Source organism: Paucihalobacter ruber (genome assembly GCF_006494535.1).
Classification (GTDB): domain Bacteria; phylum Bacteroidota; class Bacteroidia; order Flavobacteriales; family Flavobacteriaceae; genus Paucihalobacter; species Paucihalobacter ruber.
On record NZ_VHIQ01000006.1, the window covers coordinates 115344 to 173014 of the forward strand.

56 protein-coding genes and 1 other RNA gene (2 of these 57 cut by a window edge) are annotated in these 57671 nt (G+C 36.3%); 36 read left to right on the forward strand and 21 right to left on the reverse strand.

What is annotated here, in order from left to right:
- On the forward strand, positions 1-346 hold the 3' portion of the coding sequence (gene glyA / locus FJ651_RS12335; protein ID WP_140991026.1) for a serine hydroxymethyltransferase. It extends 929 nt beyond the left edge of the window; only the last 346 of its 1275 coding nucleotides appear in the window; its start codon lies off the left edge, out of view; the stop codon is at positions 344-346.
- A gap of 107 nt (positions 347-453) precedes the next feature.
- Here the strand turns inward: glyA and FJ651_RS12340 are convergent, their stop codons facing one another.
- From FJ651_RS12340 to FJ651_RS12360, 5 genes are all read right to left on the reverse strand, one after another.
- Entirely contained in the window at positions 454-1350 is an 897-nt protein-coding gene (locus tag FJ651_RS12340; protein WP_140990843.1) for a hypothetical protein, read from the reverse strand.
- Between the two features lie 31 nt (positions 1351-1381).
- The gene (locus tag FJ651_RS12345; protein WP_140990844.1) at positions 1382-2953 is read right to left on the reverse strand and encodes a hypothetical protein; all 1572 of its coding nucleotides are present in this window, start codon (positions 2951-2953) and stop codon (positions 1382-1384) included.
- Positions 2954-3035: 82 nt separating this feature from the next.
- Entirely contained in the window at positions 3036-3785 is a 750-nt protein-coding gene (locus FJ651_RS12350) for a hypothetical protein (protein WP_140990845.1), read from the reverse strand.
- An 85-nt stretch (positions 3786-3870) separates the two neighbouring features.
- Entirely contained in the window at positions 3871-4260 is a 390-nt protein-coding gene (locus tag FJ651_RS12355) for an acyl-CoA thioesterase (RefSeq protein WP_140990846.1), read from the reverse strand.
- A complete protein-coding gene (locus FJ651_RS12360; RefSeq protein WP_140990847.1) occupies positions 4261-5298 on the reverse strand; it encodes a glutaminyl-peptide cyclotransferase in 1038 nt (345 codons plus the stop codon).
- Between the two features lie 84 nt (positions 5299-5382).
- Here FJ651_RS12360 and ffs point away from each other — a divergent pair.
- From ffs to fsa, 3 genes are all read left to right on the forward strand, one after another.
- An RNA gene (ffs, locus tag FJ651_RS12365) (signal recognition particle sRNA small type) lies at positions 5383-5481 on the forward strand.
- 183 nt (positions 5482-5664) lie between these two features.
- On the forward strand, positions 5665-6468 hold the full coding sequence (locus tag FJ651_RS12370) for an SDR family oxidoreductase (protein WP_140990848.1): 804 nt from the start codon (positions 5665-5667) through the stop codon (positions 6466-6468).
- A gap of 99 nt (positions 6469-6567) precedes the next feature.
- Positions 6568-7224 (forward strand): fructose-6-phosphate aldolase, encoded by a 657-nt coding sequence (gene fsa, locus FJ651_RS12375; RefSeq protein ID WP_140990849.1) that lies wholly within the window; start codon positions 6568-6570, stop codon positions 7222-7224.
- Between the two features lie 29 nt (positions 7225-7253).
- Here fsa and FJ651_RS12380 read toward each other — a convergent pair whose 3' ends face one another.
- On the reverse strand, positions 7254-8669 hold the full coding sequence (locus FJ651_RS12380; protein ID WP_140990850.1) for a TlpA family protein disulfide reductase: 1416 nt from the start codon (positions 8667-8669) through the stop codon (positions 7254-7256).
- 148 nt (positions 8670-8817) lie between these two features.
- Here FJ651_RS12380 and FJ651_RS12385 point away from each other — a divergent pair, with 148 nt between their 5' ends.
- The gene (locus FJ651_RS12385; protein ID WP_140990851.1) at positions 8818-10443 is read left to right on the forward strand and encodes an ABC-F family ATP-binding cassette domain-containing protein; all 1626 of its coding nucleotides are present in this window, start codon (positions 8818-8820) and stop codon (positions 10441-10443) included.
- A gap of 1 nt (position 10444) precedes the next feature.
- On the opposite strand, the gene FJ651_RS12390 is transcribed toward FJ651_RS12385, so the two are convergent.
- From FJ651_RS12390 to FJ651_RS12405, 4 genes are all read right to left on the reverse strand, one after another.
- Positions 10445-10681 (reverse strand): putative signal transducing protein, encoded by a 237-nt coding sequence (locus FJ651_RS12390; protein ID WP_140990852.1) that lies wholly within the window; start codon positions 10679-10681, stop codon positions 10445-10447.
- 57 nt (positions 10682-10738) lie between these two features.
- Positions 10739-11458: a hypothetical protein gene (locus tag FJ651_RS12395; RefSeq protein ID WP_140990853.1), complete on the reverse strand. Its 720-nt coding sequence runs from the start codon at positions 11456-11458 to the stop codon at positions 10739-10741.
- Between the two features lie 343 nt (positions 11459-11801).
- Positions 11802-13283: a Na+/H+ antiporter NhaC gene (gene nhaC / locus FJ651_RS12400; protein WP_140990854.1), complete on the reverse strand. Its 1482-nt coding sequence runs from the start codon at positions 13281-13283 to the stop codon at positions 11802-11804.
- Positions 13284-13394: 111 nt separating this feature from the next.
- A complete protein-coding gene (locus tag FJ651_RS12405; protein ID WP_140990855.1) occupies positions 13395-14621 on the reverse strand; it encodes an aminotransferase class I/II-fold pyridoxal phosphate-dependent enzyme in 1227 nt (408 codons plus the stop codon).
- A 163-nt stretch (positions 14622-14784) separates the two neighbouring features.
- Between FJ651_RS12405 and FJ651_RS12410 the strand changes: the two genes are divergently transcribed.
- Both FJ651_RS12410 and lpdA read left to right on the forward strand, forming a co-directional pair.
- Positions 14785-15246: an Lrp/AsnC family transcriptional regulator gene (locus FJ651_RS12410; RefSeq protein WP_140990856.1), complete on the forward strand. Its 462-nt coding sequence runs from the start codon at positions 14785-14787 to the stop codon at positions 15244-15246.
- 110 nt (positions 15247-15356) lie between these two features.
- Positions 15357-16763 (forward strand): dihydrolipoyl dehydrogenase, encoded by a 1407-nt coding sequence (lpdA, locus tag FJ651_RS12415; protein WP_140990857.1) that lies wholly within the window; start codon positions 15357-15359, stop codon positions 16761-16763.
- 112 nt (positions 16764-16875) lie between these two features.
- Here lpdA and FJ651_RS12420 read toward each other — a convergent pair whose 3' ends face one another.
- On the reverse strand, positions 16876-17652 hold the full coding sequence (locus tag FJ651_RS12420; protein WP_140990858.1) for a S1/P1 nuclease: 777 nt from the start codon (positions 17650-17652) through the stop codon (positions 16876-16878).
- Positions 17653-17668: 16 nt separating this feature from the next.
- Positions 17669-19018, reverse strand: coding sequence for a DEAD/DEAH box helicase (locus FJ651_RS12425; protein WP_140990859.1), 1350 nt, complete (start codon positions 19016-19018; stop codon positions 17669-17671).
- Between the two features lie 138 nt (positions 19019-19156).
- On the opposite strand from FJ651_RS12425, the gene FJ651_RS12430 reads away from it, so the two are divergent.
- Positions 19157-20464 carry an anthranilate synthase component I family protein gene (locus FJ651_RS12430; protein WP_140990860.1) on the forward strand — a complete coding sequence of 436 codons (1308 nt, stop codon included), beginning with the start codon at positions 19157-19159 and terminating at the stop codon, positions 20462-20464.
- Here the strand turns inward: FJ651_RS12430 and FJ651_RS12435 are convergent.
- On the reverse strand, positions 20452-21141 hold the full coding sequence (locus FJ651_RS12435; protein ID WP_140990861.1) for a hypothetical protein: 690 nt from the start codon (positions 21139-21141) through the stop codon (positions 20452-20454). The genes FJ651_RS12430 and FJ651_RS12435 overlap by 13 nt on opposite strands.
- Before the next feature lie 165 nt (positions 21142-21306).
- Here FJ651_RS12435 and tilS point away from each other — a divergent pair, with 165 nt between their 5' ends.
- The 9 genes from tilS to FJ651_RS12480 all read left to right on the forward strand — a co-directional run bounded on the left by tilS (position 21307) and on the right by FJ651_RS12480 (position 31697).
- The gene (gene tilS / locus FJ651_RS12440; protein WP_246085366.1) at positions 21307-22575 is read left to right on the forward strand and encodes a tRNA lysidine(34) synthetase TilS; all 1269 of its coding nucleotides are present in this window, start codon (positions 21307-21309) and stop codon (positions 22573-22575) included.
- A complete protein-coding gene (ade, locus tag FJ651_RS12445) occupies positions 22572-24194 on the forward strand; it encodes an adenine deaminase (protein ID WP_140990862.1) in 1623 nt (540 codons plus the stop codon). The genes tilS and ade overlap by 4 nt, the downstream gene beginning before the upstream one ends.
- A gap of 111 nt (positions 24195-24305) precedes the next feature.
- Complete coding sequence (locus FJ651_RS12450; protein WP_140990863.1) at positions 24306-25265, forward strand: YheT family hydrolase; 960 nt, start codon at positions 24306-24308, stop codon at positions 25263-25265.
- Positions 25266-25465: 200 nt separating this feature from the next.
- The gene (locus FJ651_RS12455; protein WP_140990864.1) at positions 25466-27004 is read left to right on the forward strand and encodes a YifB family Mg chelatase-like AAA ATPase; all 1539 of its coding nucleotides are present in this window, start codon (positions 25466-25468) and stop codon (positions 27002-27004) included.
- Positions 27005-27051: 47 nt separating this feature from the next.
- Entirely contained in the window at positions 27052-28158 is a 1107-nt protein-coding gene (locus FJ651_RS12460; RefSeq protein WP_140990865.1) for a DUF2891 domain-containing protein, read from the forward strand.
- A gap of 1 nt (position 28159) precedes the next feature.
- The gene (locus FJ651_RS12465) at positions 28160-29386 is read left to right on the forward strand and encodes an Nramp family divalent metal transporter (RefSeq protein ID WP_140990866.1); all 1227 of its coding nucleotides are present in this window, start codon (positions 28160-28162) and stop codon (positions 29384-29386) included.
- Positions 29377-30129 (forward strand): 5-oxoprolinase subunit PxpA, encoded by a 753-nt coding sequence (gene pxpA, locus FJ651_RS12470; RefSeq protein WP_140990867.1) that lies wholly within the window; start codon positions 29377-29379, stop codon positions 30127-30129. Before FJ651_RS12465 ends, pxpA begins: the two co-directional genes overlap by 10 nt.
- Positions 30116-30841: a 5-oxoprolinase subunit PxpB gene (gene pxpB / locus FJ651_RS12475; RefSeq protein WP_140990868.1), complete on the forward strand. Its 726-nt coding sequence runs from the start codon at positions 30116-30118 to the stop codon at positions 30839-30841. Before pxpA ends, pxpB begins: the two co-directional genes overlap by 14 nt.
- A 1-nt stretch (position 30842) precedes the next feature.
- Positions 30843-31697, forward strand: coding sequence for a 5-oxoprolinase subunit C family protein (locus FJ651_RS12480; protein ID WP_140990869.1), 855 nt, complete (start codon positions 30843-30845; stop codon positions 31695-31697).
- Here FJ651_RS12480 and FJ651_RS12485 read toward each other — a convergent pair.
- Both FJ651_RS12485 and panB read right to left on the reverse strand, forming a co-directional pair.
- Positions 31688-32401, reverse strand: a complete 714-nt coding sequence (locus tag FJ651_RS12485) for an RluA family pseudouridine synthase (protein WP_140990870.1) — start codon at positions 32399-32401, stop codon at positions 31688-31690. The genes FJ651_RS12480 and FJ651_RS12485 overlap by 10 nt on opposite strands.
- 56 nt (positions 32402-32457) lie before the next feature.
- The gene (gene panB, locus FJ651_RS12490) at positions 32458-33276 is read right to left on the reverse strand and encodes a 3-methyl-2-oxobutanoate hydroxymethyltransferase (RefSeq protein ID WP_140990871.1); all 819 of its coding nucleotides are present in this window, start codon (positions 33274-33276) and stop codon (positions 32458-32460) included.
- A gap of 133 nt (positions 33277-33409) precedes the next feature.
- On the opposite strand from panB, the gene FJ651_RS12495 reads away from it, so the two are divergent.
- Positions 33410-33880 carry a nuclear transport factor 2 family protein gene (locus FJ651_RS12495; RefSeq protein WP_140990872.1) on the forward strand — a complete coding sequence of 157 codons (471 nt, stop codon included), beginning with the start codon at positions 33410-33412 and terminating at the stop codon, positions 33878-33880.
- On the opposite strand, the gene FJ651_RS12500 is transcribed toward FJ651_RS12495, so the two are convergent.
- Positions 33877-35301 (reverse strand): L-serine ammonia-lyase, encoded by a 1425-nt coding sequence (locus FJ651_RS12500; protein ID WP_140990873.1) that lies wholly within the window; start codon positions 35299-35301, stop codon positions 33877-33879. The genes FJ651_RS12495 and FJ651_RS12500 overlap by 4 nt on opposite strands.
- 39 nt (positions 35302-35340) lie before the next feature.
- Complete coding sequence (locus FJ651_RS12505) at positions 35341-35874, reverse strand: hypothetical protein (RefSeq protein WP_140990874.1); 534 nt, start codon at positions 35872-35874, stop codon at positions 35341-35343.
- A gap of 252 nt (positions 35875-36126) precedes the next feature.
- Between FJ651_RS12505 and dnaK the strand changes: the two genes are divergently transcribed.
- The 3 genes from dnaK to FJ651_RS12520 all read left to right on the forward strand — a co-directional run bounded on the left by dnaK (position 36127) and on the right by FJ651_RS12520 (position 40332).
- The gene (dnaK, locus tag FJ651_RS12510; RefSeq protein ID WP_140990875.1) at positions 36127-38034 is read left to right on the forward strand and encodes a molecular chaperone DnaK; all 1908 of its coding nucleotides are present in this window, start codon (positions 36127-36129) and stop codon (positions 38032-38034) included.
- Between the two features lie 300 nt (positions 38035-38334).
- Positions 38335-39282: an NAD(P)H-dependent flavin oxidoreductase gene (locus FJ651_RS12515; RefSeq protein ID WP_140990876.1), complete on the forward strand. Its 948-nt coding sequence runs from the start codon at positions 38335-38337 to the stop codon at positions 39280-39282.
- A 228-nt stretch (positions 39283-39510) separates the two neighbouring features.
- Positions 39511-40332, forward strand: coding sequence for an SDR family NAD(P)-dependent oxidoreductase (locus FJ651_RS12520; protein ID WP_140990877.1), 822 nt, complete (start codon positions 39511-39513; stop codon positions 40330-40332).
- A 13-nt stretch (positions 40333-40345) separates the two neighbouring features.
- Here FJ651_RS12520 and FJ651_RS12525 read toward each other — a convergent pair whose 3' ends face one another.
- Positions 40346-40984, reverse strand: coding sequence for an alpha/beta hydrolase (locus FJ651_RS12525; protein WP_140990878.1), 639 nt, complete (start codon positions 40982-40984; stop codon positions 40346-40348).
- A 53-nt stretch (positions 40985-41037) separates the two neighbouring features.
- On the opposite strand from FJ651_RS12525, the gene FJ651_RS12530 reads away from it, so the two are divergent.
- The 8 genes from FJ651_RS12530 (at position 41038) to FJ651_RS12565 (ending at position 48255) form a co-directional block, all read left to right on the forward strand.
- Complete coding sequence (locus tag FJ651_RS12530) at positions 41038-41460, forward strand: PaaI family thioesterase (RefSeq protein ID WP_140990879.1); 423 nt, start codon at positions 41038-41040, stop codon at positions 41458-41460.
- Between the two features lie 9 nt (positions 41461-41469).
- On the forward strand, positions 41470-42585 hold the full coding sequence (locus FJ651_RS12535; RefSeq protein ID WP_140990880.1) for a chorismate-binding protein: 1116 nt from the start codon (positions 41470-41472) through the stop codon (positions 42583-42585).
- 49 nt (positions 42586-42634) lie between these two features.
- Positions 42635-44395, forward strand: a complete 1761-nt coding sequence (gene menD / locus FJ651_RS12540) for a 2-succinyl-5-enolpyruvyl-6-hydroxy-3-cyclohexene-1-carboxylate synthase (protein ID WP_140990881.1) — start codon at positions 42635-42637, stop codon at positions 44393-44395.
- Between the two features lie 80 nt (positions 44396-44475).
- Positions 44476-44817 carry a DUF2853 family protein gene (locus tag FJ651_RS12545; RefSeq protein ID WP_140990882.1) on the forward strand — a complete coding sequence of 114 codons (342 nt, stop codon included), beginning with the start codon at positions 44476-44478 and terminating at the stop codon, positions 44815-44817.
- Between the two features lie 90 nt (positions 44818-44907).
- Positions 44908-45744 carry a CvfB family protein gene (locus FJ651_RS12550; protein ID WP_140990883.1) on the forward strand — a complete coding sequence of 279 codons (837 nt, stop codon included), beginning with the start codon at positions 44908-44910 and terminating at the stop codon, positions 45742-45744.
- Positions 45745-45759: 15 nt separating this feature from the next.
- On the forward strand, positions 45760-46599 hold the full coding sequence (locus FJ651_RS12555) for a 1,4-dihydroxy-2-naphthoyl-CoA synthase (protein ID WP_140990884.1): 840 nt from the start codon (positions 45760-45762) through the stop codon (positions 46597-46599).
- A 15-nt stretch (positions 46600-46614) separates the two neighbouring features.
- The gene (gene menA, locus FJ651_RS12560) at positions 46615-47523 is read left to right on the forward strand and encodes a 1,4-dihydroxy-2-naphthoate octaprenyltransferase (protein ID WP_140990885.1); all 909 of its coding nucleotides are present in this window, start codon (positions 46615-46617) and stop codon (positions 47521-47523) included.
- 54 nt (positions 47524-47577) lie between these two features.
- Complete coding sequence (locus FJ651_RS12565; RefSeq protein ID WP_140990886.1) at positions 47578-48255, forward strand: metal-dependent hydrolase; 678 nt, start codon at positions 47578-47580, stop codon at positions 48253-48255.
- 60 nt (positions 48256-48315) lie between these two features.
- Here FJ651_RS12565 and FJ651_RS12570 read toward each other — a convergent pair whose 3' ends face one another.
- Together FJ651_RS12570 and FJ651_RS12575 are read right to left on the reverse strand one after the other, a co-directional pair.
- Complete coding sequence (locus tag FJ651_RS12570; RefSeq protein WP_140990887.1) at positions 48316-49110, reverse strand: SDR family oxidoreductase; 795 nt, start codon at positions 49108-49110, stop codon at positions 48316-48318.
- Positions 49097-50005 carry a sterol desaturase family protein gene (locus FJ651_RS12575; RefSeq protein ID WP_140990888.1) on the reverse strand — a complete coding sequence of 303 codons (909 nt, stop codon included), beginning with the start codon at positions 50003-50005 and terminating at the stop codon, positions 49097-49099. Before FJ651_RS12575 ends, FJ651_RS12570 begins: the two co-directional genes overlap by 14 nt.
- Before the next feature lie 181 nt (positions 50006-50186).
- Here FJ651_RS12575 and FJ651_RS12580 point away from each other — a divergent pair, with 181 nt between their 5' ends.
- From FJ651_RS12580 to FJ651_RS12595, 4 genes are read left to right on the forward strand one after another with little or no spacing between them, the layout of a single operon-like run.
- Complete coding sequence (locus tag FJ651_RS12580; RefSeq protein ID WP_140991028.1) at positions 50187-51221, forward strand: o-succinylbenzoate synthase; 1035 nt, start codon at positions 50187-50189, stop codon at positions 51219-51221.
- Positions 51222-51223: 2 nt separating this feature from the next.
- Positions 51224-52201: a CPBP family intramembrane glutamic endopeptidase gene (locus tag FJ651_RS12585; RefSeq protein WP_140990889.1), complete on the forward strand. Its 978-nt coding sequence runs from the start codon at positions 51224-51226 to the stop codon at positions 52199-52201.
- Positions 52185-53249 (forward strand): AMP-binding protein, encoded by a 1065-nt coding sequence (locus tag FJ651_RS12590; RefSeq protein WP_140990890.1) that lies wholly within the window; start codon positions 52185-52187, stop codon positions 53247-53249. Before FJ651_RS12585 ends, FJ651_RS12590 begins: the two co-directional genes overlap by 17 nt.
- A complete protein-coding gene (locus FJ651_RS12595) occupies positions 53246-54598 on the forward strand; it encodes a M24 family metallopeptidase (RefSeq protein ID WP_140990891.1) in 1353 nt (450 codons plus the stop codon). The genes FJ651_RS12590 and FJ651_RS12595 overlap by 4 nt, the downstream gene beginning before the upstream one ends.
- On the opposite strand, the gene FJ651_RS12600 is transcribed toward FJ651_RS12595, so the two are convergent.
- Positions 54595-56238: an acyl-CoA carboxylase subunit beta gene (locus tag FJ651_RS12600; protein ID WP_140990892.1), complete on the reverse strand. Its 1644-nt coding sequence runs from the start codon at positions 56236-56238 to the stop codon at positions 54595-54597. The two genes, FJ651_RS12595 and FJ651_RS12600, sit on opposite strands and share 4 nt — an antisense overlap.
- Before the next feature lie 160 nt (positions 56239-56398).
- On the opposite strand from FJ651_RS12600, the gene FJ651_RS12605 reads away from it, so the two are divergent.
- From FJ651_RS12605 to FJ651_RS12615, 3 genes are all read left to right on the forward strand, one after another.
- Positions 56399-56929 carry an NADPH-dependent FMN reductase gene (locus FJ651_RS12605; protein WP_140990893.1) on the forward strand — a complete coding sequence of 177 codons (531 nt, stop codon included), beginning with the start codon at positions 56399-56401 and terminating at the stop codon, positions 56927-56929.
- 10 nt (positions 56930-56939) lie between these two features.
- Positions 56940-57377: a MarR family winged helix-turn-helix transcriptional regulator gene (locus FJ651_RS12610; RefSeq protein ID WP_140991029.1), complete on the forward strand. Its 438-nt coding sequence runs from the start codon at positions 56940-56942 to the stop codon at positions 57375-57377.
- A 102-nt stretch (positions 57378-57479) separates the two neighbouring features.
- Positions 57480-57671, forward strand: partial view of a pirin family protein gene (locus tag FJ651_RS12615; RefSeq protein WP_140990894.1) — the start only. Its footprint extends 531 nt past the window's final position; only the first 192 of its 723 coding nucleotides appear in the window; it begins with the start codon at positions 57480-57482; the stop codon falls past the right edge of the window.

Consider the following 57671-nt stretch of genomic DNA (forward strand, 5'->3'; position numbering starts at 1 on the left):
AAAAGATTATTATATTATTTCTGGTGGGACAGACAACCATATGATGTTGATTGATTTACGCAATAAAAATATTACAGGTAAAGAAGCCGAAGCTGCACTTGGTAAGGCCGATATTACGGTTAATAAAAATATGGTGCCCTTTGACGATAAAAGTCCGTTTGTAACGTCGGGCATTAGAGTGGGAACCGCTGCCATTACTACCAGAGGTTTAAAAGAAACCGATATGGAAACCATTGTAGGCTATATTGATGAAGCTATTACAAATTTCCAGGATGATACTAAATTAGAAACTATTGCAGATAAGATTAATGAGATGATGAGCAGTAGACCTTTATTTGCCGATTAATTTCTGTTAAGGTTTATTGTTGAAGAGCTTCTTTGAACTAATTTCAACAAAGTTTCGAAAAAAACTTTATCCTTTCTAGGTATTGTTTTTTTAGCAATAAAGGTTTTTTACTGACTTTCGTTGATTTTTATAAATTCTGAAACAAATTGGTGGTTCTTGCTAATTCTCATAACTTTACAGGTTATAGTACTATTGGCATTTAAACTTTTCAAGGCCCTTTTATTGCTTCTTTTAATTTTTAAGTTGTCTTTATTGATGTGAATAAATGTTTTGAATTTACCATCAATATAGAATGTTCGTCTTCCATCTTCTTCCTCTTTTAATATTGCAGTTTGTTCTGTTCCTACGAGTTTTTGTAAGTCTTCTGTAAACCATTCTTTTTGCAGGTTTTTTGTTCCGAGAATTAGCTCACCTCTATGAGCAGGTTTATTTATTTGAAGCCCATGGAAATAAGTTGTTACCACATCTCCGGGGACGGCTTCTATTAGTGTTACGTCGTTTTTAATTACTGTTTTGTGAATTAAGCCTACAAAACTTCCAAATTCCCAATTAAAATGATACCCTAAATCTACAAACATACCGTATTTAGATTTTTGTATCACTATACATTCATATTCTTGAAGCTTTTTAAGTTCTTTAGGTTTAAAAGTATGATTTTCAGCGTCAATTATTACTTTTACAGGTGTGTCGTTGTCGTCGATACTGTAAATAATACAAAAAAATTCCTTTCCTATTAAATGTTTTGATACGGCCAACCAATGATCTAAACTTTTATAGGTCCAAGGCATATGAAAGTATGAGACAAAAGCGAACAATCCACCTACTTTAACTACAAAACCCTTTCGTTTGGCGGATACTATTTGAAAAGGTAGATTTTTTTGAAGTCTTTTAGCTTCTTTGACATTATTGACTAATTCAAAAAGATAATCTGGTTTTTCTTGTTTTTTCTTAGAGTTAAATCTGCTTTTAAGAAGGGTTTTTATTTTTTTCCAAATCGCTGTCATTAACATAAATTATTGCTTTTGTCAATTCAAATTAATCATCAAAAGTAATGTGTTGATAAGCACCGGCATCAGGCGATGCCGTTCTGCTAACGCCTAAAATATCGTTAGGTACGTTATTAGCAAAGGTAGTGTTACCTATGTTGATAGCTGCTGAGTTATTGCCAATAATTAATTGGTTTTCAAAAGGTAACTTAAAGTTAGGGTTTGAATTAAAAACGTTATTCTCGTAATAATTGATCTCGCTTAAGTTATAGTTACCGGTTCCTGAAAGGTTGTTATTATTAAAACGTAGCAAGCAGTTATTAAACTTGTAGTTGAAACTGCTTCCATTTAAATCTTCCAGTAAGAACTCAACATTACTGTTACCGTCTATGATGCAATTATTAAAGTTGGCTTCTTCAAGGTTGTTGGTGATAGCGTTATTATCTTCATCAATTAAAAAATTATTAATCAATACCGAAGGAAACTGTCTAAAACTAGTATTCCAATAATTAACCAATGTGCTGTGCGTAAAATTATAACGCCCGCCAAAAGTGCCTGCAAAAGAGGATTGCCCCGAGTTGTTAATAACAACATTGGTTCCGTTAACTGACGTAGCTCTGCCCAAAATTCCGAAGTTACTCGAATTATAAATTTGGGTATTGCTGATATTTAATTTGTTAGAATCGTCCTGATTGCCATCGCATAAAATGGCTACCGTAGCATTTTTAATCGTAGCGTGGTTAATGCTGTTATTATTACTATCGTTAAACAGCCAAATAGTACCCCATTGTCCGGGAATATCACTAAATAATGGCTCTAAACGATCACCTTCTAAAATTACCTCACCTTCCATTAATGTCTGATTGGCACTTAAGGCTCCGTTTATTTGCAGACTGCCACCGTTGGTAATTAACAATCCTGAGTCTGCATGAAAATGAACTCTAGTTCCCGGTTGCATCACCAATATTTTTCCATCGCCAACTGCTGCATATCCATAAATAACATAGGGTTTTTCGTTAGTAAAGGTAAGTTCATCGTCATTGAGAAAACGACCTTGTAAATTGGTCTCATCAGGTGTTCCATCGCCATCTGCATCAAAGGTTAAGGTTTCAATAAAACCATCTTCAAAGCGCTGCGGATATATAAAAACGGCATCTTTTACTAAAGTAACCAATTCAACTCTTTGCTGATTGGTTCCGCCGTCAAAAAGAATGGCGTCGGTATATAAAAATTGCGTGTCTGAAGCCGAAAGAGTCTCAATATTTATGGTGGTTTCAATAAAAATAAACATACTGTCTTTTGCCAAAAGCTCAACATCTTCAAAGCGTTTGCCTTGCAGTGTGCCTTCATTGCCTGTACTTCCGTCAACATTCATTCTATAAAATGAATTTTCACCTTGTGCTAGTTGAATTACAGGTATTACAATGTCTTTATTACTTCGATTGTAGACTTTTAAGTTGTATGTACTGCTGCCAATATTGGTAAAAACAGTGTCAAGATAAATGGTGTCTTTTGAAAACTCCAGGTTGCCGGTACTTGGTGAAAAATTAAAATCTTCTCTGCATGAACTCCAGAAAACAAGAAAAAAAGCACAAATAATGAAATAAAAAAATTGCTTCATAAAGTTGTTTTAGCAAAACAGACCAAAAGTATAACTTTTGATTTTAAATTTTATTACAAATTGATTTTCCTTTTTTAATGGATTAGTCTCGTTGATTAATACTTTCTGCAATTATGGTTTTAAACTCCTTACTATAGTCTAAAAATAACGCTATTAAGTTTATTTGTTCATTTTCTTCAAGTAATTGAGAAGATATCGCCTTAGTTTCTAAGTAGTCAAAAAATAACTCGTGATATTCTGAACCTATGTTAAGGTCTTTTAGCAAGAAGTCATGATTAAAAAATTTATCCTCTTCAAAAAACACTTTAAATTGCTTAGCGTCTAAATAATTTATTGTATCCTTATCTTTTGTTTTTTTCCCTTTAAAAAGTTTAGCTACCATTCCGAAAATAGCAATAAAATCCATGTTGCCACTCGCGGCTGCGCTATAATTTTCGGAGTTGTTTTTAATGTCATTAGCTATTTGTTCAGATAACGTAGCGCTGTATTTTTCTTCAAAAAACTTAACTTTGGCTTCATTTTCTAAATAAACTTCACCTAAAGTTTCTTCCGATTTTTTTAGTTCGATAACCAAATCTTCAACAAAGTGTTTTTCTGAAACTACAAAAGTTTTTAAAAGGTGAAACGACGATTGAAATTGTAGGCTGTCTTTTAATTTGGCAGGAATTGAAAAGGTGCCATCGGTATTACTTAACACCATTATGTTTTGAGATTTATTGGTGATTTTAACGGCTACTAAAGCTTCATCTTCGTCGTAAATGATACCTGAAACCGTTTGTGCATTCAAATGAAAACAGATAATAACAACTACTAAACTAATACAATACTTCATTGATGTGATTTAAGTACTTGATTCACAAATAAAGTGATTAAGTGTTTAATTAAAAATTTATTTGGGAAAATTTAACGTGTCTTTGTTAACTGAACAAATTTTCAATTTCAGCAGGGATTCGTGTCGGCTTTTTGGTGTCATAACGCATTAAACACCAAACAGTTTCTGAGCTTACAATTAATTTCTCCGAGTTTTTGTGATACATTTCAACCTTTCGGGTTGAGGTTAAGCCTTCAGAATTTACAACGTAAGTTTTTAGGAAAATAACCTCGTTAAGTTTGGCTTCACTTTTATATTGAATAGAATGGTTTAGTAAGACCCAAAAATAATTATTGAGTATGTCATTGGTGGCTTTACTTTTCCAATGGGCTTCGGCAATATCTTGAACCCATTGCACATATTGCACATTATTAACATGCTGAAGTTCGTCTAAATCGCTTAGACTTACCGTAATTTCCTGGGTGTAAATTTTCATTTATTTTTCGGTGAGTTTTACTTCGAACAATTGGTTCCATCGCTTACCGGTAACAAAAATAGTTTGGGTATCGGGATTAAAGGCAATACCATTTAAAACATCTAATCCTGTGTGCTGTTTTACTTTAGATTTTAATGAAGAAAAGTCAATAACGGCTTCGGTTGCGCCATTTTTTGGGTTAATAATGACCACGCCATTACGCTGGTAAATGTTAGCGTAAATTTTACCGTCTATCCATTCAAGTTCGTTAAGTGCGCCAATTTTACCTTTGTCTGTAAATACTTGAATGTGGGCTGTTTCGGCTTGTGTATTGGCGTCTAAAATGTAAATGTTTTCTGTGCCATCAGATTTATAGAGTTTTTCACCATCGTTGCACAAACCCCAGCCTTCTTTGCTTTTGCCGTATTTAAAGGTGTTTAATACGTCGAAGGTTTCTGCATTGTAAACAAAGCCTGTGTTTTCTTGCCAGGTAAGCTGAAAAATTTTATCATTTAAAATGGTAAGACCTTCACCAAAATAGCGGTCTGCCAGTTTGTGTTCCTGCAATACATCACCCGTTTTATAATTTATTTTCCTCAGTTTAGATTCGGTGTACTGACCTGTACTTTCGTATAAATTGCCGTTATAAAATTCTAATCCTTGGGTATATGAGGTTATATCGTGCGGATAGGTATTGATAATTTCAAAGCCTAATATCTTTGGCGTTTGATTATTTAAGATGGTGATTTTTGTATTGAGTGTTTCAGAGGTGTCATCGTAATTGATGGTGGTGGTTAAATTATGGACGCCCAGTTTGAAATTATCAAGAACAACCTTGTTGTCCAATGTTATATTTTGAAGCTTATGTGTTACTGTATTAATAGTTTTTTGCTTGTTATTAATGATGTTTATGGTGAGTGTATCTCCTAGCTTAAAGCTGTTACTTTTTGAATTGGTTTCAATAGTAAACAACGGTGTTTTATCTGAAGAACTACTTCCACAGGAATTAAGTAAAGAAAAAATAATAAAACCAACAATTAATAACTTCTTTCGAATCATACTTTTAATTTTTCGGCAAGTTATTTAATAAAATTCAGTTTATAAAACTATTGTAAAACTATTAAAAGGTTGTATCTTTGCAGTTGGCAAGTCCTACACAACCAGCTCCTGCTGAATCCTCCAGGGCGGGAACGCAGCAAAGGTACGCGGTCGTAGCGGTGTGATGTAGGTAGCTTGCCTTTTTTTCCCTGAGAAAGCAGGAATCTCATTTTAAAAAATCATATATTTTCTCCTAGTTTTTTTATTTGTTTCATTTATTTCTATTCAACACATTAATTTATTTTCAATAGAGGTAGGTTAATTAAAATTCATTCACCTTAATTTTATTTTTTCACTTATTGTATTTTTGGCATCAAAACCATAAGTATGTCTAAAATTGTATTAATTACCGGCGGTTCTTCAGGTATCGGAAAGTCTATTGGCGAGTTCTTATTAGACAAAGGCTTCAAGGTTTATGGCACCAGCCGGCAACCCGAAAATTATCCCAATTCTAAAATTAAGTTAGTACCATTAGATGTAAAAGATGAAGTCTCTATTTGTTCGGCCGTGGATTTAATCGTTCAAAACGAAGGACAGCTCGATGTTTTAATCAATAATGCGGGTGCCGGAATTACGGGACCTTTGGAAGAAATTCCTATGGAAGCAGTTAAAGACAATTTCGAAACCAATTTTTTCGGGCCCATTCGCGTTATCAAAGCTGTTTTACCTCAAATGAGACAGCAAAATTCAGGGCTCATTATAAACATAACCTCCATTGCCGGTTATATGGGTTTGCCTTATCGTGGTGTTTACAGCGCCAGTAAAGGTGCTTTAGAAATTATTACTGAGGCGTTTAGAATGGAAATTAAAGATTTTAACATTAAAATGACCAATGTTGCTCCCGGAGATTTTGCTACAAACATTGCGGCCGGTCGTTATCATGCACCTGTACTTGAGAATTCACCTTATAAAGAAATATATACTGATGTTTTGAGAACTATGGACGAACATGTAGATAGTGGCAGTAATCCGTTAGTAATGGCTCAGGAAGTTTATAAAATTATTCAAACCAAAAATCCAAAAATACATTATAAGGTTGGTGCTTTTCTTCAGAAATTCTCAATTGTTTTAAAGCGAATATTACCGGATAAGGTTTACGAAAAAATGCTCATTAATCATTATAACCTTTAATTTTTAAAGGCACTTTTACTGTTAATATGTTTTAATAATTTTAAACAGAAAAGGCCGAATAAATTGTAATTTTGAACTTTAAAAAATATTTATTCAATCATGAAATTTTTTATAGATACAGCAAACTTAAGTCAAATAAAAGAAGCTCAGGATTTGGGCGTTCTAGATGGTGTAACCACCAATCCGTCTTTAATGGCTAAAGAAGGTATTACCGGTACCAACAATATTTTAAAACACTATGTAGACATCTGTAATATTGTGGATGGTGATGTATCTGCTGAAGTGATTTCAACAGATTTTGACGGTATGGTAAGAGAAGGCGAGGCATTGGCAGATTTGCATCCGCAAATTGTGATTAAATTACCAATGATAAAAGATGGTATAAAAGCTTGTAAATACTTTTCAGATAAAGGGATTAAAACCAATGTTACTTTGGTGTTTTCTCCTGGTCAGGCCTTATTGGCTGCAAAAGCCGGTGCTACTTATGTATCACCTTTTATTGGTAGACTAGACGATATCTCAACCGATGGTTTAAATCTAATTTCTGAAATTCGTCATATTTATGATAACTATGATTTTGAAACACAAATTCTCGCTGCTTCGGTAAGACACACCATGCACGTTATTGATTGCGCTAAAATGGGTGCTGATGTCATGACCGGCCCGTTGAGTTCTATACTCGGACTTTTAAATCATCCGTTAACTGATATTGGTTTAGAAAAATTTCTTGCAGATTATAAAAAGGGAAATCAATAAAAAATTAGAGGGCCAACCGGCGCTTTTTTTTATAAACCGGCTAACAGGTTTTCCATATCGTTTCCAAACATCCTTACATTCGGGTGTATGATGGTGTGATTTTTATCTACCAAAATTACTTTGTTAACAGAATTAATTACATAAGCCTTTTTTGAATAAGAGGCGTCTTTAAATCGGTATTCACTGTTTAAGTCAAAAGAAGCGTTTTCGAGTGTTTTTCTCCAATGAGATTTATTGTCGCTATTAATGTTGATGGCTACAAATTTTATGTTAGGATGTTCTTCTTTTAATTGCAAAACTCTGCGTTGTACATTTTTTAAATGCCTTTTATAATTTGAAGACCAAAAATAAATGACCGTTGTTTCGTCAATAAGATCTAATATGTTGTGGGTATTGTTTAAAGCATCAACAAGTTCAATATTTGGTAACTTTTTACCTGGTTGAATTTTTGAAATTGCGTGGGCCAAATCAATCATTTCTTTTTTAGAAACCTCGTCAGCACATCTGTTGAGATAGTCTGTTAATATAACATTTACTTGTTCTAAATTATTACAACCGTTTATAAAATTACGTGTAGTGAATTTTAAAAGATTATTTTTAATCTGCTCACTTTCTATAACACTATCAATTAATTTTAATTTAGATAAACTGTGGATGAGCGATTCTCTGTCAAAACTTTCATGGAAATCGTGATGCCTGTAATATTCATTAACGGCGATATTATCAAAAAACGAAAATAAATATCTGCTGTAGGCATAAACTTCGGACAGTTCTGTAGAGTTAAAATCAACTTCATTTCTGAAGGCATAGAATTCTTCAGGTAAATCTTTTATGTGAACCATTTTATTGTTGCCAAAATAGCCAAATGGATAAATTTCTTTAAGCGCAAAATGACCGTAATCAATCTGGCCTTTAGCTAACTCAATAAATTGTTCAGATTCTGAGTTTAATTGTAAGTAATCGTTAAGTCTATCGTGTGCCGCAGTCCTTTTAGTTTCAATCATATTGTGAAACGCTTCGGGCTCCATTTTAAAGTATTCCGAAAGTTTACGTGCTTTTCTTTCGTTATCTAAAAAGGTACGTATAATCCAGTTATTCTTTTTTGCGCCATTACCTGAATAAACCAGCGACTCGTCAAAATCGGCTGTGTTGAGTCTAAACATAATGCTGTCTTTAGGTTCTAAAAGCAGCATTTGATACTCACCGCCGTGAGAGAAAAAATAAATGCCGGGATTTAAGCTATCTATTTTTTGGATAAATCGATTATTGTCATCTAAAAATAAGGTATCGGCTATTTTGTTTTTTGAATGTCTAAACGTCACGTAGTCGGCTGTTGGGTTATTTATTTCCCCGCCAAAATAAGCACAAGCTGTACTATCAGAATTAGATTCCTTGCAGCCAACTAAAAAAACAAACAGGAGCACTGTGCTTATAATTGCTTTCATCAATAATTTACAAATTTCAAATACCTAACAAAAATATGAGTTGTGGTGTCTAGACCTTGTTAAGGCGCTGTTAAAGTTGATATACACGGGTTTTATTTCAAATAGTGGTTTGGTTTGATTACTTTTGCGCCAAATTTAAAATAGAGTTATGTTATCAGTTTCTAATCTTTCGGTTCAATTTGGCAAACGCATTTTGTTTGATGAAGTCAATACCACCTTTACACAAGGTAATTGCTATGGTATTATTGGTGCTAATGGCGCCGGAAAATCTACATTTCTTAAAATTATTTCCGGTAAAATGGATCCAACATCGGGAAGTGTGCATCTAGAATCGGGTAAACGTATGTCTGTTTTAGAGCAAAATCACAACCTTTACGATGAAAATACCGTTTTGGAAACCGTGTTAATGGGTAATAAGCCGTTGTATAAAATTAAAAGTCAAATTGACGCCTTGTATGCCGATTATACCGATGAAAACGCTGAAAAAATTGGAGAACTTCAAGTACAATTTGAAGAAATGAACGGTTGGAATGCCGAAAGCGATGCAGCTGCATTACTGTCTAATCTAGATATCAAAGAAGATTTCCACTATACCTTAATGGCCGATTTAGACGGCAAGCAAAAGGTACGTGTGTTATTGGCACAGGCACTTTTTGGGAATCCGGATGTACTCATCATGGATGAGCCAACAAACGATTTAGATTACGAAACTATTCAATGGTTAGAAAACTTTTTGGCCAATTACAATAACTGCGTTATTGTAGTTTCTCACGACCGTCACTTTTTAGATGCTGTTTGTACGCACATTTCTGATATCGACTTTGGAAAAATAACCCATTACTCTGGTAACTATACTTTTTGGTATGAGTCTTCTCAGTTAGCTGCGAGACAACGCGCTCAGCAAAATAAAAAGGCCGAAGAGAAAAAGAAAGAGTTGGAAGAATTTATCAGACGTTTTTCGGCGAACGTAGCAAAATCTAAACAAGCTACCAGCCGTAAAAAAATGATTGAAAAGTTGAATGTAGCCGATATTAAACCTTCCAGTAGACGCTATCCCGCCATTATTTTTGAAAGAGAACGCGAAGCAGGCGACCAAATTCTAAACGTTGTTGGTTTATCGGCATCTTTAGAAGGCGAGGTGTTATTTCAAAATGTGGATATCAACTTGGCAAAAGGCGATAAGGTGGTGTTGTATTCAAAAGACTCGAGAGCTACTACTGCCTTTTTCGAAATTTTAAACGGCAATCAAAAGCCCGATAGCGGCAAATTTGAATGGGGTGTTACTACAACTCAGTCTTATTTACCCTTGGATAATAGCGAGTTTTTTCAAAATAAGTTAACCTTGGTTGATTGGTTGAGACAATGGGCCAAAACCGAAGAAGAACGCGAAGAAGTTTACATTAGAGGATTTTTGGGCAAGATGATTTTTAGTGGTGAAGAAGCGTTGAAAACTTCCGATGTATTGTCAGGAGGCGAAAAGGTAAGATGTATGATGAGCCGAATGATGATGACAAGAGCCAACGTTTTAATGCTTGACGAACCTACCAATCACTTGGATCTCGAAAGTATAACGACATTTAACAATTCGCTTAAAAACTTTAAGGGTAATGTGATACTAACAACGCACGATCACGAATTTGCACAAACAGTAGGTAACAGAATTATTGAATTAACTCCAAACGGTGCGATTGATCGTTACACCACATTTGATGAGTATATGGACGATGCGGCCATAAGAGAATTACGTCAAAAAATGTACAGTGTTACGGTTTAAATCAGGCTTCCATTGAAGACTGAATGCCGCTAACAATACGTTCGGCTTTGGAAACTTCCTCATTACTAACATAAATTTCCTGAAAGCCTGCAATAGATGCGCCGAAACCTGCCAATCTGCCAGATTCGGTTTCATCTTTTACTATCGGGTTAATTCCAATGGCTTGTAATTCGCTTACAATACGCTGTGCAATAACAAAATTGCCTGCGTAAACTTTGGTGTAATTAAAATGGTCCATAATGATTATATTTTGCTCTTTACAAGATACAAAATAATCAATATCTTAATACTGATTTTAGGCATTAAAATATTTACTATCCCAAATGGCGTTGTTAAAATTCTTACCGGATGCGAAGGTGTAGTAAATGACAATAGCCCCAATAAATTTAAACATAAAGAAAAATATCATCCAAAACTCAGCCGTGGTATTTTGCTTAGAGAACAGTCCTTCAGGCACTAAAAATGTAGCAATAAAACTTACTATCAAGGTTAAAGCAACCAGGTTTTCAAAGTTTTTAAAAGGTAACATCAACCACTTTCTCAACGGATTTAAATCGTTACCCCACTTGTGAATTAAGTAATAATAACCGTTACCAATGGGCGCAAACAATAGGGGATCATCAGCATTTTCTAATTTAAATAATTTTGAAGGTGCTACAATTTTAAAGCCTTTTAACTCGGTATTGTGCGCTTTTTCAAGTTCTTTAATCTTTGAAATGGCTTCGTAAGGAATTTCACCTTTAAATAACTTGGTATCAAGAAAACGCAGTCTGTAATCTATACAAATACTCTTAATAGTATCCAGGTGGTAGATATTTTGGGTTTCAAGCAAATCAAAATCAAAATTATTTACTTTGGCAGAATTACCGGTAATTATGGTTTCCAGTATGTCATCATCCTTTTGGTTGTCTTCTTTTAAAATTTGAGCAACGCTTTCTAAGATGTTTTCTTCAGATGCTGTTTTAAACCTTAAACGGGATAATTCACTTTCGATGTTCGTCTTTTTCAATAGCATTTTTTTTCTTTTTGATTAAAATTAATGACTTCAGTAATTAATTGCAAGATTTTAACATTGATGTTTAAGTTTTAAATCAAAATCCAATAGATTACGACTAATAAATTAAACAAAACAAGTTTTATCTTAATCTTTCTTTTTTCTGTCTCAAAGTTAAGATTTAAAAAGTTAAAATTATTATAATAGGATGTATTTTGTTTAATAATTACTTAAATTTGTTCAACAAAAAGAATTAAAGTATGCAGGAAAGGAGTGATGACCCTTTGTTGTGTTTCCAAAATAGTAATATTTTGATTGATTTAAGTTAGGTTGTAAAAAGCCTCTTCGCGAGAAGAGGCTTTTTTTATGATTTAACCAATTGACGGATTTTAATATTAAAAGCCGCAAAAATCAAAGTCATAATCGGGCTCAGCCAGTTAAAAATCGCAAAAGCAAAATACTCACCAACACCAACACCCAAAACACCACTTTGATAAGCGCCACAGGTATTCCAAGGAATCAATACCGAAGTTACAGTTCCTGAATCTTCCAAAGTTCTACTTAAATTTTCAGGAGCCAGACCTTTGTCTTCGTAAGCTTTTTTAAACATTTTTCCGGGTACTACTATAGCCAGATATTGATCTGAAGCCGCAATATTTAAAGCTAAACAACTGGCTACCGTGCTTGCAAACAAACCAAAAACAGATTTGGCAATACTTAATAATGCTTCACTTATTTTAGACAAGGCACCAATGGCATCCATTACACCGCCAAAAGCCATAGCACAAATGATAAGCCAAATGGTATTAAGCATGCCTGCCATACCACTTGACGAAAACAAATCGTTTAATTCTTTACTGTCAGTTTCCACAGATGCACCAACGGTAATGGCATCCATAACACCTTTATAGCCGGATTTAAAATCGATTACTTCTGTGCCGGCGATGCTGGTGATAATTTGAGGTTGAAATATCAAAGCGGCCAAAGCGCCTAAAAGCGTTCCTGCCAAAAGCGCAACCAAAGGAGAGACTTTTTTTATGATTAACACAATAACAATGGCCGGCACTGCCAAAAGCCAGGGCGTGATGTTAAAAGCATCTGAAATGGCAACCAGTTGTTCGCCTACATCAGGAATTGCTTCAGTGCTGATATTTAATCCCAATATTACAAATACAATAAGCGTGATGATAATGGTTGGTACCGTTGTATAAGTCATGTATTTGATGTGCGTAAACAAATCTGTGCCAGCCATGGCAGGAGCTAAATTCGTGGTATCGCTTAAAGGAGACAATTTATCACCAAAGTAAGCACCCGATAAAACTGCACCTGCCGTCATTCCCGGGTTAATACCCAATGTATTCCCAATGCCTATCAAGGCTATTCCTACAGTTGCTGAAGTGGTCCAAGAGCTGCCGGTTGCAATTGAAATAATAGCGCATATCACCACACAAGCGGCCAAAAAGATAGTAGGATTTAACAGTTGTAAACCGTAATAAATCATGGTAGGAATAATACCGCTAATCAACCACGTACCTGCCAAGGCACCAACCATTAACAAAATTAATATAGCACCGGCGGTAGATTTAATGTTTTCACCAACTTCATGAATCATATTGGTAAAAGACACCTTGTAATAGGTACCTACCAATGCAGCAACCGCTGCCCCCAGTAATAATACAAACTGATTGCTGCCGCTTAAGGCATCATCGCCATAAACCACAAAAACGTTGTAAAACAGCATGCCAACCAAAGCAATTACCGGAATAAGGGCTGCAAACAGGCTTATATTATTTTGAGGATTGTTATTCTTATCTATTTGGGATTGCGAAGGGCTTGTTTCTGCCATGTTATTTGATTAGATAATTTTTTGAGATTGTAATGTTACAATTTTGTACAGAGTATTGCAAATGAAAAAGTCCTGCACATTGCAGGACTTTATAAAATAATCTTTCTTGATTTAAATGACGATCGAGGATTCTGATGGCACCATTATATTTAAATCTATCATACACTGACGCATCATTTCGTAAGTGCGTTCAATATCATCGTCCAAACCAATTGAGAACCTAATCAAACCGTCGCTTAATCCCATTTGTTGTTGTTCGTCTTCGGGTATTTCAGAAGAGGTTGAAGTTCCCGGTGCGCTAAATAATGTTTTATAAAAACCAAGACTTACCGCCAAATATCCCAGATTGCGTTGTTGCATTAATTCCATAAGAGCATTAGCGGTTTCTATATTACCTACATCAATGGTGAGCATGCCACCAAAGCCGTATTCTACATTCATCATTGATTTAAAAAGCTCGTGAGATTTGTGCGAGGCCAATCCCGGATAAACAGTTTTTAATCCTATTTCCTCAAATTTTTGCGCTAAATAAGCAGCGTTGTGGCTGTGTTGCTTCATTCTTATATGTAATGTTCTCAGGTTTTTAAGAATGGAAGCGGCTCTTAAACTATCCATGGTAGCACCTAATAACATGCACGCGCCATCGTTGACATTTCTTAAGTTGTTAATTAATTCTTTAGTCCCACAAATAACACCGCCAACGGTATCGCTACTGCCATTAATGAATTTGGTAAGACTATGAATTACGATGTCTGCACCTAATTTGGCAGCACTTATAGTAAGCGGTGAAAATGTATTGTCGACCACTAAGGTTAAATGGTGTTTTTTAGCCAGTTTAGAAAGCGCCTTAATATTGGCTACTTCAAGTAACGGATTGCTTACAGCCTCGCAGTATAAAATTTTGGTTTTGGTTGTAATAGCATCTTCAACAGTTTGCAGGTTGGTAATATCAACAAAAGACGTGTTTATATTAAATTTTGGAGCAAAGTTTTTTAAGAAGGCATAAGTACCTCCGTAAATGGTGCGGGCCGACACCACATGGTCGCCTGCTTGGCATAGCTGCATGATAATAGCTGTGATGGCACCCATTCCCGAAGCGGTTACAGTAGCAGTTTCAGTACCTTCCATAGCGGCCAATGCTTCACCTAAATACAAATTTGATGGTGATGAATGTCTGGAATATAAATAACAACCATCGGCATTGCCTTCAAAGGTGTCGAACATGGTTTTCGCGGAAAGAAATGTATAAGTAGATGAATCTGAAATAGATGGGTTAACACCTCCAAATTCGCCAAAATACTGTAAGTCCTGAATTTTGTTGGCCGGATTAAATGACATGATATTAAGTTTTAAAAGTTGTTTTACAAATGTCTAAATATTTAGATTAATATTTATATAAATTTAAATTATATAGAAAAATATTCTTTTATTATTTATTTATACAGAAAAATATATTATTATTGAACTAAAGATAGTTGAAGTATAGAAAAATTTTCAGACGATGGAATTAGATCCAATAGACAAAGCGCTTCTAAACTTGTTGCAGCAAGACAGCAAACAAACCAATAAAGCACTGGCTTACCGGCTTGATATGTCAGTAACTGCTATATTTGAACGTATTAAAAAACTAGAGAACAACGGCGTACTTAAAAAATATGTCGCATTGGTAGATCACAAAGTCGTGGATAAAAATTTCTCTGCATTTTGTCATATCAAACTGGCGCAGCACAGTCGTGATTTTGTGGTGAAATTTGAAAAGGAAGTTGCCAAACTGCCCGAAGTTTTAGAATGTCATCACATAAGCGGCGATTATGATTACCTATTAAAAGTAGTGGTAAAAGATATGGAAGCCTTTAGAGAATTTATGGTGAATAAACTCACCTCAATTCAGCATATAGGCAGTACACATAGCATGTTCGTGATTAATGAGGTTAAAAATTCAACAGCTTTAGAATTGGCATAATATTGAAAACTTTCGCAATTGACGGACGTTATTTTAGGCTTTAAAATTCTGTAAACAGCATTCTATATTGTATTTTTGCAGTTCGTTAAAAAATAAAATTCAATATTCATATGACAAGTTACGACGTTGCAATAATAGGTTCCGGTCCCGGAGGTTACGTATGTGCCATTCGATGCGCACAATTGGGAATGAAAACTGCTCTTATCGAAAAATATAACACACTTGGAGGTACTTGCCTAAACGTTGGTTGTATACCAAGCAAAGCGCTGTTAGATTCTTCGCATCACTATGAAGACGCCGTTAAACATTTTGAAGAGCACGGTATTGATATTCCCGGCGAAATTAAAGTGAACCTCAAACAAATGATTGCACGTAAGCAGGCTGTAGTTGATCAAACAACCGGTGGTATTGATTTTTTAATGAAGAAGAACAACATTGATGTCTATCACGGATTGGGAAGTTTTAAAGACGCAACCCACGTTAATATCACCGATAACGATGGTAAAGTTGACACTATTGAGGCTAAGAAAATCGTCATCGCTACAGGTAGTAAACCTGCTAATTTACCATTTATCAACTTAGATAAAGAGCGCATCATCACGTCTACTGAAGCGCTTAAACTTACCGAAATCCCTAATCATCTCATTATTATTGGTGGCGGCGTTATTGGTTTAGAACTTGGTCAGGTTTACAAACGTCTTGGTGCTGAAGTGTCTGTGATTGAATATATGGATCGAATTATTCCAACCATGGATTCAGGACTTTCAAAAGAACTGACCAAGGTTTTCAAAAAGCAAAAATTTAATATTCACGTGTCGCATCAGGTGAAATCTGTTGAAAGAAATGGCGATGAAATTATAGTTAAGGCCGATAATAAAAAAGGTGAAGAAATTGAATTTAAGGGTGATTACTGTTTGGTTTCCGTTGGAAGAAAAGCCTACACCGAAGGTTTAAATCTAGAGGCTGCCGGCGTAAAAGCCGATAATAGAGGTAGAGTAGAAGTCAACGAGCACCTGCAAACCAACGTAAAAAATATCTATGCCATAGGCGATGTAGTTAAAGGCGCCATGCTGGCTCACAAAGCCGAAGAAGAAGGTACCTTTGTTGCCGAAGTGATGGCAGGTCAAAAACCGCATATTGATTACAATTTAATTCCGGGTGTGGTCTATACCTGGCCCGAAGTGGCTTCGGTTGGTAAAACAGAAGAAGAACTAAAAGAAGCCGGTGTAGACTATAAAACCGGACAATTCCCAATGCGAGCATTAGGTAGAAGCCGCGCCAGTATGGATACCGATGGATTTGTGAAAATTTTAGCCGATAAAACTACCGATGAAATTTTAGGAGTACATATGATTGGTGCCCGTTGTGCCGACTTAATAGCCGAAGCTGTTGTAGCTATGGAATTTAGAGCTTCAGCCGAAGATGTAGCCAGAATGTCGCACGCGCATCCAACTTATACTGAAGCTATCAAAGAAGCGGCTTTAGCTGCAACTGAGGATAGAGCACTTCACGTTTAAAAGCTGGTAAAACACTATAAAAAAAATTCAGACCTCACAGGTTTTCAAAACCTGTGGGGTCTTTAATTTTTGAGCATTTTTTATCAAAAAACAAATCATTTTAATTTCTGCATTACAGAATGTCGTTTAGCACTTGAGCCAACCTAATACCGGCTTTGTGAAGTTGCATTTCGGCAATACTAAAATAATCATAAGAATAGCGATAACCTAAATAATCACCCGGTTTAGCCGACATGTAAACCTTAGCGGTAACTTTATGAACTTCGTTGACCCAATCTGTCACGCTACCTCGTTTGATGGTTTTTATTTCATTTTTACTGAAATAATATCGGTTTTGGGCAAGTTCAGTATAACTCATTTTGTTGCCGTCTATCATATCTGAATCCCAAACGCGATGTAAATTAGAGTCTTTTCTAAACCAATATACCTTAAAGTCGTTTCCGCCTCTATCTTCTTCTAATCCAACATGCATCGGCTGGTGTAAATCACCAATAAAATGAACCAGTAATTTTAGGTAAAAAGCTTTGTCGTCTTTACTACTGTCATCGTTGGTAATAATTGATATACAATATTCAATGGCTGAGACCAAATCGCCTTTTTCATTTCTTTTTTCAGCGTTATAATCGGCGTCCATTGGCATATTAATGTAATGCCAAGTTTCAAATTTTTTATAACGATCGTCAGCTTTAATTTCGTCGGCATAGGTTGAAACATAGGCCAAAGATTGACCATCTAACAGCTTTTTGATCTTTCTATTGGTTGATGGTTTTAAATAGTCGGTGGCAATTTCTCCCACAACTCTATGGCCGGTAGGTCCCCAAAAATCGTTAGCATGGCTAGAAGTTAACGTTATTAATACAATGGTTACAGTGGCAAAAATTAAACGCATGGTAGATGTCATTTTACTATTTCTTTTTATTTCTTTTATTGTAATTTTTATCGCCTCGGGTTTTTGGCTTCTTGTATTTTTTTACAATTTCTCGTTTGTAGGAGCCGCCTAAATTAACCTTTTTATTTTTTTCTTTTTTCTCGTGAAATGCCGGCCCAACTTCATCTTCGTCACGTTTTAACGGATTGTATCGTTCTTTGTTTTCTGGTCTTTCTTCATCAAGAAGTTCGGTGGAAATGGTTACAGATTCAGGCAATTCCAATACAGGAATTGTCATTTGCATCAATGCCTCAATTTGTTCTCTTGCTTCACTCTCAGCTTCCGCAGAAAACAAAATGGCTACACCTTTTTGTTCAGCACGACCGGTTCTGCCTATTCGGTGCATGTAATTTTCCGGAAATGAAGGTGTATCGAAGTTAAATACATGCGAAACAGTTTCAAAATCTAAACCTCTTGCCATGACATCGGTTGCTACTAAAATGCGTTTGTCTCCTTTGTCAAACTGCTCAATACTTCGCAAGCGGTAGTTTTGGGTTTTGTTGGAATGAATCACACAACATTCACCAGAGAAATGTTCGGTTAAACCATCAAAAAGCCTGTCGGCCATGCGCTTATTAGAAACAAAAACAAGCACTTTATTTAAATCCTTAGTATCCTTTAGTAAGTGAATGATTAAGTTTAATTTGGTGTAATAATTGGGTACGTCGTATCTAAACTGTGCAATATTTTCTAACGGTGTTCCAGAAACAGCTACCGAAATTTTTTCAGGATTCAGAAAAAAATCGTTGATCAACGCATCCACGTCTTCAGTCATAGTTGCCGAAAACATTATGTTTTGCCTTTTCGCAGGCAGGATATCAAAAATGTTGATAAGCTGATGTCTAAAACCCAAATCCAACATCACATCAACTTCGTCGATTACCAATTTTTGAATAGACTTTAATTGTAACACTCTGCTTACCGCCAAATCATATAACCTACCCGGTGTTGCTACTAAAATATCTAATCCTTGCGCAACATCGGCCTTTTGTTGATTGATATTAACGCCTCCATACACGCCTAATACTCTGTTATTGATGTATTTTGATAACTTTTCAATTTCTTCAACCACCTGTATTACCAATTCCCTTGTTGGAACCAAAATGAGTACACGCGGATTCTCTTGTTTAGAGAATTTTAAATCCCGCAAAATGGGCAGCATGTAGGCAAATGTTTTTCCGGTTCCGGTTTGTGCAATACCAACCATATCTCTCCCGGAACAAATCACATTAAATGATTGCTCTTGAATTGCCGTTGGCTTCTCAAAACCTAAATCGGCTATGGCGTTGTATAATGGCGTATTTAAATTGAGTTCTTGAAACGTCACGTTTTGATTTTAATGGTGCAAAGGTAGTTTATAAAAATTTAAAATAATCCTTCAAATTGCCATTGATAAGATCATAGAGCCATTCTGATATTTTATTTTCATCATTTATTTTTGGTAACTTGCCGTCAAATTTTTTGCTTGAGAACATCCGTAGAATTTAAACCCAAAAATCTTTCAAAATTTAAAAAGCAGTTACTGCTTTGGGCTTTGCAGTTTGATGAAGTAGTTTGGTTAGATTCTAATAACTATCAGGAAGCATACAGCAGATTTGATGCAGCCTTAGCGGTCGATGCCTTTACCGGTATAAAAACAGATAGCTACAACGCTTTCGAGGATTTAAAAGATTATCAAAAGGCCACTAAAGACTGGATCTTCGGGTACTTAACCTACGATTTAAAGAACGATTTAGAACGTCTTACATCCAATAACTTCGACGGACTCGAATTTCCGGATTTACAATTTTTTCAACCTAAAAGAATAGTGTTTTTTAAGGGTGATACCGTCGTTTTTGAGTATTTAAATATGGTTTCAGAAGACATTGAAGCAGATTTCAACTCGATTGAAGCAATGAATTCTCATTCATACTACGACAATGCCCAATCTAACGATATCAAAATTAAAATGCGCATTCATAAAGATGCTTATTTTGAAAAAGTAAATACCATGTTGGCGCATATTCATCGCGGTGATATTTATGAGGCAAATTTTTGTCAGGAGTTTTATGCCGAAGATACCATCATTAACCCTCTTAAAACCTTCAATAAACTCAACAATATTTCCCAACCCCCATTTGCAGCTTTTTTGAAACTGAATGAGTTTTATTTGCTCTGTGCCTCACCCGAAAGATATATTCAAAAACAAGGTAGCAAAGTAGTTTCTCAACCTATTAAAGGAACTGCAAAACGTTCTAAAAATGAAGAAAAAGATAAGGCTTTAAAGTTCGAATTATCACAAAACGAGAAAGAAAGAAGCGAAAATATCATGATTGTGGATTTGGTTAGAAACGATTTATCACACACCGCAAAAAAGGGTAGTGTAGAAGTTGATGAATTATGTAAAGTGTATACTTTCAAACAAGTACATCAAATGATTTCAACGGTAACTTCGCTTTTAGATAACGATGAAGATTACATCGAAACTATTAAAACCACGTTCCCGATGGGAAGCATGACAGGTGCGCCAAAACTTTCGGCTATGCAAATAATCGAGGCATTGGAGGAAACCAAACGCGGACTCTATTCGGGTGCTGTGGGCTATTTTACACCTGAAAATGATTTTGATTTCAATGTGGTGATTAGAAGTATTCTTTACAATGAAGTGAAAAAATACGTATCATTTTCGGTTGGAAGCGCCATTACATCCAAAAGTAATCCGCTCGATGAGTACGAAGAATGTTTGGTAAAAGCCAAGGCCATGCGCGAGGCACTAAAAAATCACTCTAATTGATTCTTAAAGGCCACTTTTACTTTTTCAAAAATGGTTTCAACACGTTTTAAACTAATGTTTTTAATCTTTGCGATTTCTTCAAATTCCAAATTACCAAAAACATATAAATCTACAATATTTGAAACATTAACCGGCAGCCAGTTGTAAAAACGACCAACGGCTTTTGGTGATTCTTCGGCTTTTAAACTGCTAACATCCAGTGCTTTTTTAAACGATGTTTCTTTGTCTTCGTATAAATAAATTTTGTTGTCCTTGTTTTGTTGGTATGAAATATCGGTTAATTCGGTGTTTAAAATTAAATCCATATCGGCATCAACCGTAAAATCTTCATTGAGTCTGGCCAATTCTTTTTTCAAAAAATCATCGGTACTAACAGAATATTTATGAAACATTTCTTTTTTAAAAAGCGCATTAAGATGCTCGTCAACCAGTTTAAACAGTTTTAATTTAATATGTTGTTTGTCGGCATCAATATTATATCCACTTTCGTAAAGTTGAATAATACAATCATCTATAATTCCGGTAGATGAATACATGTTTTTAGGAATGATACCGGTGCTTTCGGCTATATAAATTCTGTGTTTAGTATAAGGATGCAGATGTTGCACAACCGAAAGAACTTTTTTATCGAAAGCAGTTTGGTCAGATTTTGAGCTGATGTTTTTTAAAGTTCTCATATCCTTAATTTTTATAAATTAACACCTACAATTTACCAAATTTTATCCATATTTTAACTGATATTTGTCAAATAAAAGCAACAATAACCTAAACATTCATTATTGTATATTTATGCCATGTTAGAGCATTTTAAAAATCATCTCGCCAGTAAATTTCCATTTCTTATGCAGTCCAGATTATTATTGGCGGTTTCGGGCGGATTAGATAGCGTGGCTTTAACACACTTATGCGCGCAATTGCAATTAAATGTTGCCATAGCGCATTGTAATTTCAGTTTAAGAAGCAATGAAAGTGATTCTGATGAGGTTTTCGTAATCCAGTTGGCCGAATCATTAAATATTGAAGTGTTTACCCAAAGATTCGATACTTTAAACTACGCAGCACAAAACAAATTGTCAACACAAATGGCAGCCCGAGAGCTGCGCTACAATTGGTTTCAGGAACTGGCAACAGCTTTAAATTTCGATTTTATTTTAACGGCACATCACGCCGATGACCAGCTGGAAACCTTTCTGATTAATTTTTTGAGAGGAACCGGTTTAGACGGATTAACCGGAATTCCGGAGATTAATAACAACATTGTTAGACCACTACTGCCGTTTTCCAGGGAAGACATTGAAACCTATCTCAAAAATGCCAATGTACTTTGGCGTGAAGATAGTAGTAATATTTCAACCAAATACCTGCGAAACAAATTGCGGCACGAGGTAGTACCTGTCTTAAAAGAGATCAATCCGCAATTGTTGGATAGTTTTAAAAGCACTTTGAGCCATTTAAACGATGTGGCCGATATTGTAGACGAAAGTTTAAACGCAGTTGCCAAACGCGCTATTGTAAACATAGACGACAATGGCATTAGTTATAAAGTTTCGGAATTTAAAAAGGTGAACAATCCGCATGCCTATTTATACCATATGTTTAAAGACTTTGGATTTACTGCCTGGGATGATATCTTACATCTGCTCAATGCCCAAACCGGTAAGCAGGTGTTTTCAGAGACGCATGTTTTGCTTAAAAACAGAGATGTTTTATTGTTATCTGAATTGAAAGATGTTGTAGAAACCAAAGTCTATCAAATTACGAAAGTGCCTGAAATTATTGAATTTCCTCATGGTAAACTTGATATAAGTGAAGTTGAAGCCGTTGACGATAACAGCCCAACAGCTATGTTTATTGATGGTGCAAAACTTCAATTGCCATTGGAATTGAGAAAATGGCAACATGGCGATTATTTTTATCCCGTTGGAATGACCGGTAAGAAAAAAGTAAGTAAGTATTTAAAGGATATTAAGTTGTCATTAGTTGAAAAAGATCAAATATTGGTACTTTGCTCAGAAGGCGATATTGTTTGTATTCTCGATTATCGCTTAGACCGAAGGTTTATGGCCAACCAACAATCATCACAAATTATTAAAATAGAACTGATTTCATGATTATTCGCGGACAAATTGTAGATATTGAACAAAGAAAGATTTATAGCGGAGCGGTAAGCGTAGAAAACGGCATCATTAAGAAAATTGAAGCTGAAAGCCACAACGAAAAGCAGTACATTTTACCGGGATTTGTTGATGCGCATATCCACATCGAAAGTTCTATGCTGGTGCCAAGCGAGTTTGCTAAAGCTGCCGTTTGCCACGGTACTGTTGCCACAGTTTCTGATCCGCATGAAATAGCCAATGTACTTGGTGTAAAAGGTGTTGAGTTTATGATTGAAAACGGAAAACAAACACCTTTTAAATTTAATTTTGGAGCACCTTCATGCGTGCCGGCCACTAATTTTGAATCGGCTGGAGCTGTTATAGATTCTGAAGGTATCAAGACTTTACTGCAAAATCCTGAAATTAAATACTTAGCCGAAATGATGAATTATCCCGGTGTTATTTTTGATGATGAAGAAGTTCTGAAAAAAATTGAATGGGCCAAACATTATAACAAACCGGTTGATGGTCATGCACCGGGTTTAAGAGGCGATGATTTAACAACATACATAGCGGCTGGTATTTCTACAGATCATGAATGTTTTGCTTACGACGAAGCGCTCGAGAAACTTCAAAAAGGGATGAATGTGATTATTCGCGAAGGTAGTGCCGCTAAAAACTTCGATGCTTTAATTGATTTATTGCCTCAATTTTACGAACACATGATGTTTTGTAGCGACGATAAACATCCAGACGATTTGTTGCTTGGCCATATCAACCAGCTTTGTGCCAGGGCAATCGCTAAAGGTATGGACATCTTTAAAGTCTTACAGGTAGCATGTATAAATGCGGTAAGACATTATGATTTGGAGGTTGGCCTACTAAAACAAGGTCACAGTGCCGATTTTATTGTAGTTGAAGATTTGACAAGTTTTAAGGTTTTGAGTACTTATATCAATGGTGAATTGGTGTTTAATAACGGAAAATCATTTATAAAACCGGTAAAATTTGAAAAGCCTAACAATTTTAAAACCGATTTTAAGCAGGTATCAGATTTCAAAATTAAAGCTACTTCAGACCGCGTAAGAGTTATCGAAGCTTTAGAAGGACAGCTGGTAACTAATGAAATTCAGGCAGAAGCTTTGTTAATTGATGAGAACCTAGTCTCAAATATCGATAAAGATATTTTAAAAATGACGGTTGTTAATCGCTATCAAAACGACATACCTGCCATGGCATTCATTAAAAATTTTGGTTTAAAACAGGGCGCTCTTGCTAGTTCTGTGGCACACGATTGTCATAATATCCTCGCGGTTGGCGTTAATGATGCACTAATTTGTAAAGCTGTGAACGCCATTATTAAAAATAAAGGTGGCATTGTTGTGGTTACCGAAGAAACAGAAGATGTAATAGCCTTGCCAATTGCAGGTATTATGAGCGATTTAGATGCAGAAACGGTAGGTAAAGCTTATGAAACGCTAAGCAACAAAGCCAAAAGTTTGGGCAGTTCACTACATGCGCCATTTATGACATTGTCATTTATGGCACTACTCGTCATACCTAAGTTAAAACTTAGTGATAAAGGTTTATTTGATGGTGAGAAGTTTGTGTTTACCACGTTGGAGATTAAATGATGAACAACTTTTGATGAGTAAAACTATTTATTTTTAGAATCTTAACTGCAATTTAATGTAACAAATCTTAATTCAATATATATTTATTACGCCTAATATCTAACTATTAAAATGCCAATCATAACTTCTCAATACAAACCGCCTATCTTATCCAAAAAGGGTTTTGTTTCAACCGTATATTCGGGTTTGTTTAGAACGGTCAAAGGGGTGGCACAGCAACGCGAGCGCATCAATTTACCCGATGGCGACTTTCTGGATTTAGATTGGAGTTTTTCAAAAGAAAAATCCAATAAACTAGTTATTGTCTTGCATGGATTGGAAGGCAACGCACAAAGACCGTATATGGTTGGTACAGCCAGGATTTTTAATAGCAACGGATTTGACGCCGTTTGTGTCAATTTTAGAGGCTGCAGCGGTGAAGAAAATATGCTATATCGAAGTTATCATTCAGGTGCTACCGAAGATTTAGAGGCGGTTGTTAATCATGTGCTTGAGAACAAAGATTATTCTGAATTATTTATCAAAGGCTTTAGTTTGGGCGGCAATTTATTGCTGAAATATTTAGGTGAACGCCAAGATATTCCAAAGCAGATAAAAAAAACCGTTGCTGTTTCGGTGCCATGCGATTTAAAAGGATCGGCTGCTGAACTTCACACCTTGAAAAATAAATTGTACGCCATCAGATTTAAACAGCATCTGGTTGATAGATTGAAGAAAAAACAAATACTTCACCCCAATAAAATTTCAGTTGAAGAAATTAATGCCATTAAAACCTTATACGATTTTGACGACGTTTATACGTCGAAGGCACACGGATTTCAAGATAAATTTGATTATTATGAAAGGTGTAGTAGTTTACAGTTTGTATCAGAAATAAAAGTGCCAACGCTAATCATTAATGCGCTTAATGATTCCTTTCTATCGCCGCGATGTTTTCCGGTGAAAGAGGCAAAACTAAATCAATCTCTGTTTTTAGAAATGCCTAACCATGGCGGACATGTTGGATTTATAGGACGAAAAGGCGTTTATTATAACGAAAAACGAGCTTTGGAGTTTATAAATCAAGTTTAATTATATTAAGTTCTAAAAGATTATTAGATGCCATCATGTGTTATGGTTTTTTTAAATAGATGAATTAGTAATTCATCCGAATTAGAATAAACATATAAAAAATCTTAAATTAGCTTTATAGTATTTAAATTTCAAAATTTGAAAGTATTTCATTTTGATGTGTTTAATGATTATTCCTATATTTAAACAAAAGTTTTAAGATGCTCAAAAAAGTATTCGGAAGTGCTGTTTTTGGAGTAGAAGCCACCACCATAACAGTTGAGGTTAATGTAGCTAAAGGTATTGGATATCATTTAGTTGGTTTGCCAGATAATGCTATTAAAGAAAGCAACTATCGCATTGCCGCTGCTTTGCAAAATAACGGCTATCAAATACCCGGAAAGAAAATCATTATCAATATGTCTCCGGCCGATTTACGTAAAGAAGGCAGTGCCTATGATTTGACCCTAGCTATCGGTGTTTTGGCAGCAACTAATCAAATTAACACACCTAATTTAGATGAATATCTTATTATGGGTGAGCTCTCGTTAGATGGAAATCTTCAGCCAATTAAAGGGGCTTTACCTATAGCCATCAAAGCCAGAGAAGAAGGTTTTAAGGGTTTTATCCTTCCCAATCAAAACGCAAAAGAAGCTGCCATTGTAAATGATTTAGAAGTTTTTGGCATTGATAATATTAGTCAGGTCATCGACTTTTTTGATAAGGGTATTCCACTTGAACAAACTATTATTAATACAAGAGAAGAGTTTTACAAAAATTTGGACTTCCCGGAATTCGATTTTGCCGATGTCAAAGGTCAGGAAAGCATCAAACGTTGTATGGAAATTGCCGCAGCCGGTGGTCATAACATTATTTTAATCGGCCCGCCGGGCGCCGGAAAAACCATGTTAGCTAAGCGTTTGCCCAGTATTTTGCCACCAATGACGTTGGGTGAGGCCTTGGAAACAACCAAAATTCATTCTGTGGCCGGACGCGTTAAAGAACACACCGGTTTAATGTCGCAACGCCCGTTTAGGAGTCCGCATCACACTATTTCAAACGTTGCACTGGTCGGGGGCGGCAGCTACCCGCAACCCGGTGAAATTTCACTCTCACACAATGGAGTGTTGTTTTTAGATGAATTACCTGAATTTAAGCGAGAAGTACTGGAAGTAATGCGACAGCCTCTTGAAGATAGAGAAGTAACTATTTCAAGGGCTAAGTTTACCGTTACTTATCCTTCTTCTTTTATGCTTGTTGCCAGCATGAACCCCAGCCCGGGAGGTTATTTTAACGATCCCGATGCACCGGTAACGTCTTCGCCTGCTGAGATGCAACGCTATATGAGTAAGATTTCAGGACCTTTATTAGACCGAATAGATATTCATATAGAAGTGACGCCGGTACCTTTTGAAAAATTGTCTGATGATCGAAAAGCTGAGTCTTCAGTCGACATTAGAAAAAGAGTAACCGCTGCAAGAGAACATCAAAGTGAGCGGTTTAAAGATTTGGAAAAAGTGCATTACAACGCACAAATGAGCAGCAAACAAATTAGGGAGTTTTGTAAGTTGGATGAAACTTCCAAGCAATTGCTTAAAACTGCTATGGAACGCTTAAATTTGTCGGCACGAGCTTACGACCGTATTTTAAAAGTCTCGAGAACTATAGCCGATTTAGAAGCTTCACCCGAAATAACAGGTGCGCACATTAGCGAAGCTATTCAGTATAGAAGTCTGGACCGTGAAGGCTGGCTCGGCTAACAAATTCCTGCAACCGCAGGAATCTCATAATTGAAATTCCGTACCTCATGAAAATATTATCTACATTACTGCTGTTCTTAGTCTTCGCCTGCAACAATTCCGAAGAAAAACAAGTTTTGAATACCCAACCTAAAACTGAGAATGAAACAGTGGTAAAACTCGAATTAAACTTGGAACAAGCCAACAAATTAGCCAAATTACCTCTTAATTGTATAGCTGTAGAATTCCCTAATAAATTAGGTCAAACACTAGCCGATGAAACTGAGTTAGCATTACCAAAAGTATTGCATCCTGCGTTTTTCGGCTGTTTTGATTGGCATTCGTCAGTGCACGGACATTGGAGCTTGGTAAGTTTACTTAAACAATTTCCAGATTTAGAACAGAGAGATTTAGCCATTCAATTTCTTCAGAATAACTTATCAAAAGAAAACATTGAGCAAGAAGTGGCTTATTTCAGTAAAAATCACAATAAATCTTTTGAGCGCACTTACGGCTGGGCATGGTTGCTAAAATTAGCTGAAGAATTACATACCTGGGATGACCCTTTGGCGCGAGAACTTGAAGCAAATCTTCAACCTTTAACTGACAAAATAATAGAATTATATCTGGAATTTTTACCTAAACTGAACTATCCGGTTCGAGTTGGTGAGCACAGCAATACCGCATTTGGTTTAAGTTTTGCATTAGATTACGCCGCAACCTTTGGAAATACCCAATTAGTTGAATTAATTAAAACTCGTGCAAGATCTTTTTATCAAAATGACGCCGCTTGCCCTATAGCTTGGGAACCAAGCGGTTTCGATTTTTTATCACCTTGTTTAGAAGAAGCAGCCCTTATGAAGCGGGTTCTTGGGCAGGCGGAATTTAAATCTTGGCTTAATAGTTTTATGCCGCAATTGTTTCAATCAGATTTTAAACTTGAACCCGGAGTGGTGTCAGACAGAACTGATGGTAAATTGGTACATCTCGACGGACTCAATTTTTCAAGAGCTTGGTGCTTATACACAATTTCAAAGGATATGAACGAATTATCACATTTAAATCTTATTGCACAAAAGCACTTATTATATTCTTTGCCCAATATTTTTGAAGATTCTTATGAAGGCGGTCATTGGTTGGGAAGTTTTGCACTTTATGCATTAAATACTGACTGAATTGATTAAGAAAATTTTAAAAAGTATAGGTCCCGGACCACTGGTAGCAGCCGCATTTATTGGTCCGGGAACAGTAACGGTCTGCACCATCGCCGGTGTAAAGTTTGGATTAGCATTGCTTTGGGCCATGGTTATATCAATACTGATTACCGTAGTATTTCAGGAAATGTCAGCCAGATTAGGCGTTATTTCTCAACGCGGTTTTGCCGAACTAATTAAAACCGAAATCAAAAACCCCATTCTAAATATTTTTATTACAGTGCTTATTTTACTAGCTATTGTGCTCGGTAATGCAGCCTATCAAGCAGGAAATATTAGTGGCGCTGTTTTGGGGTTAAGTGTGTTAAATGAGGTTTATACGATCGATATTTTTGGTCTTACCATTAATATTTATAGTCTTTTAATTGGTGCAATTGCCTTTTCGCTTCTTTACATCGGTAATTATAAAATTCTGGAGCGAAGTATGATAAGTTTGGTTGTTTTTATGAGTATCTCATTTGTAATAGCTGCCATTATAACAAAGCCCGACTTAGGATCGATATTAAGTAATATCATAACATTTAGAACTCCTGAGAATAGTTTGCTCACTGTTGTGGCGCTTATAGGCACCACAGTTGTTCCTTATAATTTATTTTTGCATTCTGCGTTGGCTAAAGAAAAATGGAAAGACAAAAGTAACCTTAAACTAGCCCAAACCGATACCATCATAGCTGTTGTTTTTGGTGGATTGGTTTCCATGAGTATTATTATTACTGCGTCATCTCTTTATATTGAAGGCGTTGAAAATGCGTCAGATTTAGCCTTGGGCTTAGCGCCGGTTTATGGTAATGCGGCAAAATATGTTTTAGCGCTTGGTTTATTTGCTGCCGGCATTACTAGTGCAGTCACAGCACCATTGGCAGCTGCCTATGTGGCTTGTGGCTGTTTGGGATGGTCAACTAAATTAAATTCAAGTAAATTTAGATTGGTTTGGATGTTGGTACTGCTCATTGGGGTTATATTCGCTTCTACGGGTATTAAGCCTGTTAAAATCATTACCATTGCTCAAATTGCCAATGGTTTGCTATTGCCTTTAATAGCACTGATGTTGATTTGGATGATGAACCAGCGACATATTCTGGGAGTTCATGTCAATTCAAAAACCCAAAACCTTATAAGTGTTGCATTGCTTGTTTTTGTCGTATTTTTAGGAATGAAAAGTATATTACAAGCCTTTCAATGGATTTAAAGCAGTACCAAATAGATTTAAATGCCGATGTTGGTGAAGGCATCAATAACGAAGCTTTTATGATGCCTTACATATCCTCGTGTAATATTGCCTGTGGCGGACATGCCGGAAACGAAGTAACCATGTTAAAAGTATTGAAGCTGGCTAAAGATTACGATGTTAAAGTTGGAGCGCATCCGGCTTTTCCTGATAAGGAAAATTTTGGAAGGGTAAAAATTGAAATGCCACGAGAAGAACTTTTTAAAAGTTTAAAACTGCAGGTGTACACCTTAATTGAATTATCGGCAAAAGCAGGTTGCAGAGTTACACATTTAAAACCTCATGGTGCCTTGTACAATTTAGCGGTGAATGAGTATAATTATGCTGAAATAATTATCGATGTGATTCTCGATATTAATCCCGATTTAAAACTTTATGCGCCACATAAGTCAGTCGTGGCTCAATTAGCCAAGAAAAGTGGAGTAGGAGTTATTTTTGAAGGTTTTGCAGATAGAAGCTATAACAACGATTTAACATTGGTTGATAGAAGCCAACCCAATGCTATTATCATCACTCCGGAAAAGATATGTAAACGTGTTTTAAAAATGATTACAGAACATGAGGTTGAAACCATTTCCGGGTTGTTAAAACCTATTACAGTTAACACCATTTGTGTACATGGAGACACCAATAATGCCATTGAAATTTTAAGACAATTACACGAATTTTTAATTTCAAAAAATATTAAAATTGGGACGGTTTAACTTGCAATATAAACCCTTTGGAAATCGAGCTGTTTTAGTTGAATGGCCTCAAAAAATTGACGCCAAAATACAGGAAGACGTCTGGTTTTTTAAAAATTTAATCGAACAAAACTGTATTAAATCTATACTTGAAATAATTGCTGCATACAACTCGATAACAATATTATATAAATCAACTATTGAGAACGCCTATAGTGAAATTTCAGTCCTAAAAACACTCTATGAAGGTGAAAATTTTGTGGTTAGACAAGATGCAAAACTTTGGGAGATTCCTGTTTGCTATCACATCGACTTAGCGCCAGATTTAGTGTCGTTATCTGTAATTAAAAAATTAACGATTGAGCAAATTATCAAATTACACACCGCTCCATTTTACAGCGTTTGTTTTATTGGTTTCTTACCGGGATTTTTATATTTAAGCGGATTAGAAGAGCAGTTAGTGACGGCCAGAAAAACCATACCAGACAAACATGTTTCTAAAGGCTCGGTTGCAATTGGAGAAAACCAAACTGGTATTTATCCTATGGATAGTCCTGGTGGATGGCATGTGATTGGAAATTCTCCCCTTAATTTTTTTAACGTGAAAAACCAAAACCCTTGTTTTGCTTCGGCTGGTGATAAAATTAAGTTCACGCCTATAGGTAAAGATGACTATTTTGCTATTAAAAGCGCAGTTGAAAACGGAGATTTTCTTCCTAATCACTCTTTTTGAAATGATTGAAATTATTAAATCTGGTTTATATTCGACAGTTCAAGACCTTGGTAGATCTGGTTTTGCTCATCTTGGCGTACCTGTAAGTGGTGTTATGGATCAATTTTCGGCAAAATTAGCCAATGAAATTATTGGTAATCATATCAATGCTGCTGTGATTGAAATGACTTTAATTGGTGGCGTGTTTAAGTTTAATTGTGATACCTGCATCGCAATTACCGGCGCTGATATGGTACCTAAGTTAAACGGTCTTGCCGTAAGTACTTATAAACCGATAAAAATTGATAAAGGTGATGTAGTAAGCTTTTCAGCTTCAAAGCACGGTTGTCGAACTTATATAGCGGTATCGGGTGGTATAAAAACCGCAAAAGTATTGAATAGTAGAAGTTTATTTAAGTCTGTAACTACTGAAGGTTCTTTAAAAAATGATGATATGCTTTCAATAGATGAACAAAATTTGGAACTAAAAGAGGCTTATTCAAAAATTAAAAATCAAAGGTTTGATCAATCTATTTTAGAAGTCTTTACAGGGCCCGAATTTGATAGTTTAAGTCCGGAGCAGCAAAAATCCATGTTAAGTTCTGAATTTACCATTTCAAATCTCAACAATCGAATGGGTTATCAACTCATTGAGCACATTGATAATAATTTAAATCCTATCATTACCTCGGCAGTATTACCGGGAACAGTACAGTTAACTCCCGGCGGAAAGCTTATTATATTGATGCGCGACGCACAAACAACCGGAGGTTATCCAAGGGTTTTACAACTGTCTGATCAGGCAATTAATTTATTGGCGCAAAAGAAAACAGGTGATAAGGTGACCTTTTCGTTGATTACAATGAATCAATTTTGAATTGATTGCCATATGGCATCAGTTTGCGGCGGTTTTGCGGTAATTTCTAACAATTCTTTCGTAACCGGATGCGTAAAAGATAGTTTAGCCGCATGCAAATGAATACTGCCATCAGGATTACTTCGTTTAAATCCATACTTTAAATCACCCTTTATAATGCAATTTATATGAGATAGTTGAGCTCTAATTTGATGGTGTCTTCCTGTTTCTAATATTACTTCTACAAGGAAATAATTATCTAATTGTTTGAGTACTTTGTAGTGTAAAACAGCTCTCTTACCATCGGCTATTTCTTCATTAAAAACATACGACTTATTGTTTTTTTCATTCTTTTGCAACCAGTTAATTAGGGTGTCATTTTGTTTCGGTGGTGTATTTTGAACGACTGCCCAATAGATTTTTTTAGCAGACTTTTCGGCAAACATTTTATTAAGTCTTGGCAGTGATTTACTGGTTTTCGCAAACACAACAATACCGCTAGTAGGGCGGTCTAACCTATGAACCACGCCTAGATAAACATTCCCTGGTTTATTGTATTTGTCCTTTAAATAAGATTTTACAATCTCGCTAAGTGGCGTGTCGCCTGTTTTGTCACCTTGAACAATATCACCTGGACGTTTATTGACAATGATGAGGTGATTGTCTTCGTAAATTACTTGAAGATTGGTTGGATTAGTGAGAATTTTGTCAGGATAATTGGTCACTAAATTTATATTAGATCATTCGTCAGTTTATTTTCCTTTAAAAAGCCTAACGAGAGTTAGTACTGTTCGTTTTCGTTTGGAAATTCAACCGACTTAACATCAGACACATATTTTTCGATGGCGGTGGTCATATCATCAAACAAATTCATATATCTGCGCAAAAATCGCGGGTTGAATTCATGTGTCATTCCCAACATGTCGTGAAGCACTAAAACCTGACCGTCAACGCCATTTCCGGCACCAATACCAATTACAGGAATGGTGAGTTGTCTCGCCACTTCTTTTGCTAATTTTGCAGGTATTTTTTCTACAACCACTGCAAAACAACCAATTCTTTCCAACATTTTGGCATTTTCAATCAGTTCGTTAGCTTCGGTGTCTTCTTTGGCTCTAACGGTGTAAGTGCCAAATTTATAAATAGATTGTGGTGTTAAGCCTAAATGTCCCATTACCGGAATTCCTGCATTTAAAATACGTTTAATAGATTCTTTGATTTCGCATCCACCTTCAAGTTTTACGGCGTGTGCACCACTTTCCTTCATAATTCTAATGGCCGAACGAAGCGCTTCCTTTGGATCACTCTGATAACTTCCAAAAGGTAAATCTACCACTACCAAAGATCGCGAAATAGCTCTAACCACACCCGAGGCATGATAAATCATTTGGTCTAGGGTGATTGGAAGAGTAGTTTCATGACCGGCCATTACGTTACTGGCAGAATCGCCTACCAAAATAACATCAATACCGGCGCCGTCAACAATTTTTGCCATGGTATAGTCGTATGCTGTGAGCATCGATATTTTTTCTCCCTTGGCTTTCATATCCACAAGGGTTTTTACAGTAATGCGCTTGTAATCGTTTTTTGCTACAGACATGTCAAATGAAATTGGTATCGGTAAAAGTACTAAATTTGAAAGTCACATTCAAACAATACGTTCTTGTGAAGCTTTACTAATTATTTAAATCTTAATAACAGACTATTAGTTAATTGAAATTAAATGTACATCGATGAAAAAAATTTTCTTTTTAACGTTGATAATTTTTGTTCTTAATCAAAAATCATCAGGGCAAAGTCTTAGCGATTCTGAAGCCATTGAGCAAACCATCCGAACATTTTTTGATGGTTTTCACCAAAAAGATTCAGTTGTTTTAACTTCGATTTTGTTTAAGCAAATACAAATTCAAACAATAAAATACAATTCAGAAAATAATCATTTATATATTGAAAATGAATCTATTGAAAACTTTATTAAAAGTATCACTTTAATTCCTGACAACGTTAATTTTAAGGAAGTCATTCACGATTATCAAATAAAAAGCGATGGGTTATTAGCTACTGCGTGGACACCCTACAGTTTTTACGTGAACGATAATTTGAGTCATTGCGGAACTAACAATTTTCAATTATTAAATGATGATGGTGTTTGGAAAATTATATCCATTATAGACACCCGAAAAAAGGAAAATTGTAAGCCTTAACAGTCGGTTAAATTGACTCGTACAGCCAAACCACCTTCACTGGTTTCTTTGTATTTGGTGTTCATATCTTTGGCCGTTTCCCACATGGTGTTTACAACACTGTCTAAGGGTACTTTTACGTTCTTAGGATCGGTATTAAGGGCCAGTTCAGCAGCGTTAATAGCTTTGATGGCGCCCATCGAGTTGCGCTCAATACAAGGTATTTGAACCAAACCGCCAATAGGGTCGCAAGTGAGTCCTAAATGATGTTCCATTGCAATTTCGGCAGCAACAACCACTTGTTCTGGTGTTCCACCCAATAACTCACACAGTGCAGCGGCGGCCATAGCTGAAGATACTCCAATTTCGGCCTGGCAACCACCCATGGCAGCTGAAATGGTGGCGCCTTTTTTAAAGATACTGCCAATTTCTCCTGCCACTAGTAAAAACTTTTTGATGTGCTCAAAATCTGCTTCGTGATTTTCAATCACCATATAATACATTAAAACAGCAGGAATTACACCCGCGCTTCCGTTGGTGGGTGCAGTAACAACACGACCTAATGAAGCATTTACTTCGTTTACAGCCAAAGCAAAACAACTTACCCACTGAAGGATTTGCCTGAATTTCACTTCGGTTTTTCTGATGGATTCTAGCCACTCTTGCGGATTGGAGTATGGTAAGTCGTCTTTTAGATTTTTATGCATATCGTAAGCACGACGCCTTACTTTGAGTCCGCCCGGCAAAGTGCCTTCGGTGTGGCACCCAACATACATGCATTCCAGCATGGTATCCCAAATACGTTTAAATTGAAAATCTATTTCGGCTTCGTCTCTAATAGACTTTTCATTTTCTAAAACCACTCCTGAAATAGGCAAATTAAGCTGATGGCAAAATTTGAGTAAATCATTACCGTTTTCAACAGGATATGGAAAGGTGCAATAAAAAATAATCTTGTTGGCCTTTGCATTCTGGCGTTCTTCCTTCACTACAAACCCACCGCCAATAGAATAAAATGTTGATTTTTTATAGCGTCCGTTAATCAGTGCTGAAAACACTATTCCATTGGCATGAAATGGCAAAAACTTTTTATTGAAAGTTATGTCGTTTTGGTATGAAAATGATAAAATACGTTCTCCATTAAAGTTGATAGTACCGATATTTTTTATTTCGGTTACGGTAGATTCAATAGTTTCAACAGGAATCGTTTCGGGGTCGGCTCCCGTCAAACCAAGCATGACGGCATAATCTGTTGCATGACCTTTGCCAGTTAAGGATAGCGACCCATAAAGATCTACTTTAATTTGCTCAACGCTCTCAAAGTGTTGACTTTCTTTAAGTTCGCTAATCCATCGCTGTGCAGCGCGCCAAGGCCCAAGGGTGTGCGAGCTTGACGGTCCCACGCCAATTTTGAGCATATCGAAAACCGAAATAATTTCCATTTAGAATTGATTGATGAGAGTTAGATTATTACCGCGAAATTAGCGATTTCCTTGCCGTTTTTCAAACTCTGTGATGCCGTATAATGCCATAATAGCATCAAAGTCGGTTAAATTTTGACGACCAAGATTATCAGCGGGAACTACAACAACTCTAAATACTTGCGCTTGAGTCCATTCGTTTCCTAAGGCCGCAAAATTGGTGGTGCCATCCAGAAAAAATCTAACATCTTCTTGAGTAAAATCATAGTTATAAACCAGGTTACCATCTGAGAATTCAACACTCTGAGGTAGTAAACGCCATACTTCGGTACCGGCAATATCCTCCCATAAAATAAAAACTAAAGTTACGTCGGTAGGAAATACTTCAAAACCATAAGGTTCTATAAACTCATAATTATTTTGTTCATTAAAATCTAAAACAATTTCAAAAGCCTGAGATACAATAATTCCTACTTCGCCATCCTGTCCATCAGCACCATTCAAACCGGGAGGTCCAGGAGGTCCTTGTGGTCCTTCGCAAGAAGACAACCCTATTAATACTACTGCTGTAAAAAGTGTAAATAATTTTTTCATAATTAAGAATTTATTATTAGTGGTTTTCAACCTTTGAAAACATCATATCATTCCCAAAATCAAATACCGTACCTAAATTTCAGAATGTGCAAGCAAATATAAATTTTTAAGACTGTAGAAATTTCAAATTTCACAAAAGTTTGACTGATTAAAATGACATCCTGTCATATTTTTTGTCATGGCATAGTACTTGTCATTACGATAGCGTATTAAAACACGAACAATATTTTTTAAACGAATAAATAAATTATTATGAGTAAGATTATAGGAATAGATTTAGGAACGACCAACTCATGCGTTTCTGTGATGGAAGGTAACGAGCCGGTTGTGATTACCAATTCCGAAGGCAGACGCACAACTCCGTCTGTTATTGCCTTTGTAGAAGGTGGTGAAATTAAAGTTGGCGATCCTGCTAAAAGACAAGCAGTAACCAATCCACATAAAACGGTATATTCTATCAAGCGTTTTATGGGTAACAAATATTCTGAATCTTTAAAAGAAGCAGAACGCGTACCTTATAAAGTGATTAAAGGTGATAACGATACACCAAGAGTAGATATCGACGGTCGTATGTATACACCTCAGGAATTATCGGCGATGATTCTTCAAAAAATGAAAAAAACAGCCGAAGAATTCTTAGATCAAGAAGTTACCGAAGCTGTTATCACCGTACCTGCTTATTTTAACGATTCTCAAAGACAAGCTACTAAAGAAGCAGGTGAAATAGCCGGTTTAAAAGTGAGACGTATTATCAACGAACCTACTGCGGCAGCTTTAGCCTACGGACTAGACAAAAGAGGTATAGACCAAAAAATTGTAGTATTCGATTTTGGTGGTGGTACTCATGACGTATCCATCCTTGAATTAGGTGATGGTGTTTTTGAAGTGTTATCTACCGATGGTGATACCCATTTAGGTGGTGATGATGTAGACCAAAAGATTATCGATTGGTTAGCAGACGAGTTTAATAAAGAAGAAGGTATTGACTTGCGTAAAGATGCCATGGCATTACAGCGTTTAAAAGAAGCTGCCGAAAAAGCTAAAATTGAATTGTCATCTTCAAGCCAAACCGAAATTAACTTGCCTTATGTAACTGCAACTGCCAGCGGACCAAAGCACTTAGTGAAACCTTTAACAAGAGCCAAGTTCGAGCAATTAATCAGCGATTTGGTAAAGAGAACCATTGAGCCTTGTGCCAAAGCTTTAAAAGCGGCCGGTTTATCTAAGAGTGATATCGACGAGATTATTTTGGTAGGTGGTTCAACACGTATTCCTGCAGTTCAGGAAGAAGTTGAAAAATTCTTCGGGAAAAAACCTAATAAAGGTGTGAATCCTGATGAAGTAGTGGCTATTGGAGCCGCCATTCAAGGTGGTGTATTGACAGGCGATGTAAAAGATGTGTTACTTTTAGACGTAACGCCATTATCACTAGGTATTGAAACTATGGGTGGTGTGATGACTAAATTAATCGATGCCAACACAACCATACCTACTAAGAAATCGCAAGTATTTTCAACTGCTGCCGATAATCAGCCCTCTGTAGAAATACATGTTTTACAAGGTGAAAGACCAATGGCTAATGACAATAAAACTATTGGTAGATTCCACTTAGATGGTATTCCACCGGCAAGAAGAGGGACACCTCAAATTGAAGTAACTTTTGATATTGATGCCAATGGTATTATTAAGGTTTCGGCAACTGATAAGGCTACCAACAAAACACAGGATATCAGAATTGAAGCATCTTCAGGATTGACTGAAGAGGAAATCAAAAAGATGAAAGCCGAAGCCGAAGCCAATGCTGAAGCAGACAAAGCAGTCAAAGAAAAGGTTGATAAATTGAATAGTGCTGATGCCATGATTTTCCAAACCGAAACACAGTTGAAAGAGTTTGGCGATAAATTATCGGCTGATAAAAAACAGCCTATTGAAGCTGCTTTGGAAGATTTGAAAAAGGCTTATGAAAGCAAAGACATTACTTTAACTGAGCCCGCACTAGAAAAGCTTAACGAAGCTTGGAAAGTGGCCAGTGAAGAAATGTATAAAGCACAAGCCGAAGCCCAACAAGGTGGCGCCGCAGGACCTGATGCCTCTCAAAACGGTGCGCCAAAAGGTGAAAACAGCGATGTTGAAGACGTAGACTTCGAAGAGGTAAAATAAGTAGAGAACCAATCTCAGCGAAAGTTGGGATTGTGTGAATCACTTATCCTGAGCTTGCGAAGGATCTTTACCGATATTCCTGCGCCTGCCTTGCCGGCAGGCATGAAAGCAGGAATCTCGTCGAAAAATTATCAAAACTTCAAGTAATGTTAATTATCGATTAAGTCTCAAATTATAAATTATCAATTAAACACTTAAAAATCGCAATCCATTTACGGGTTGCGATTTTTTTTGTCTACACTTTAAAAAACTATGCACGCATAATAAAATAATGTATATTTGTCATTATACTTCTTAATTATGGAAACGCAACTCACCAAACTATTACATATCAAATACCCAATCATTCAAGCACCCATGTTTTTGGTCTCTAACGTAGCTATGGTAACAGAGGCTATGAAAGCCGGAATTGCGGGCTGTATTCCTGCGCTTAATTACCGCACTTTAGATGATTTAAAAACTGCCATTCATCAGTTAAAGGCTAATAAGGTTGAAGGCGGTTCTTTCGGGTTTAATTTGATAGTGAACAAATCAAATCTCAAATACAAAGAACAATTGAGAGTACTCTGCGAAGAAGGTTGCGATTTTATCATTACCTCATTAGGAAGTCCTGAAGAAACCATCAATCAAGCTCATAAAGCAGGTATCAAAGTATTTTGCGACGTCACCGATTTACATTTCGCTAAAAAAGTAGAGCAATTGGGCGCCGATGCTGCTATTGCCGTTAATAACGAAGCCGGCGGCCATCGTGGTAACTTGTCACCTGAAGAATTAATAAAACTTCTCAAATCTAATTTAACCATCCCGGTTATTTCAGCCGGTGGCGTGGGTTGTAAAGCCGATTTAGATAAAATGCTCAGTTACGGTGCTGAAGGCGTATCAGTTGGGAGTCCGTTTATAGCTTCTGTAGAAGCTCAGGTTACCGAAGAATACAAACAAGCCTGTGTGGATTACGGTGCTGAAGATATTATTATGACCGAACGTATTTCGGGCACACCTTGTACGGTGATTAATACACCTTACGTTCAAAAAGTAGGTACCAAACAAACCTGGATTGAGCGTGTTTTAAACAAAAACAAAAAGCTCAAAAAATGGGTTAAAATGATTCGGTTTGGTATCGGCATGCGCGCCACTGAAAAAGCAGCTAAAGAAGTCACCTATAAAACCGTTTGGGTAGCTGGACCAAGTATTGAGCACACGAAGGCTATTTTACCAGTTAAGGATATTGTGGCTAATTTGGTGAGTTAGTTTACAACATTTAAAAAAATAAAAATAAACTATCTCATGTCTTAATCGGTTTTAGTATTTCGTGCAAATAGTCAACACCTTTGTTATAAAATTTGTTATGAACGAAATTTACGAAGAGTCAAATATTTTCTGCTCATACGTTCCGGATTCTTTTTTAGTTAACTAAAATTTGATAATACTTTTTAAAAAACTACTTTAGTTGCTACCTAATTTGATAAAACATTCATAATGGAAAGATCAAAACCAGTAGTTTGGATTACAGGAGCTTCCTCCGGAATTGGTAAAGAAATGGCGCTGCAATATGCTTCAAAAGGATATGCAGTGGTGGTGAGTGCACGTCGCTCCGAAATATTAGAAGCATTAGCCTCAAAAATTAAACTTGATGGTGGCGAAGCTTACCCCTTGGTTTGCGACGTCATGGAAGAGGAAAGTATTAAAAAGGCAGTGATAAAGATATTATCGCATTACGGACGCATAGATATTGCTATTGCCAATGCAGGCTGTGCCGTCACCAATTTTTTAGAGCATTCGTCGCAGCAGGAATGGGAACGCCAGTTTAACATTAACGTTGTAGGTCTGGCAATGACAGCCAAATACGCTATCCCAGAACTAAAAAAGTTTAACGGCCGACTGGTTTTAATTGGCAGCGTATCGGCTTTTGTTCCAAATCCTTTTGTTTCGGCTTACGGCGCCAGTAAAGCGGCTGTTCATAATATTGGCGAGTCGCTACAAGTAGAACTCAGAGGTACGGGAGTAAGTTGCACAACTATTCATCCCGGGTTTGTTGACAGCAATATTACAAGAGTAGATAATTCAGGGCATTTTAACCCTGAAGCGCCAGACCCGCGTCCGGCTAAATTAATGTGGCCTACTGATAAAGCGGTGAAGCAAATGATAACAGCTATTGATAAGCGCAAAAAGGTACAAGTCATCACTGGTCATGGCAAAGTATTTGTATTTTTAGGAAGGTTTTTTCCGGGCATAGCACGAGCTATGATGGCTAAACAGATCAAAGAAATAATGAAAACGCAAGAAACAGGCAATAGCTAAATTTATTGCCACGTCATTCGATAAGCCTTTCTATTAAATCGGTATTCACCTCGTGTTTCCCTTCAAAAGGAACTATTTCCAGCCGTTTTCCAAACAAATTTTGAGCCTTTTGTCGTTCAGTTTGCATTCTTGTGTCATCTAAATATTCGTCGTTAGTGCCATAAATTAAAGTTACTTTGCCTTCAAAATAACTAAAATCGGCTTTAGTCAATTCATTAGGAATACCTCCTGAGTGAATTACTAAATATTCGGGTTTTATTTTGCGTTTTGCCATGTACCTCATTGCAACGCTCACTCCTTGAGAATATCCCAAAACAATCAGTTTCTTATCGCTTGGAAGGCTTTCAGTCTCAAAAATGGCATCAAAATAACGGATGATGTTTTCGGTATCTGCACCGGTATTTTCTCGGGTGAGCCAACTGGCACCTACATGCTTAAACTTAGGTCCTAAATAATATTTACTGGGTGCTTGTGGTGCAATAATGTAATGTTCTTCAGAATTTAGTCCTTGAAAATATTTCAAGAAATACCGGCTTAAATAACCCATGCCATGACAAACAAACCAGATGTATTTGGTCTTTGGGGTTAGTTTGTTTAAGGTGGAATAGGTGTTACTGGTTTTGTACGTTAATTCTTTCTCAATCTTTCTCATATTAAATGGGTGGTTTTGTATTTTAGCCGCAAAGTTTAAAATTACAGTTTTATATGCAAATATCTAGAGAAGCGGTATTATCCCAGGCCAATAAAGTATGTAAAAACACCTTGATGGAAACATTAGAAATTGAATTTGTAGATTTTGGTGAAGATTTTGTCACTGCCAGAATGCCTGTAAATAGCAGAGTGTATCAGCCTGATGGTGTTCTACATGGTGGCGCAACAGTCGCACTAGCCGAAAGTGTAGGGAGTTTTGCCGCACACATTTTTTTAAATTTAAATGAGGTTTTTGTGAGAGGTATCGAGATATCAGCCAATCATTTAAAAAGTGTTAAAGAAGGTTATGTTTATGCCAAGGCAACATTTATTCATCGTGGTAGAACTACCCAATTATTGCAAATTCGGATTACAGATGATAATGACAATTTAATTTCTATTTGTAAACTTACTACCATTGCTTTGCCTAAAAAATAAAAGTCTGCAATGTTAAATGACTTGCTCAAACACTACCAGAAAAAATTGCCTTTTGTCGCCTTTAAAGTGCCAAATGCCAATAAACTGAAGTCTTATCGTCAGGAGGACGACCACATTTATCATCCAGAAACTTATACAGAAAATGGCTTTGTATTTGCCCCTTTTTCGGAGACCGATACTCTCAAAACAATTTTATTTCCTTCGGCTAGATGTAAAATCGAAACATTAGAATTGTCTGCTTTAGACATTACATCTGCTGCTTCAAAACCAATCTCTGCCGAATCTTTACCTAAATCTTATTCAAGCTTAATAGAAACTGCATTAGACATTATTAGTATAGGAGCATTAAAAAAAGTAGTGTTATCAAAGCCGTTTATTTTCAACGCAGAAAATCTTCAACCGCTATCAATTTTTGAAAAAATGTTGTTGACATATCCATCGGCATTTGTGTATTGTTGGTACCATCCAAAAGTTGGCACTTGGATAGGTGCCACCCCTGAAACCTTACTCAATATTCAAGGGAATAAATTATCTACTATGTCTTTGGCAGGTACCCAAAAATATGATGGTGAAACCAATATAACTTGGCAGGAAAAGGAATTAGATGAACAAGATATTGTTACTCAATATATTATTGAGAAATTGGTTGATTCTGGTATCAACATCGACAGTATTATTTCAGCCGAAATTGATACCATACGTGCTGGCAATTTATGGCATTTACAAACTAAAATTGAAGCAGTATTGGAGCTTCATAAATTCAATTTGAAAAACTTACTTAGCAACTTACATCCAACACCTGCAATATGTGGTAAACCCAAAGATTTAGCTTTAGATTTCATCAATACACATGAAGACTACAATAGGGAATACTACACCGGATTTTTAGGAGAAATGAATGCTATAAAGGTTAGAGAACGCAACAAACGTGTTTCAAATGTTGAAAACACTGCCTATAAAAATGTTACCAAATCTACACAGCTATTTGTTAACTTAAGGTGTATGCAACTTAAAGATGAAGAAGCTATCATTTATGTTGGTGGCGGAATTACAAAAGATTCAGACCCCGAAAAAGAATGGCAAGAATTATTGGCAAAATTACAAACGGTGAAAAGCGTTTTGTAATTTTTATTTAGCTAAGTTGCTTTGTATCTTTGTTGCGTAAATAATTGCTATGCCATATCCAAAAATTCCACTAGCACAAACGGTTGTTCAGTTATTCAAGCTTAGAAATATCAAACACATTGTAATATCACCCGGTAGCCGAAATGCACCGCTTACAATTGGGTTTACGCAAGACAGCTTCTTTCAATGCTATAGTATAGTAGATGAGCGTTGTGCAGCTTTTTTCGCCTTGGGTATCGCGCAACAAATCCAACAGCCGGTTGCCGTAGTTTGTACTTCTGGCAGTGCATTGGTAAATTATTTTCCGGCGGTAACAGAGGCTTTTTATAGTCAAATCCCTCTACTTATACTTTCGGCAGACAGACCTAAGCATTTATTGGAAATAGGCGACGGACAAACCATCATGCAAAACGATGTCTTTGGAAAGCATGTGCTTTTCAGTACCAATTTAAAGTTAGATGTTAAAGACGAACAGAGCTTACCAAACGACGAATCCATTCCTATTTTTAAAAACATAGAAAATAGAGTAGAGCGTTTTCTTGGCTTACAAAAAGATATTCAAGAATTTAACGAATTTGGAATTCAAAAATCTATTAGTGTTGCCCAACAACAATTGGGTCCGGTACATATTAATATTCCATTTGATGAACCCTTGTATGATTTAGTTGATGAAATTACTATTACTCCCAAACCATATAAAAATGAAATTAAACCTGCTAAACTCGATGATTTTCAGGTAAAGAATTTTGCTGAAAGATGGCAAAACAGTGAACGAAAAATGGTATTGGTTGGCGTTAATTATCCCGACAGTATTGATGATTATGTGTTGAATGAATTGGCTAACGAAGACAGCGTTATTGTGTTAACAGAAACCACTTCAAATTTACACAACGCACAATTTTTCCCGGGAATAGACAAGCTAATTATGCCTTTAAACGATGATGAACTATCTCAATTTCAGCCTGATTTACTGGTAACCTTTGGCGGTATGATTGTTTCAAAACGCATCAAGGCATTTTTACGGAAGTATAAACCAAAAGAACATTGGCACATTCATCCAAATCGCGCTTACGATACATTTTTTAGTCTTTCGGCGCATATACCGCACGAGCCAAATGTGTTTTTTAACGCCATGCTGCCCAAGGTAACACATCATAAAAAGAGCGAATACAAGAATTTCTTTTTAAAAATTAGGCAAATCAGAAGAACTAAACATACCGAGTACCTTCAACAAATTCCGTTTTCAGATTTTAAGGTCTTTGATTTAGTTTTGAATAACTTGCCTAAAAATATTGTCTTGCAGGTTGGTAACAGTTCTACCATTCGTTACACACAATTATTTCAATTGCCAAAATCTATAGATGTATTTTGCAACCGTGGCACAAGTGGTATTGATGGCAGTACGTCAACAGCCATAGGCAGTGCGACTATCAACAAAAAACAAACGGTTTTTATAACCGGTGATTTAAGTTTCTTTTACGATAGTAATGGGTTATGGAACAATTACACACCTAAAAACTTTAGAATCATAGTTGTTAACAATCAAGGTGGTGGTATCTTCAGAATCTTACCGGGACATAAAAATACCGACAACTTTGATACTTTTTTTGAGACCAAGCACCAACTACAGGCTAAGCCAATTTGCGAATTACACGGTTTTCAATATCAAAAAGCCTCAGATGAGGCGAGCTTAAAGCGTGCTTTGACCTCTTTTTTTAGAGCAGGCAAAAAACCAAAACTACTCGAAATTTTTACTCCAAGAACCCAAAATGACGACATTTTACTTGACTATTTTAAATTTATAAAATAAGTAACTAAAAATGTGACTTTTTCATTTGTAAAGGGTCTTAAGATTAATTATATTTAACACTTAATTTAAAATATTAAAAAATGAGTAAAAGAGACGAATTAATTGCAAAATACGCCGCAGATTTAAAAGAAAAGTGTGGCGTTAATCCAGACATGGATTTTTTAACTAAAGTAACCATTGGTTGCGGCCCATCTATTTACAATGCAGATGCTGCTACAGTAGCCGGTTCTGATCAATCTGAATTAGATACTGTAAAAAATAATTTCCTCATCAAAAAATTAGGTTTAAAGGATAGTCCGGATTTAGACAAAGCCATCGCTGCAGTTATGGAACAGTATGGTCAATCTAACCGTAATAAATATAGAGCCGTTGTGTATTATTTATTGGCAAAACACTTCAAAAAAGAGTCTGTATACAAATAAAAATAACTAACTCAAGTAAAGAAGCGTTACTCACAATTTGTTAAGTAACGCTTTTTTTATTCAAAACAATTATATGCGTATTTTTGCAATATGATTAATATAGGAGAATACAATACGCTGGCTATTATACGCGAGGCTCAACAAGGTTTATATATTGCAGATGATGAGGGCAATGAAGTGTTATTACCCAACAGATATGTTCCTGAAAATTTTAAAATATGGGAGGCAATTAAGGTCTTTGTTTATTTAGATAACGAAGAAAGACCGGTTGCTACCACCGAGGAACCATTTATAATAAAAGATAATTTTGCCATGTTGCGCTGTAATGAGGTAACAAAACACGGTGCATTTTTAGATTGGGGATTGTTAAAAGAATTATTTTGCCCATTTAAGGAGCAAGTTGTACAAATGAGAGCCGGGCAGTGGTACTTGGTGCGCTGTTACTTAGACGAAACAACCGGCAGACTGGTAGCTTCAAGTCGTACCAATAGATTTCTTGATAATTCAAGTTTAACCCTGCAAAAATTTGATGAGGTTGACCTTATTATTTCTCATCCTTCAGAAATTGGGATGAACGTTATTGTTAATGAACAGCACAGCGGACTCATTTTTAAAGACGATATTTTTCAGCAACTTAACATTGGCGATCGCCTTAAGGGGTATGTCAAAAATGTAAGGCCAGACAACAAACTGGATATTGCTCTGGGTAAAATTGGTTACCGAAACATTGAGCCTAATGCACAAACCATTCTCGATACGCTTAAATCTCATGACGGTTTTTTACCCCTTTCAGATAAGTCTTCGCCCGATGACATCAAAATTCATTTGGAAATGAGTAAGAAAAACTTTAAAAAAGCAGTCGGAAATCTTTACAAACAAAAATTAATCGATATTAAACCAGATGGTTTATATTTGATTTCTGAATAGTATAAATAATTTACAGTGAAAGAAATAGCTTGGAAAACCGCTAAAGAATACGAAGATATTACCTACAAAAAGTGCAATGGTGTAGCGCGAATTGCCTTTAACAGACCTAATGTTCGAAATGCCTTTAGGCCAAAAACAACCAGTGAACTTTACGATGCGTTTTACGATGCTAATGAAGATGTAAACATTGGCGTTGTTTTGCTTTCGGCCGAAGGTCCGTCAACCAAAGATGGTGTTTGGAGTTTTTGCTCCGGTGGAGACCAAAAAGCCAGAGGTCATCAAGGCTATGTGGGGGAAGATGGTTATCACCGTCTTAATATCCTAGAAGTGCAACGCCTTATCAGATTTATGCCCAAAGCAGTCATTGCTGTAGTTCCGGGTTGGGCAGTTGGTGGTGGCCACAGCTTACACGTTGTGTGCGATTTAACTTTGGCCAGTAAAGAACACGCCATTTTTAAACAAACCGATGCCGATGTTACCAGTTTCGACGGTGGTTACGGTTCGGCCTATTTGGCAAAAATGGTTGGGCAGAAGAAAGCGCGCGAAATTTTCTTCCTTGGAAGAAATTACTCAGCCCAGGAAGCATTTGATATGGGTATGGTAAATGCCGTGATACCTCATGCCCATTTAGAACAAACAGCCTACGAGTGGGCACAAGAAATTTTAGCGAAAAGTCCTACTTCTATAAAAATGCTTAAATTCGCTATGAATTTAACCGACGATGGAATGGTTGGTCAGCAAGTATTTGCTGGTGAAGCTACTAGATTAGCTTATATGACCGATGAAGCCATTGAAGGCAGGAATGCCTTTTTAGAAAAACGTAAACCTAATTTTGAAAAGAAGTGGATTCCTTAACCCAAATCTAAACAAATGACTAATTTACAAGTTTGGCTTTCGGCTGTTAGGCTCAGAACTTTGCCATTATCTGTTTCAGGAATTTTTGTTGGATCTTGTTTAGCCTACTATGCTACCGACAAATTCAACGTATTGGTTTTTATTTTTGCAATAACATCAACCATAGGTTTTCAAGTACTTTCTAATCTTGCCAACGATTATGGCGACGGCACTAAAGGCACCGATAACGATGACCGCATTGGACCTGAACGCGCCATACAAAGCGGACAAATTTCACCTGAGCAAATGCTGGTAGCCATTCAAAACACTATTATGTTTATTATTTTTAGTGTGTTCGCCTTAATTTTTTCTGCCTTTGGAGTTTACCATATTTTGTATGCTTTTATTTTTATAGTATTGGCAGGTTTTACGGTTTATTCGGCCTTGACCTACACCATTGGGGATTCGCCTTATGGTTATAAAGGCTTGGGTGATTTGTTTGTATTTGTTTTCTTCGGATTTGTGAGTGTGGTTGGAGTCTATTTTCTAAATACCTTAAGATTAGACCATGTAGTTATTTTACCGGCTATTTCTATAGGTTTGTTAAGTGTTGGTGTGCTCAACCTCAATAATATGAGAGATATCAAATCCGACGAAAAATCGGGTAAATATACATTAGCGGTGAAAATGGGAAGTAAACGCGCCAAACAATACCATTTGTTTTTAATTTTTGGAGCCATAACAGCATCGGTTTTATTTTCAATTTTATACTATTCATCTCCTTATAATTTTATTTTTTATCTGGCTTTTATTCCTTTGTTTAAGCACATAAAAGTGGTGGTGAACGCCAAACATCCTTCAGAATACGATCCACAACTAAAATTTCTGGCCATTACTACTTTTATCTTTTCTATTTTATTAGGATTGGGTCAGGTTTTTTATTAAAAATTCAGTAATTTTCTTGGATAAAAATTTATGTTTTAACTTAAATTATCATACATGAAAATCACATTTTACGGTCACGCTTCTCTGGGTATTCAAATAGGCGAAACGCATTTAATTGTAGATCCATTTATTTCGGCCAATGAAAGGGCAAGTCATATCCATATCAATAGCCTTAAGGCAGATTATATTTTGCTCACACACGCTCATCAAGACCATATTCTCGATGCCGAAGCCATTGCCAAAAATACGGGTGCTAAAATTATTTCAAACTTCGAAATTGTTTCGCACTACCAAAGCAAGGGTATCGAAGGTCACCCAATGAACCATGGTGGTTCTTGGGAGTTTGAATTTGGCAAGTTAAAATATGTAAACGCTGTGCATACCTCGTCTTTTCCGGATGGCACTTATGGCGGTCAGCCCGGTGGATTTATTATAGAAGGCGAGAGAAAAAACATTTACATAGCAGGCGATACTGCATTAACGATGGATATGAAATTGATTCCTATGTTTACCAAATTAGACCTAGCTATTTTACCCATAGGAGATAATTTTACAATGGGTATTGATGACGCTATTCACGCCAGCGATTTCGTAGAATGCGACAAAATATTAGGAGTTCATTTCGATACGTTTGGATATATAGAAATTGACCACGCAGCTGCAAAACGTAAATTCTTTGAAAATGATAAGGATTTGATGCTATTAGAAATTGGTGAGAGTCTGGAGCTGTAAATACTACTTTGATATAATATCTCGTTCTATCAACCCACGGTTTAAACTCTGGGTTAATAACTACCGAACCGTACTCCTCAATACGAAATAATGTAAAAACTTAGGAAAAAAGCGTTTTAAATAAACTCCTAAAACTTCTTTCTTTCCAATATAAACTTCAAATTTCCTTTTAGCGATGGCATGCGTCATGCGTTTGACAAAAACTTCGGGAGAAAGACCTTGTTCTGTAGCCGTGTCTTGATTGTTCTGGATGTCTCCACTTCCTGTCAAGGCATTTCTGGCAACATTGGTATTTACAAATCCCGGGCAAACCATGGTAACATCAATACCGTCTTTTTGGTGTTCCATTCTTAAAGCATCAAAAAAGCCATGTAAGGCGTGCTTGGCACCGCAGTATCCAGAACGGTATGGCGAACTGAATTTCCCCATTAAACTGCTCACTACAACAAAGTGACCCGATTGCTTTTTAATAAAATGAGGTAGAATGGCTTTGCTGAGAGCCACTGTTCCCAAATAGTCAACTTCCATAAGTTTTTTATCCACTTCTATTGCCGTGTCTATAATTAGACTACGCTGACTCACGCCGCCATTATTTACCAAAATGTCAATAGCTCCAAATAATTTAATAGCATTTTTAGCTATGTCGTGCATCATATCGATTTTGGCTAAATCAAATGGTAAAACAGAAATATTTTCGGGATATGTGCAAAGCCTTTTAACTTCATTTAAAGCATTTTCTCCTCGTGCAGACAAAATAAGTTTGTTACTTTTTTCTTTAGAAAGATAAATCGCCAAAGCTTTCCCAATACCACTGGAAGCACCGGTAATCCAAATAACCTTATTACTTATTTTCATTTGAAATCTGTTTGTTTTTCAACCATTCGCTGCGCAAATCGGCACTAATTTTACCGGAGCCATCGTGTTTCCACCCCGGTGGTTTTATTAAATACTGCCAACGCGCTTTTAGTGGTTTGGAACCTGTAAAAGTGTCTTTAAATATGGCAATCCATTCGTGAAAGGCAATTTTAATCGGGTTGTAGGTGTTGATATTTGAGGTGAGACCGTAAACCACTTTTTCATCCTTAATTTCAGGTTGAAAGGTTCCAAAAAGTTTATCCCAAATAATCAAAATGCCGGCGTGATTTCTGTCTAAATACAACGGATTACTGCCATGGTGAACGCGATGATGAGATGGGGTATTAAAAATTTCTTCAAACCAGCGCGGCATTTTATCGATAGCTTCGGTATGAATCCAAAATTGATATAATAAACTTATAGACATTTGTAACAGTATCATTCCCGGATGAAACCCAACCAAAGGCATCCAAAGCCAAAAAATGAAAGAATAGAAACTCCCGGACCAGGTTTGTCTTAAGGCCGTGCTTAAATTATAATGTTGCGACGAATGGTGTACTACATGTGATGCCCAAAATAATCTGCATTCATGAGATATTCTGTGAAACCAATAATACGAAAAGTCGTCAGCAAAGAATATTAAAATAAAACTCCACCACACAACCGGAATGGTAAACAACTTGAAGTTTTCATAAATTAAATAAAAGGCTCCAAAAACCAAGGCCTTGCTTATAAACCCAATGAGAACATTGCCTAATCCCATAGCAATGGAAGAAAAGGCGTCTTTTTTTTCGTAAGTTTTAATGTTTTGTTTGGTGGTAACATACAACTCTAGAAGCATGGCCAATACAAAAAACGGGATGGCAAATAGTATAAGGTTTGGGAAATTAGGCATGTTAACTAAGGTTCAATGCAATAAATAACAAAACAAAAATCATAATGACACAAATTTAATTATTTGAAGTGATAAATTTATGATTCGATTTTAAGAATTAATGCTTAGGTTAATTTTTAATATGCCATTAAGAATCTATTGGATTATCTTTGCTTTGTTTTTTGAGCATTACACCTCCTTTATGACTGCCAAATATCAGCGATATGTATTAAATTTTAAACAACCCGCAGGCACCTCACGGGGTGTTTTAAAAACCAAAGAAACCTGGTTCATTGTTGTTGAATCTAATGGTAAAAAAGGAATAGGCGAGTGCGGACTCTTAAGAGGTCTTTCGGTAGATGATGTGCTAGATTACGAAGAAAAATTAAAATACGTTTGTGCTAATATTAGTGTTGGTTTAGATAAATTATATTCAGAATTAAAACACTATCCAAGTATTCAGTTTGGCTTGGAAATGGCCTTTAAATCCTTAAAATCGCCATCAGCTTTTGAGTTATTTCCTTCTGATTTTACCCGGGGTAAAGATGCTATCAGTATTAATGGTTTGATTTGGATGGGCGATGCCAATTTTATGAAATCTCAAATAAAAGAGAAGTTAAAGGCAGGATTTTCATGCCTAAAACTTAAAATCGGAGCGATTGACTTTGATACTGAACTCTCTCTTTTAAAGTCCATCAGAGAAGAATTTACATTTAATGACATAGAACTTCGAGTAGATGCCAATGGCGCTTTTTCACCAAACGAAGCACTTGAAAAACTAAAAAAATTATCGCAATTTGATTTGCATTCCATAGAGCAACCCATAGCAGTTCATCAATGGGATGAAATGGCTAGCTTATGTCAGCAAACACCTATTCCTATTGCTTTAGACGAAGAATTGATAGGTGTGTTTGAAACAACCAAAAAAGAAGCACTGCTAAAACACATCAAACCACAATACATTATTTTAAAACCGAGTTTTATAGGTGGTTTTCAAGGTACCCGGTCATGGATTGATGTAGCCAAAGAACATCACATTGGCTACTGGATTACCAGTGCTTTAGAGAGTAATATAGGCTTAAATGCCATTGCGCAATTTGCCTACCATCTCAATCTAACAATGCCACAAGGTTTGGGCACTGGTTCGTTATTTACTAATAATTTTGATAGTCCGTTACAAGTAAAAAATGGTAAATTGCACTATAATAATTTAATTAACTGGAATTTTAATTTATAAGCATGTATATAAGTCAGGTTAGTACTATTTTAAACGATTGGTGGCGTTATATCTTAGGTGTTATTATTGCCGTTATTGGCGTGGCTATTTTTTCGGCTCCTCATGCCATTGCCGTTGGTTTTAAACAATTTAAAGGTGAATTTGATATGAGTCGTGCCGATGATTTAAATTACTTAATGACACTTTTCGACTCTAATTTAAATCTTGTCTTAATGTTATTGCCATTTGTTGGAGGTCTGATATTTTTAATACTCGGAGCCAGATTACTACATGGTCAAAAGTTAAATCACCTTACTACAGCTAGGCCCAAAATAGACTGGAGTCGGTTTTGGTTTGCTTTTATTTTCTGGGGAATTGTATCCTCTGCGCTTATTTTTATTGAAATATTCATGGCGCCAGATGACTATGTGTTTAATTTTCAGCCGAAAAGATTTGCTGTGCTTGTAGTTGTAGTCTTGCTTTTGGTACCACTTCAAACCAGTTTTGAAGAATATATGTTTAGAGGGTATTTAATGCAGGGCATAGGTTTTTTGGTTAAAAATAAATGGGTACCACTTATTGTAACTTCTGCTGTATTTGGACTTCTGCATATAGCCAACCCTGAAGTTGAAAAACTGGGCAATTTTATTATGGTTTATTACATAGGTACCGGATTGTTTTTGGGCATAATTACCTTAATGGACGATGGTTTAGAACTTGCTTTAGGTTTTCATGCGGCCAATAACATGTTTACAGCTTTATTGGTAACGGCAGACTGGACTGCTTTTCAGACATACTCGGTTTACCGTGATGTTTCAGATCCAGATCCTATGGGTCTTTTAGAAATATTTATTCCTGTTTTCATCGTATTCCCAATTCTACTCTTTATTTTCTCTAAGAAGTACAATTGGACCAACTGGCGCGATAAATTATTTGGAAAGGTTGAAGTAGCAAAAAATAATAACCCTGAAGTAACAGACCAATATGATTCCAACATTTGACAAAATACATAATAAATTTAAGCTTAACGGACTCTATTTTGACAGAGATGCCTTAAAAGAAGTGGCTTACAGTTTTATCAAAGAAGGCCAGCTATTTGAAAAGGAAATGGGCGACTTTTTGCTGGAATGGACCAACGACAGGCCTGTGGTTGAAGTGCGTACATCGGGCTCAACCGGTGCGCCTAAAATTGTTATAATAAAAAAAGACGCTATGGTGGCCTCCGCAATATCTACTGGGAATTTCTTTAGTCTTGAACCTGGAGACACCTGTCTGCATTGCTTGCCAACCCACTTTATTGCCGGAAAAATGATGCTTGTACGGGCCATGATTCTGGGATTAGAAGTCACCACTGTTGAGCCGCTTTCTAGACCTATTTTTGATATTGATAAAACATTCGACTTTTGTGCTATGGTGCCTTTGCAACTTGAAAACACCATAAACGCTACAAAAAATATTAAGAAGTTAATTGTGGGTGGTGCCGCGGTTCCTAAATCTTTGGTAACAGCTGTTCAAAAGTTAAAAACAGAAGTGTATGAAACCTACGGAATGACCGAAACTATCACACATATTGCTGCAAAACGCTTAAACGGTAAAACTAAATCCAAATATTTCACGACGCTTCCGGGGGTTCTGGTAACCCAGGACGAAAGAAATTGCTTGGTAATTAAAGCCCCTTATCTATCGAGTGAACCCGTCATCACCAATGACATTGTAGAGTTGATATCTGAATACGAATTTAGATGGTTAGGAAGGGCAGATTATGTTATTAATGTGGGCGGCGTTAAGGTTCAGCCCGAAGTGGTTGAGGCAAAATTACAAGACAAATTTCAACATAGAATTTTAATTACTTCAGAACACGATTCTAAACTGGGTGAACACGTTGTGATGATTGTTGAATCAGAGCCATTTGAAATTTCAAAGACAGTTTTTGAAGATTTAGAAAAGTTTGAAGCACCTAAATCTATTTATTTCATATCCAGGTTTGTTGAAAAAACACCGGGTAAAATTCAAATTTTGGAAACCTTAAATAAAGCTAAATTGTCATGATTGGATTTATTAAAAATAGTATCTGCTTTTTTTTGATTGTTAGTTGTCAAATGGCAGTATCGCAGCATATTTTACCTTCACAACGACGCGCAGAGGTACAAGACGCCATACTTGAAAACCGACTTGCTAACTTATTGCCGCAACTTATGGATCAAACCAATATTGATATGTGGATTTTGATTACTCGCGAATACAATGAAGATCCTGTTGTTAAAACCATGCTGCCTGCCACTTGGTTAAATGCCAGACGAAGAACTATCTTAGTTTTTTACAGAAACAAAAAAAATAACAGTATTGAAAAACTGGCGGTGGCGCGCTACAATTTTGGTAAATCAATCCTGTCGGCTTGGGATAAAGACCAGCAACCTGATCAATGGAAACGTTTAATAGAGATTATCGAGGAACGAAATCCGACAACCATCGGACTTAATTTTTCTGAAGATTTTAATATCGCCGACGGTTTGGCTAAAACCGATTATGAACTATTAATGAAGTATTTACCAAAAAAACATCACAAAAAAGTAGTTTCAGCCGAAAAACTTGCTGTGGCATGGATCGAAACCAGAACCGAACAAGAAATGGTTATTTATGATCAATTGGTTATCATCACTAGAAATATTATTTCTGAAGCGTTTTCTGAAGCTGTCATCACTCCCGGAATTACCACCACAACCGATGTGGAATGGTGGATGCGCGATAAAGTGATTGAGTTGGGATTAAAAACCTGGTTTCATCCAACTGTTGATGTGCAACGAAGCAATGAGAGCATGGGAAATCATCTTTACGCTTTTTCTAACCGTCCTGAAAATATGGTCATACTTCCGGGCGATCTTCTGCATTGCGATTTTGGTATTACCTATTTAAATCTCAATACAGACTGCCAGCAACTGGCCTATGTTTTAAAACCTGAAGAAACTGAGCCACCAAAATATTTAGTAGATGCGCTGGCAAAAGGTAATCAACTCCAGGATATTTTAACAAATCAATTTAAAACAGGTGCTACGGGTAATGAAATATTGCTAAATGCCTTAAAAGAAGCGAAAGCTCAAGGACTACAGCCATCTATTTACACACATCCTATGGGTTATTACGGTCATTCGGCCGGACCAACCATTGGTATGTGGGATGCCCAAGGTGGAGTTCCAGGAGACGGCGATTATCCGCTTTATCCAAATACAGTTTACGCCATAGAATTAAATACTACGGTCAATATTCCTCAATGGAAACGCGATATAAGAATCATGCTCGAAGAAGCCGGTTTTTATGGTGAAGATGGCTTTAGATATGTTAATGGTAGGCAAACTAAGTTACTAACCATTCCAAGAATACCGTTACACGTTACCGATTAAACTTGTAAAACCCCCAAATTAAAAGCCTTTTCTATCGGGGCGTGATTGGCGGCTTCAATACCCATACTAATCCATTTTCGGGTATCTAATGGATCTATAATGCCATCGGTCCAAAGTCTGGCTGCAGCATAATAGGGTGATACTTGTGCGTCATAACGCGATTTAATTTTCTGAAATAATTCTTCTTCTTTTTCTTTGGTAATGGTTTGGCCTTTTTTCTTCAAAGAGGCCGTTTCAATTTGTAGCAATACTTTGGCAGCCGAGTTTCCACTCATTACAGCTAATTCAGCGCTTGGCCAAGCCACAATCAATCGCGGATCGTAGGCTTTACCGCACATAGCGTAATTGCCTGCGCCATAACTATTACCAATAATCACTGTAAACTTTGGTACGACTGAATTACTTACGGCATTTACCATTTTAGCACCATCTTTGATAATGCCACTATGTTCACTTTTGCTGCCCACCATAAAACCTGTGACGTCTTGTAAAAAGACCAGTGGAATTTTCTTTTGGTTGCAGTTGGCAATAAACCGGGTGGCTTTATCGGCGCTGTCGTTGTAAATAACACCACCAAACTGCATCTCGGTAGGTTTGGTTTTAGCACCGGTGGTTTTAACTATTTGGCGCTGATTGGCCACTATACCAACTGCCCAACCGTCAATCCTGGCATAGGCTGTTATAATGGTTTGCCCGTATCCGGCTTTGTATTCTTCAAATTCGCTGTTATCAACAAGGCGTTTGATTATTTCATACATGTCGTATTGATCGGCACGACTTCTTGGTAAAATCCCGTAAATATCTTCTTGTTTTTCTTTAGGCTTGGCAGCTTTTATTCTGTTAAAACCTGCTTTATTAAAATCACCAATTTTATCAACAATATTTTTGATGGTATCTAAAGCATCGTTATCGTCTTTAGCTTTATAATCTGTAACACCGCTTATTTCGCAATGTGTCGTGGCACCACCCAAGGTTTCGTTGTCTATCGTTTCGCCAATAGCCGCCTTAACCAGATAACTTCCCGCTAAAAAAATGGAGCCGGTTTTATCCACAATTAACGCTTCATCACTCATAATTGGCAAGTAGGCGCCACCGGCAACACAGCTTCCCATAACGGCTGCAATTTGAGTGATACCCATACTACTCATAATGGCATTGTTCCTGAAAATTCTACCAAAATGCTCCTTATCAGGAAAGATTTCGTCTTGCATTGGTAAATACACACCGGCACTGTCTACCAAATAAATAATAGGTAATTTGTTTTCAATGGCAATTTCCTGGGCTCTTAAATTCTTTTTTCCGGTAATTGGAAACCAGGCACCGGCTTTAACCGTGGCATCATTTGCTACCACTATACATTGTTTATCTTTAATATAGCCAATTTTCACAACAACACCGCCAGAAGGACAACCACCATGTTCTTCGTACATGTCTTCTCCAGCAAAAGCGCCAATTTCAATCGAAGGTTTTTTAGGGTCCAGTAAATAATCAATGCGTTCTCTGGCGGTCATTTTTCCGTTGGTGTGCTGTTTGTCAATACTTTTCTGACCACCACCTAATTTTACTTTAGCCAAACGTTGCTTTAAATCTGAAACTAAAAGTTTATTATGATCTTCGTTTTTGTTGAAGTTTAAATCCATTGTTATTTGTTTGGTACGAATTTACGAAAGTTTAAAATGATTTTTCTGATAGATTTCTTAAGACCTTGTTAAATATATATAACATGGAAATATATTCCTTGGAATATAAATTTATTATATGTACATTTGTATTGTAATTGAAAAGACAAATATAAAACACATGAAAAAAATATTAGCTTTTGCCGGTAGTAATAGTAAAACCTCCATAAATAAACAATTAGTAACTTATGCTTCAGATTTAATTGATAATGCAGAAGTAAACTTGGTAGATTTAAATGATTTTGATTTGCCACTTTACGGAATTGATCTTGAAAAATCACATGGCATTCCTCATAATGCCCATAAGTTCTTTAATTTAATAAAAGAAAGCGATGGTTTACTTATTTCGCTTGCTGAGCACAATGGTTCATACGCAACCGTCTTTAAAAATTTATTTGATTGGATGAGCCGAATTGAGGCTAAAACCTTCTGTGGTAAGCCTATGTTGCTTATGGCAACTTCACCCGGAGGTAGAGGTGGCGCATCGGTTTTGGAGGCAGCAGCTAATCGTTTTCCTTTTCACGACACCAAAATTGTTGCTCAATTTTCATTACCATTATTTGGTGATAACTTTAAAGGTGGCCAATTCGTGAATGATGATTTGAATGACCAATTAAAGTCGGCGGTTCAAAAATTACAGTCGGCCATATAAATGTTTAATGATGGGAGATATTTCAAAAGATATTAATTCAACTTTCAAAAACGAAAAACAAAAGGCTTTAATTAACATTTTGTACACGGCTAATTGGATTAATAGTTTTCAAAATGAGTTTTTTAAATCCTTCGGAATTTCGCCCCAGCAATACAATATCTTAAAAATTTTAAATGGTGCTAATCAGCCTCTAAAGGTTCAAACCATCAAAGACAGAATGATAGAGCGCTCGCCCAACGCCACCAGATTGATGGACAAGTTGTGTGCTAAAAATTTAATTGAAAGAATACCATGCGAAGACGATAGGCGAGTGGTTCATATTGAAATCACTGCCAATGGCAAACAACTTTTAGAGTCTATTTCAAGTGAGTTTTACGAGACTTTAGTTGAAAAACTTACTGCAACCGAAGCGCAGCAACTCAACCATATTTTAGATAAAATGCGATGAGTAATTCCTGCAAAAGCAGGAATCTCATAAGAAACAGAAACTCGACAATTATAAATATTTAAGTTTAATTTTAAAAAGATACCCGCTTGTTCGGGCAGTATCATGAAAACAGTATTACACAAAGCAGAAGACAGAGGCTATGCCAACCACGGTTGGTTACAGGCCAATCACTCATTTAGTTTCGCAGGCTTTTATAACCCTGAAAAAGTAAATTTTGGGGCCTTACGCGTACTTAATGATGATATTATTGCACCAAAAATGGGTTTTGGAACCCATCCGCACGACAATATGGAA

Coding starts and splice junctions, on each gene's coding strand:
- FJ651_RS12355 (WP_140990846.1), bottom strand. CDS start 4,260: ATGAAAATTTACACCCAGGAAATTACGGTAAGTCTAAGCGATTTAGAC.
- menD (WP_140990881.1), top strand. CDS start 42,635: ATGCCATATCCAAAAATTCCACTAGCACAAACGGTTGTTCAGTTATTC.
- FJ651_RS12500 (WP_140990873.1), bottom strand. CDS start 35,301: ATGGAAATTATTTCGGTTTTCGATATGCTCAAAATTGGCGTGGGACCG.
- FJ651_RS12590 (WP_140990890.1), top strand. CDS start 52,185: ATGATTCCAACATTTGACAAAATACATAATAAATTTAAGCTTAACGGA.
- FJ651_RS12515 (WP_140990876.1), top strand. CDS start 38,335: ATGGAAACGCAACTCACCAAACTATTACATATCAAATACCCAATCATT.
- FJ651_RS12410 (WP_140990856.1), top strand. CDS start 14,785: ATGGAATTAGATCCAATAGACAAAGCGCTTCTAAACTTGTTGCAGCAA.
- FJ651_RS12480 (WP_140990869.1), top strand. CDS start 30,843: ATGATTGAAATTATTAAATCTGGTTTATATTCGACAGTTCAAGACCTT.
- FJ651_RS12545 (WP_140990882.1), top strand. CDS start 44,476: ATGAGTAAAAGAGACGAATTAATTGCAAAATACGCCGCAGATTTAAAA.
- FJ651_RS12345 (WP_140990844.1), bottom strand. CDS start 2,953: ATGAAGCAATTTTTTTATTTCATTATTTGTGCTTTTTTTCTTGTTTTC.
- FJ651_RS12505 (WP_140990874.1), bottom strand. CDS start 35,874: ATGAAAAAATTATTTACACTTTTTACAGCAGTAGTATTAATAGGGTTG.
- FJ651_RS12495 (WP_140990872.1), top strand. CDS start 33,410: ATGAAAAAAATTTTCTTTTTAACGTTGATAATTTTTGTTCTTAATCAA.
- FJ651_RS12595 (WP_140990891.1), top strand. CDS start 53,246: ATGATTGGATTTATTAAAAATAGTATCTGCTTTTTTTTGATTGTTAGT.
- FJ651_RS12390 (WP_140990852.1), bottom strand. CDS start 10,681: ATGGACCATTTTAATTACACCAAAGTTTACGCAGGCAATTTTGTTATT.
- FJ651_RS12535 (WP_140990880.1), top strand. CDS start 41,470: ATGTTAAATGACTTGCTCAAACACTACCAGAAAAAATTGCCTTTTGTC.
- FJ651_RS12350 (WP_140990845.1), bottom strand. CDS start 3,785: ATGAAGTATTGTATTAGTTTAGTAGTTGTTATTATCTGTTTTCATTTG.
- FJ651_RS12450 (WP_140990863.1), top strand. CDS start 24,306: ATGCCAATCATAACTTCTCAATACAAACCGCCTATCTTATCCAAAAAG.
- FJ651_RS12575 (WP_140990888.1), bottom strand. CDS start 50,005: ATGCCTAATTTCCCAAACCTTATACTATTTGCCATCCCGTTTTTTGTA.
- dnaK (WP_140990875.1), top strand. CDS start 36,127: ATGAGTAAGATTATAGGAATAGATTTAGGAACGACCAACTCATGCGTT.
- FJ651_RS12460 (WP_140990865.1), top strand. CDS start 27,052: ATGAAAATATTATCTACATTACTGCTGTTCTTAGTCTTCGCCTGCAAC.
- FJ651_RS12550 (WP_140990883.1), top strand. CDS start 44,908: ATGATTAATATAGGAGAATACAATACGCTGGCTATTATACGCGAGGCT.
- FJ651_RS12565 (WP_140990886.1), top strand. CDS start 47,578: ATGAAAATCACATTTTACGGTCACGCTTCTCTGGGTATTCAAATAGGC.
- FJ651_RS12580 (WP_140991028.1), top strand. CDS start 50,187: ATGACTGCCAAATATCAGCGATATGTATTAAATTTTAAACAACCCGCA.
- FJ651_RS12525 (WP_140990878.1), bottom strand. CDS start 40,984: ATGAGAAAGATTGAGAAAGAATTAACGTACAAAACCAGTAACACCTAT.
- FJ651_RS12405 (WP_140990855.1), bottom strand. CDS start 14,621: ATGTCATTTAATCCGGCCAACAAAATTCAGGACTTACAGTATTTTGGC.
- FJ651_RS12380 (WP_140990850.1), bottom strand. CDS start 8,669: ATGAAAGCAATTATAAGCACAGTGCTCCTGTTTGTTTTTTTAGTTGGC.
- tilS (WP_246085366.1), top strand. CDS start 21,307: ATGCAGTCCAGATTATTATTGGCGGTTTCGGGCGGATTAGATAGCGTG.
- FJ651_RS12520 (WP_140990877.1), top strand. CDS start 39,511: ATGGAAAGATCAAAACCAGTAGTTTGGATTACAGGAGCTTCCTCCGGA.
- panB (WP_140990871.1), bottom strand. CDS start 33,276: ATGTCTGTAGCAAAAAACGATTACAAGCGCATTACTGTAAAAACCCTT.
- FJ651_RS12340 (WP_140990843.1), bottom strand. CDS start 1,350: ATGACAGCGATTTGGAAAAAAATAAAAACCCTTCTTAAAAGCAGATTT.
- FJ651_RS12385 (WP_140990851.1), top strand. CDS start 8,818: ATGTTATCAGTTTCTAATCTTTCGGTTCAATTTGGCAAACGCATTTTG.
- FJ651_RS12600 (WP_140990892.1), bottom strand. CDS start 56,238: ATGGATTTAAACTTCAACAAAAACGAAGATCATAATAAACTTTTAGTT.
- FJ651_RS12585 (WP_140990889.1), top strand. CDS start 51,224: ATGTATATAAGTCAGGTTAGTACTATTTTAAACGATTGGTGGCGTTAT.
- FJ651_RS12420 (WP_140990858.1), bottom strand. CDS start 17,652: ATGCGTTTAATTTTTGCCACTGTAACCATTGTATTAATAACGTTAACT.
- FJ651_RS12605 (WP_140990893.1), top strand. CDS start 56,399: ATGAAAAAAATATTAGCTTTTGCCGGTAGTAATAGTAAAACCTCCATA.
- FJ651_RS12455 (WP_140990864.1), top strand. CDS start 25,466: ATGCTCAAAAAAGTATTCGGAAGTGCTGTTTTTGGAGTAGAAGCCACC.
- pxpA (WP_140990867.1), top strand. CDS start 29,377: ATGGATTTAAAGCAGTACCAAATAGATTTAAATGCCGATGTTGGTGAA.
- FJ651_RS12610 (WP_140991029.1), top strand. CDS start 56,940: ATGGGAGATATTTCAAAAGATATTAATTCAACTTTCAAAAACGAAAAA.
- FJ651_RS12395 (WP_140990853.1), bottom strand. CDS start 11,458: ATGCTATTGAAAAAGACGAACATCGAAAGTGAATTATCCCGTTTAAGG.
- FJ651_RS12570 (WP_140990887.1), bottom strand. CDS start 49,110: ATGAAAATAAGTAATAAGGTTATTTGGATTACCGGTGCTTCCAGTGGT.
- ade (WP_140990862.1), top strand. CDS start 22,572: ATGATTATTCGCGGACAAATTGTAGATATTGAACAAAGAAAGATTTAT.
- FJ651_RS12435 (WP_140990861.1), bottom strand. CDS start 21,141: ATGAGAACTTTAAAAAACATCAGCTCAAAATCTGACCAAACTGCTTTC.
- FJ651_RS12530 (WP_140990879.1), top strand. CDS start 41,038: ATGCAAATATCTAGAGAAGCGGTATTATCCCAGGCCAATAAAGTATGT.
- fsa (WP_140990849.1), top strand. CDS start 6,568: ATGAAATTTTTTATAGATACAGCAAACTTAAGTCAAATAAAAGAAGCT.
- menA (WP_140990885.1), top strand. CDS start 46,615: ATGACTAATTTACAAGTTTGGCTTTCGGCTGTTAGGCTCAGAACTTTG.
- FJ651_RS12360 (WP_140990847.1), bottom strand. CDS start 5,298: ATGATTCGAAAGAAGTTATTAATTGTTGGTTTTATTATTTTTTCTTTA.
- FJ651_RS12370 (WP_140990848.1), top strand. CDS start 5,665: ATGTCTAAAATTGTATTAATTACCGGCGGTTCTTCAGGTATCGGAAAG.
- nhaC (WP_140990854.1), bottom strand. CDS start 13,283: ATGGCAGAAACAAGCCCTTCGCAATCCCAAATAGATAAGAATAACAAT.
- lpdA (WP_140990857.1), top strand. CDS start 15,357: ATGACAAGTTACGACGTTGCAATAATAGGTTCCGGTCCCGGAGGTTAC.